Annotated in this window: 48 protein-coding genes and 1 pseudogene (2 of these 49 cut by a window edge); 11 read left to right on the forward strand and 38 right to left on the reverse strand. The window is 54.9% G+C overall.

Annotated elements, in window-relative coordinates; all coding sequences use genetic code 11:
- From C7459_RS09475 to C7459_RS23820, 3 genes and pseudogenes are all read right to left on the reverse strand, one after another.
- On the reverse strand, positions 1 to 1,823 hold the 5' portion of the coding sequence (locus C7459_RS09475; RefSeq protein WP_109688613.1) for an S-layer homology domain-containing protein. The gene continues 1,735 nt to the left of window position 1, outside the view; 1,823 of the gene's 3,558 nt are visible here — the first part of the coding sequence; it begins with the start codon at positions 1,821 to 1,823; its stop codon lies off the left edge, out of view.
- A gap of 143 nt (positions 1,824 to 1,966) precedes the next feature.
- Entirely contained in the window at positions 1,967 to 3,049 is a 1,083-nt protein-coding gene (locus C7459_RS24150) for an OmpL47-type beta-barrel domain-containing protein (RefSeq protein ID WP_425450722.1), read from the reverse strand.
- Positions 3,041 to 5,749, reverse strand: a pseudogene (locus C7459_RS23820) (OmpL47-type beta-barrel domain-containing protein); the annotation flags it as partial. The gene C7459_RS24150 and the pseudogene C7459_RS23820, both read right to left, overlap by 9 nt.
- Before the next feature lie 297 nt (positions 5,750 to 6,046).
- Here C7459_RS23820 and C7459_RS09485 point away from each other — a divergent pair.
- A complete protein-coding gene (locus tag C7459_RS09485; RefSeq protein WP_109688617.1) occupies positions 6,047 to 6,847 on the forward strand; it encodes a methyl-accepting chemotaxis protein in 801 nt (266 codons plus the stop codon).
- 50 nt (positions 6,848 to 6,897) lie between these two features.
- On the opposite strand, the gene C7459_RS09490 is transcribed toward C7459_RS09485, so the two are convergent.
- The 3 genes from C7459_RS09490 to C7459_RS09500 form a co-directional block, all read right to left on the reverse strand.
- The gene (locus tag C7459_RS09490; protein WP_109688619.1) at positions 6,898 to 7,278 is read right to left on the reverse strand and encodes a gamma-glutamylcyclotransferase family protein; all 381 of its coding nucleotides are present in this window, start codon (positions 7,276 to 7,278) and stop codon (positions 6,898 to 6,900) included.
- 182 nt (positions 7,279 to 7,460) lie between these two features.
- Positions 7,461 to 9,404 (reverse strand): oligoendopeptidase F, encoded by a 1,944-nt coding sequence (pepF, locus tag C7459_RS09495; RefSeq protein ID WP_109688621.1) that lies wholly within the window; start codon positions 9,402 to 9,404, stop codon positions 7,461 to 7,463.
- A 181-nt stretch (positions 9,405 to 9,585) separates the two neighbouring features.
- Positions 9,586 to 10,458 (reverse strand): NAD-dependent epimerase/dehydratase family protein, encoded by an 873-nt coding sequence (locus C7459_RS09500; RefSeq protein ID WP_109688623.1) that lies wholly within the window; start codon positions 10,456 to 10,458, stop codon positions 9,586 to 9,588.
- A gap of 111 nt (positions 10,459 to 10,569) precedes the next feature.
- Between C7459_RS09500 and C7459_RS09505 the strand changes: the two genes are divergently transcribed.
- Positions 10,570 to 11,289, forward strand: coding sequence for a YqjF family protein (locus C7459_RS09505; protein WP_109688625.1), 720 nt, complete (start codon positions 10,570 to 10,572; stop codon positions 11,287 to 11,289).
- Positions 11,290 to 11,355: 66 nt separating this feature from the next.
- On the opposite strand, the gene C7459_RS23285 is transcribed toward C7459_RS09505, so the two are convergent.
- The 6 genes from C7459_RS23285 to C7459_RS09530 all read right to left on the reverse strand — a co-directional run bounded on the left by C7459_RS23285 (position 11,356) and on the right by C7459_RS09530 (position 21,676).
- The gene (locus tag C7459_RS23285) at positions 11,356 to 11,523 is read right to left on the reverse strand and encodes a hypothetical protein (RefSeq protein ID WP_170119389.1); all 168 of its coding nucleotides are present in this window, start codon (positions 11,521 to 11,523) and stop codon (positions 11,356 to 11,358) included.
- A gap of 18 nt (positions 11,524 to 11,541) precedes the next feature.
- Entirely contained in the window at positions 11,542 to 12,369 is an 828-nt protein-coding gene (gene proC / locus C7459_RS09510) for a pyrroline-5-carboxylate reductase (RefSeq protein ID WP_109688627.1), read from the reverse strand.
- An 80-nt stretch (positions 12,370 to 12,449) separates the two neighbouring features.
- Positions 12,450 to 12,836: a hypothetical protein gene (locus C7459_RS09515; protein WP_146200987.1), complete on the reverse strand. Its 387-nt coding sequence runs from the start codon at positions 12,834 to 12,836 to the stop codon at positions 12,450 to 12,452.
- Positions 12,837 to 12,863: 27 nt separating this feature from the next.
- Positions 12,864 to 17,591, reverse strand: a complete 4,728-nt coding sequence (locus C7459_RS09520; RefSeq protein WP_109688631.1) for an RHS repeat domain-containing protein — start codon at positions 17,589 to 17,591, stop codon at positions 12,864 to 12,866.
- A gap of 18 nt (positions 17,592 to 17,609) precedes the next feature.
- Positions 17,610 to 20,693, reverse strand: a complete 3,084-nt coding sequence (locus C7459_RS09525) for a S8 family peptidase (RefSeq protein WP_109688633.1) — start codon at positions 20,691 to 20,693, stop codon at positions 17,610 to 17,612.
- 227 nt (positions 20,694 to 20,920) lie between these two features.
- The gene (locus tag C7459_RS09530; RefSeq protein ID WP_109688635.1) at positions 20,921 to 21,676 is read right to left on the reverse strand and encodes a hypothetical protein; all 756 of its coding nucleotides are present in this window, start codon (positions 21,674 to 21,676) and stop codon (positions 20,921 to 20,923) included.
- Positions 21,677 to 21,799: 123 nt separating this feature from the next.
- On the opposite strand from C7459_RS09530, the gene C7459_RS09535 reads away from it, so the two are divergent.
- A complete protein-coding gene (locus C7459_RS09535; protein WP_109688637.1) occupies positions 21,800 to 23,062 on the forward strand; it encodes an erythromycin esterase family protein in 1,263 nt (420 codons plus the stop codon).
- 168 nt (positions 23,063 to 23,230) lie between these two features.
- Positions 23,231 to 23,563 (forward strand): hypothetical protein, encoded by a 333-nt coding sequence (locus tag C7459_RS09540; RefSeq protein WP_109688639.1) that lies wholly within the window; start codon positions 23,231 to 23,233, stop codon positions 23,561 to 23,563.
- 93 nt (positions 23,564 to 23,656) lie between these two features.
- On the opposite strand, the gene C7459_RS09545 is transcribed toward C7459_RS09540, so the two are convergent.
- The 15 genes from C7459_RS09545 to C7459_RS09615 all read right to left on the reverse strand — a co-directional run bounded on the left by C7459_RS09545 (position 23,657) and on the right by C7459_RS09615 (position 38,801).
- Positions 23,657 to 24,619, reverse strand: a complete 963-nt coding sequence (locus C7459_RS09545) for an aromatic acid exporter family protein (protein WP_109688641.1) — start codon at positions 24,617 to 24,619, stop codon at positions 23,657 to 23,659.
- Positions 24,620 to 24,702: 83 nt separating this feature from the next.
- Positions 24,703 to 25,335, reverse strand: a complete 633-nt coding sequence (locus C7459_RS09550) for an HD domain-containing protein (protein WP_109688643.1) — start codon at positions 25,333 to 25,335, stop codon at positions 24,703 to 24,705.
- A 94-nt stretch (positions 25,336 to 25,429) separates the two neighbouring features.
- Positions 25,430 to 26,578: a Ger(x)C family spore germination protein gene (locus tag C7459_RS09555; RefSeq protein WP_109688645.1), complete on the reverse strand. Its 1,149-nt coding sequence runs from the start codon at positions 26,576 to 26,578 to the stop codon at positions 25,430 to 25,432.
- Positions 26,575 to 28,050, reverse strand: coding sequence for a spore germination protein (locus tag C7459_RS09560; protein ID WP_109688647.1), 1,476 nt, complete (start codon positions 28,048 to 28,050; stop codon positions 26,575 to 26,577). Before C7459_RS09560 ends, C7459_RS09555 begins: the two co-directional genes overlap by 4 nt.
- A complete protein-coding gene (locus C7459_RS09565; protein ID WP_109688649.1) occupies positions 28,019 to 29,137 on the reverse strand; it encodes a GerAB/ArcD/ProY family transporter in 1,119 nt (372 codons plus the stop codon). Before C7459_RS09565 ends, C7459_RS09560 begins: the two co-directional genes overlap by 32 nt.
- A 112-nt stretch (positions 29,138 to 29,249) precedes the next feature.
- Complete coding sequence (locus tag C7459_RS09570; protein ID WP_109688651.1) at positions 29,250 to 30,251, reverse strand: RluA family pseudouridine synthase; 1,002 nt, start codon at positions 30,249 to 30,251, stop codon at positions 29,250 to 29,252.
- Between the two features lie 20 nt (positions 30,252 to 30,271).
- Complete coding sequence (locus tag C7459_RS09575; RefSeq protein WP_109688653.1) at positions 30,272 to 30,625, reverse strand: nucleotide pyrophosphohydrolase; 354 nt, start codon at positions 30,623 to 30,625, stop codon at positions 30,272 to 30,274.
- Positions 30,622 to 32,541, reverse strand: a complete 1,920-nt coding sequence (locus tag C7459_RS09580; protein WP_109688654.1) for a RecQ family ATP-dependent DNA helicase — start codon at positions 32,539 to 32,541, stop codon at positions 30,622 to 30,624. Before C7459_RS09580 ends, C7459_RS09575 begins: the two co-directional genes overlap by 4 nt.
- The gene (locus C7459_RS09585; RefSeq protein WP_109688656.1) at positions 32,534 to 33,238 is read right to left on the reverse strand and encodes a hypothetical protein; all 705 of its coding nucleotides are present in this window, start codon (positions 33,236 to 33,238) and stop codon (positions 32,534 to 32,536) included. The genes C7459_RS09580 and C7459_RS09585 overlap by 8 nt, the downstream gene beginning before the upstream one ends.
- Positions 33,239 to 33,328: 90 nt before the next feature.
- A complete protein-coding gene (locus tag C7459_RS09590) occupies positions 33,329 to 34,222 on the reverse strand; it encodes a 5'-3' exonuclease (RefSeq protein WP_170119390.1) in 894 nt (297 codons plus the stop codon).
- 104 nt (positions 34,223 to 34,326) lie between these two features.
- Positions 34,327 to 35,160 carry an enoyl-CoA hydratase-related protein gene (locus tag C7459_RS09595; protein ID WP_109688660.1) on the reverse strand — a complete coding sequence of 278 codons (834 nt, stop codon included), beginning with the start codon at positions 35,158 to 35,160 and terminating at the stop codon, positions 34,327 to 34,329.
- Positions 35,157 to 36,074 carry a nitroreductase family protein gene (locus tag C7459_RS09600; protein WP_109688662.1) on the reverse strand — a complete coding sequence of 306 codons (918 nt, stop codon included), beginning with the start codon at positions 36,072 to 36,074 and terminating at the stop codon, positions 35,157 to 35,159. The genes C7459_RS09595 and C7459_RS09600 overlap by 4 nt, the downstream gene beginning before the upstream one ends.
- Positions 36,075 to 36,227: 153 nt before the next feature.
- The gene (locus C7459_RS09605; protein WP_109688664.1) at positions 36,228 to 37,295 is read right to left on the reverse strand and encodes an HD-GYP domain-containing protein; all 1,068 of its coding nucleotides are present in this window, start codon (positions 37,293 to 37,295) and stop codon (positions 36,228 to 36,230) included.
- Positions 37,296 to 37,423: 128 nt separating this feature from the next.
- Positions 37,424 to 38,197, reverse strand: a complete 774-nt coding sequence (locus C7459_RS09610) for an SDR family NAD(P)-dependent oxidoreductase (protein WP_109688666.1) — start codon at positions 38,195 to 38,197, stop codon at positions 37,424 to 37,426.
- Between the two features lie 46 nt (positions 38,198 to 38,243).
- Positions 38,244 to 38,801 carry a hypothetical protein gene (locus C7459_RS09615; RefSeq protein WP_109688668.1) on the reverse strand — a complete coding sequence of 186 codons (558 nt, stop codon included), beginning with the start codon at positions 38,799 to 38,801 and terminating at the stop codon, positions 38,244 to 38,246.
- A gap of 81 nt (positions 38,802 to 38,882) precedes the next feature.
- Between C7459_RS09615 and C7459_RS09620 the strand changes: the two genes are divergently transcribed.
- Positions 38,883 to 40,475, forward strand: coding sequence for a M2 family metallopeptidase (locus C7459_RS09620; RefSeq protein WP_170119391.1), 1,593 nt, complete (start codon positions 38,883 to 38,885; stop codon positions 40,473 to 40,475).
- A gap of 52 nt (positions 40,476 to 40,527) precedes the next feature.
- On the opposite strand, the gene C7459_RS09625 is transcribed toward C7459_RS09620, so the two are convergent.
- The 8 genes from C7459_RS09625 to C7459_RS09660 form a co-directional block, all read right to left on the reverse strand.
- Positions 40,528 to 41,889: a two-component system sensor histidine kinase NtrB gene (locus C7459_RS09625; protein WP_170119392.1), complete on the reverse strand. Its 1,362-nt coding sequence runs from the start codon at positions 41,887 to 41,889 to the stop codon at positions 40,528 to 40,530.
- Between the two features lie 109 nt (positions 41,890 to 41,998).
- Positions 41,999 to 42,766, reverse strand: a complete 768-nt coding sequence (locus C7459_RS09630) for a TrmB family transcriptional regulator (RefSeq protein WP_109688674.1) — start codon at positions 42,764 to 42,766, stop codon at positions 41,999 to 42,001.
- A 6-nt stretch (positions 42,767 to 42,772) separates the two neighbouring features.
- The gene (argS, locus tag C7459_RS09635; RefSeq protein WP_109688676.1) at positions 42,773 to 44,494 is read right to left on the reverse strand and encodes an arginine--tRNA ligase; all 1,722 of its coding nucleotides are present in this window, start codon (positions 44,492 to 44,494) and stop codon (positions 42,773 to 42,775) included.
- Between the two features lie 318 nt (positions 44,495 to 44,812).
- Positions 44,813 to 45,088: a YkvA family protein gene (locus C7459_RS09640; protein ID WP_109688678.1), complete on the reverse strand. Its 276-nt coding sequence runs from the start codon at positions 45,086 to 45,088 to the stop codon at positions 44,813 to 44,815.
- Positions 45,089 to 45,216: 128 nt separating this feature from the next.
- Positions 45,217 to 46,746 carry a fumarate hydratase gene (locus tag C7459_RS09645; protein WP_109688680.1) on the reverse strand — a complete coding sequence of 510 codons (1,530 nt, stop codon included), beginning with the start codon at positions 46,744 to 46,746 and terminating at the stop codon, positions 45,217 to 45,219.
- A 152-nt stretch (positions 46,747 to 46,898) separates the two neighbouring features.
- Positions 46,899 to 48,257 carry a UDP-N-acetylmuramate--L-alanine ligase gene (gene murC / locus C7459_RS09650; protein ID WP_109688682.1) on the reverse strand — a complete coding sequence of 453 codons (1,359 nt, stop codon included), beginning with the start codon at positions 48,255 to 48,257 and terminating at the stop codon, positions 46,899 to 46,901.
- A 226-nt stretch (positions 48,258 to 48,483) separates the two neighbouring features.
- Positions 48,484 to 49,467, reverse strand: a complete 984-nt coding sequence (locus C7459_RS09655) for a cation diffusion facilitator family transporter (protein WP_342766664.1) — start codon at positions 49,465 to 49,467, stop codon at positions 48,484 to 48,486.
- On the reverse strand, positions 49,464 to 49,724 hold the full coding sequence (locus C7459_RS09660) for a DUF6154 family protein (protein WP_109688684.1): 261 nt from the start codon (positions 49,722 to 49,724) through the stop codon (positions 49,464 to 49,466). Before C7459_RS09660 ends, C7459_RS09655 begins: the two co-directional genes overlap by 4 nt.
- Before the next feature lie 307 nt (positions 49,725 to 50,031).
- Between C7459_RS09660 and C7459_RS09665 the strand changes: the two genes are divergently transcribed.
- From C7459_RS09665 to C7459_RS09690, 6 genes are all read left to right on the forward strand, one after another.
- Entirely contained in the window at positions 50,032 to 50,757 is a 726-nt protein-coding gene (locus C7459_RS09665; protein WP_109688685.1) for an amino acid ABC transporter ATP-binding protein, read from the forward strand.
- A gap of 29 nt (positions 50,758 to 50,786) precedes the next feature.
- Positions 50,787 to 51,647: a glutamate ABC transporter substrate-binding protein gene (locus tag C7459_RS09670; RefSeq protein ID WP_109688859.1), complete on the forward strand. Its 861-nt coding sequence runs from the start codon at positions 50,787 to 50,789 to the stop codon at positions 51,645 to 51,647.
- Between the two features lie 161 nt (positions 51,648 to 51,808).
- Positions 51,809 to 52,462: an amino acid ABC transporter permease gene (locus C7459_RS09675; RefSeq protein WP_109688687.1), complete on the forward strand. Its 654-nt coding sequence runs from the start codon at positions 51,809 to 51,811 to the stop codon at positions 52,460 to 52,462.
- A gap of 18 nt (positions 52,463 to 52,480) precedes the next feature.
- Entirely contained in the window at positions 52,481 to 53,137 is a 657-nt protein-coding gene (locus tag C7459_RS09680) for an amino acid ABC transporter permease (protein ID WP_109688690.1), read from the forward strand.
- 73 nt (positions 53,138 to 53,210) lie between these two features.
- Positions 53,211 to 54,503 (forward strand): sensor histidine kinase, encoded by a 1,293-nt coding sequence (locus tag C7459_RS09685; RefSeq protein ID WP_109688692.1) that lies wholly within the window; start codon positions 53,211 to 53,213, stop codon positions 54,501 to 54,503.
- A complete protein-coding gene (locus C7459_RS09690) occupies positions 54,500 to 55,405 on the forward strand; it encodes a response regulator (RefSeq protein ID WP_109688694.1) in 906 nt (301 codons plus the stop codon). Before C7459_RS09685 ends, C7459_RS09690 begins: the two co-directional genes overlap by 4 nt.
- A 100-nt stretch (positions 55,406 to 55,505) precedes the next feature.
- On the opposite strand, the gene C7459_RS09695 is transcribed toward C7459_RS09690, so the two are convergent.
- The 3 genes from C7459_RS09695 to C7459_RS09705 all read right to left on the reverse strand — a co-directional run.
- A complete protein-coding gene (locus C7459_RS09695) occupies positions 55,506 to 56,135 on the reverse strand; it encodes a hypothetical protein (protein WP_109688696.1) in 630 nt (209 codons plus the stop codon).
- A gap of 97 nt (positions 56,136 to 56,232) precedes the next feature.
- Entirely contained in the window at positions 56,233 to 57,420 is a 1,188-nt protein-coding gene (locus C7459_RS09700; protein ID WP_109688698.1) for a S8 family serine peptidase, read from the reverse strand.
- Positions 57,421 to 57,550: 130 nt separating this feature from the next.
- Positions 57,551 to 57,671: the final stretch of a S8 family peptidase gene (locus C7459_RS09705; RefSeq protein ID WP_109688700.1), read on the reverse strand. The gene runs 1,064 nt beyond the window's last position; 121 of the gene's 1,185 nt are visible here — the last part of the coding sequence; the start codon falls outside the window, past its right edge — the gene reads right to left on this strand; the stop codon is at positions 57,551 to 57,553.

Below are 57,671 nucleotides of genomic sequence, written 5' to 3' on the forward strand. Positions count from 1 at the left end.
AATTTTGCCAGGTCTGCGGTCACAGAAATGCGGTCGCCCACCTGCACGTTCGGGTCAGTACCTTGGTAGACATACAGGCCGCCTGTCCCGTCTTGCATGTAGAAACCTCCGCCGCCGAGCATCCCCGGTTTCGAGGTGACAACGCCTTCTACAGTGACGGTCGAAGCCAGCGCTTGGTTGCGCGCGACCCCGATGTCGCTGTTCAGCGTCGGCACGGGAGCGTTCGGGTCCAGCGTGATATCAACGGTCGTGGTCGCCGTCGACCCGATGCGGAAACGCAATTTTGCAGCACCGCTATAGAGATTGGACATCTTGAGATATACGTCTTTGTACGCATGTCCATCTGCATTCGGCTGCAGGGTGAAGTTGGCGCTATAGCCAAATGTCGTCGGGAACGTCACGCCATCGAGACTCACCTGAGCCGCTTGTTTCCCGTTGTTGGCCCCACCGCTCATGTAGACGCCAACATTGGCCGTCGTGATCGTCGTCGCCGGGTCGGCCCCGTTGAGCTGTACGCGCACCGGAACGATCTTCTCAAGATTGGCTGTCGAACTGGACGGGATCGTCGCCGCGTAGTTCATCACATAACTTGGCGTGTATAGCGGAGGTGCCGGCGGGTTGACCGCCGAACCATACGATCCGTTGGAGAAGGTCGTGCGATCATACCACTTGTAACCAGCAATCGGTTGCGCCCACGGCTCCACTTGCGGTTCGACCGAGGTCTCCGGGGTCTCCATAGCCAACAGTTGCGTCGGTTGGTCCAGTTGCAAACCGGCATAGTCGCTCAACGAGGTTTTGTCCGCTTCCTTGGAAGACAACCAATTCACGATGTTCGTCAACAACACGCCGTCGTTGACTTCCTTGAAGCCGTCAAACGTTTGTTTCTTGGCGCCTCCGTCCTCACGAAGGTACTTCGGAGTTGCATCTTCTACCGGCGAGGAGTCCCCGACAAAAGCGGCCTTGCCCGCTCCCAGTTTCGATACGGCAACAAACGGGCCTTCCGCGACACCACCGCCGTTGTAGACGCCCTGGTCATAGGCATTTGCCCACTTCGGCGGGTTCTCTGGCACATAGACGATCCCTTTGGCTTTTTGCGGGTCCATGATCGCGAGCGTCGCACCTGCGTGCAGGGCAAACGCCGAGACACCCGTCGTGATCCCAAACGCTTGATCAGGCGCTACGATGTTCGTGCAGTTCATATCCCCCAGCGCGTTGCTGCGGAAGCGCACGCCAAACGTTTGGCCCAGCCAGTCGGAACTGGTGACGTCCTGCATCTGATCCGACGCGATTTCAGCCGCCGACATCCCCAACGTCGGGTTGCCAAATGCACCGCGACGGAATCCGTTGAACACCTCTGCACTATCCCAACGGTTCAGGTTGCGGTCAGCTTGGTAGTGGTCCCCGATAAAGAAGATCGCACCCCCTGCGTTGACGTAGTCAGCCATCGCCTGTTGCTCACTGGTCTTGTATGGAATGTTCGCTTCGGCGGTGATAAAAACATCATAGTCTTGCAGATCGGCCAACGTGATCGGAGTGGTTTTACGAAGTTCTTTTACAAAAAAACCTTGATTGGCAACGGCGTTGGCAAAATCTGAAAAGCCACCGTCGATGACCCAATCCGCTGCCCCTGCAGTCTGCGCATGCGTGTTGTCGAACAACACTTTCTTGCCAGCAAACGGTGCCCCCGCTTTGCCCGCGATGGTCGGTGCCGGATCGGTCGGTCCTTCAGCATGTGCAACTGGTGCCAACCAAACGGTCGTTACCGGTGTTGCCATCGTCAGGGCCAACAAAACTTTTAAAGCTTTACCTCTGAATAACTTCATCTGTGCTCGTTCCCCCATAGATGTACTTAAGAATATTGAAATAATTGAGTCGCCCAACCATTGTATCATCATTTCGTGTCGGGAAACATCGAAATTTGTTAAAAAAAGGCCAAGCCCCAGACGGGGCTTGGCCTTTTCGCATCCTACTTGATTACGTGGGTCAACAGGTATTCGAGGTTCGCGTTCAGAACGGTCGCCGCGTGTTGCGAGACGTTGCCGTTGTTCGCGTAGCTGGACAGCGTGGCTTTCAGGTCTTGAAGGTGCTTCGCCGCTTGATCCGGCTTGCCCTTTTCAACGAACTTCTGCGCGGTGTTCAGCTTCGCTTCGAGCGAAGTCAGGATGCCTTTGTTTTTCACTTCGCCAGTTGCCGCGAAGTTCTCCATCAGGTTTTGTACGGTCAGCAGGTTGGTGTCGATGAGGAACGTGTAGGAAACCTCGCTCACATTGCCTGCTTTGTCGACTGCGGTTGCTTTCACGGTGTGCACGCCGAGCGTCAGCGTGGATGCATCGATAGCCGCACCGGAAGTGATCGCTTGATCGTCGAGGGTCAGCGCTTGGGACGAAACGCCCGAGACAGCATCGGTAACGCTCAGGTTGAACAAGAGCTTGCCGTCAGCGAATACGTCATGAATTGCGCCGCCGTCTTGGGTCAATTTGATCGCCGGAGCGTTTTTGTCGAGCTGGACAGTGATCGACTTCGCAGACGCGATGTTGCCTGCAAGGTCGGTCGCACGGTACAGGATCTTGTGAATACCTTCCGCGGAGATCGTGACCGGCTCCGTGTAGAGCACCCAGTCTGCATCATCGATCTTCACTTCTGTGCTTGCCAAACCAGAGTTCGTGTCGGTTGCGCTGATCGCAAACGTTACGTTCTGGTGGTTCCAACTGGTTTCATTCGCGCCGTTCAGCAGGCTTGCTTCGGTAGACGGAGCGGTTTTGTCCAGACGGAGTTCGCTAGTTTGCACGACAGATACGTTGCCAGCCTTGTCGGTGGCGCGGTATTCCACGGTGTTCAGACCTTCTTGGGTGATGCTGATCGAACCGTTGTAGGTCGTCCAGTCACCTTCGTTGAGTTTCACTTCGATCTGGGCAACACCCGAGTTTTCATCGGTTGCAGCTACAGCGAAGTTGAAGTCTTGGTCATACCAGCCGTTTTTGTGCTCACCGACAGATGCGCCTGTAACCGACGGAGCGGTGCGGTCGAGTTGCACGGTGACCGACTTCACTTCGGAGACGTTTTCTGCCAAGTCGTATGCGCGCACTTCGACGGTGGTGGTTCCTTCGGTCTCAACGCTGACCGATTGGGAAGCGCCAGCAGCCGCTTGCCATTCGCCGCCGTTGAGTCGGTATTCCATTTTGAGAACTTGCGATTGACCGTCCGCTGCGTTCAGGTCGATCAGTACCGCATCGTTGTACCAGCCAAGATCATTGCTGGCACGGGACGCTTGCACATCTGCGGTCGGAGCGGTTTTGTCCACGTTGACGACGAGGTTTTGCGCTGCTTCGACGTTGCCGTTCACATCCACAGCGCGTACTTGGAAGAAATTCTTGCCTTCCGTGCTGAACGTGAGCGGGCCGGTGTACGTTTCCCACGAATCCGGGGTCAGCGCGTATTCGATGTGATCGATTCCGCTGTCATCGGTTGCGTTCAAGGTCACGACTACATCTTGGTTGTACCAGCCGCTTTGCATCGGCACGCCGCTTGTCGTCACTTGGGTCACCGGTGCGGTGGTGTCCACGAGCAAGAAGTCAGACAGGCCACGCGGTTTCAGTTGGTAGACGCCTTTGAAGATCGCGGAGACGCCGCTGATCGTGACGACTTGACCTTCTTTGTACGGGAATGCCGATTGTGTCAGCCCGGTACGACCATCCACGCGGACGTGGGTCGAGCCAGCAGCGTTCACCGCATCGAATTCGAAGGAGCCCGTCGGTGCGGCTTCCACGATGTTTTTGATCGTCACGCCATTGAGGGAGACCAGTTGACCTTGGTTCTGGTCGTTCAGAGCCGAGACCACGACCGGAGTCGGAACATCAGCCGTGCCGGTCTTCTCGATGCTGACCGGGTCCGCAAGTTCCAGTTCGGTGTTGTAGAGCGTCGTGGTCGCGGAGATGGCGACTTTGTCCCCTACTTGGAAGCCAGCCGTGTTTTGGAACACGTACACACCGCCGGTCGCATCTTGCAGGTAGAACCCTTGACCGCCGAATGTGCCCGGTGCAGTGGTGACAACGCCTTCAACAGTGACCAGCGTGTTCGCTGCCTTCGCGCGTGCATCCGAGACGGAGATCGTCGCCGGAACCGGCGGCTTGTCCTTCGGCAGCGGTTCTGCTGCAACGTTGCCGAGCGTGATCGCTTCGGTTTTCAAGTTGGTGCTGCTTTGACGGATGCGCAAGTTCGCAGCACCGGTCGAGCCCGGTTTTACTTTGACCGTCAGTTCCTTGGTCGCGTGGCCGAGGCTGTCAGCGGTCAGCGAGAACGACGCGCTGTAACCATAGACGGTCGGCCAAGTGCCGTCGGCATTTTGGAACAGGCCGACTTGGGTGCCACCGTTCAGGTAGATCCCAGCGTTGAAGCCGCCCACCGTCGAGTTCGGTGTGAGATTGTCTGCCACGACGCGGATTTGGAAGTTCTGCGCGTTCGGGAGCACCGATTGGTGTACGGTCGTGTAGGACGTCGAAGCCGGCGGAGGAGTAACCGGACCCGGACCTGGACCTGGATCTACCACGACGGTTCCTGCGCCGTAAGAGCCCGTGCTATACGTTTTCGGGTCCCACCACTTGAAGCCTGCACTCGGAGAAGCCCACGGTTCAGCTTGCGGTTCGGTGGAAGTTTCCGGAGTTTCAATCGCCAGAAGTTGCGTCGGTTGGTCGAGTTGCAGACCTGCCACTTGATCAAGCGAGGTGTAGCTTTCTTTTTTCGCCAACCAGTTCACGAGGTTCACGACGTAGGTATCGTCATCGACTTCTTTCCAACCGTCGTGCGTCGTCTTGGACTTGCCGTCTTCTTCCTTCTTGTACTTCGGCGTCACGTCTTCGATCGGAGAGGAGTCCCCGATGAAGGCTGCCTTGCCCGCGCCAACTTTGGCGATCGCAGAGAAAGCGCCTTCTGCAACGCCGCCTCCATTGTACACGCCTTGGTCAACCGCGCTCGCCCACTTCGCAGTGGTCTTCGGCAGGTAGACGATCCCTTTGGCTTTCTTCGGATCGAGGATGGCGACCGTGCTGCCTGCGTGCATCGCAACACCCGTCACGCCTTGTGTGATGCCAAACGCTTGGTCTGGCGGCACGATGTTGTTCGCGGTGATATCCCCCAACGCGTTGTAACGGAAGCGCACGCCGAAGTTTTGGCCGAGCCAGTCGGAGCTTTGTACGCCCTGCATCGCAGAGGATGCTGCTTCTTCGGCACTCATGCCTTTGGCCGGATTGCTCCACGCGCCGCGACGGAAGCCATTGTAGACTTCGGACCCATCCCAACGGTTTTTGTTGCGGTCGGCGTTGTAGTGGTCCGCGATAAAGAAGATCGATCCGCCACCTTTGACGTAATCGAGCATCGCCTGTTGTTCGGAAGGCTTGTACGGGAATTGCGCTTCAGCCGTAACGAACACATCATACTGTTGCAGGTCTGCCAGCGTGAGCAGCGTGGACTTGCGCAGTTCTTTGACATAGAAGCCAGCGTTCGCCAGCGCGTTCCCGAAGTCGGAGAACCCGCCGTCGATGACCCAGTCTGCTTGCCCAGCCGTGTGTCCGTGCGTGTTGTCAAACAGCACTTTCTTGCCAGCATTCTCATTGACTACCTTCGCGTTGATGAACGGAGCTGGATCGCTCGGTCCCTCCGCATACGCCGCTTGTCCCCCCAAGAACAAGGTCGGCAACGGAATGGCCAACGTCACTGCGAGCAGTGTGTGAAACGCTCGTTTCTTCATTGACATAACAGTGCACCCCCCAAAAGCATCTGGAATTATTTTCATTCTCTATGATTCTACCATAAATCTGCTTAAAAAAAGTAGTGACCAAGGTAATGGTCACTACTTTTTTTCTCTCTAGCTTACATTAATAAAATCGCTACAACTGAAGCAGCTAACACCCCCGCGATCACACCGCGCCACAGAGACCTGCTTGTGGGTTGTACAATTTGGATAATTTACAAAAAAGGTATTTTTGTTATTAATGTAGAATCACTTAAGAATCTACCACATCTGGGTTTATTACTAGGAGGATCTTTTCTCATGGATATCTTGCAAGCCTATCTCTCCCTCTCGAAAGTTTTGCCCGAGTTGCTTAACAAGCAAGACCTCGCGATCTGGGCGACCGATATGGAGAAGTTTCTGATCTTTGATACGTATGGTCGTTTCAATATCAAGCTCAAAGCAGGCGATCTGCTCACGCCAGGCGGCACTCCGGCGCTCGTCGTGCAGACTCGGCAAAAAATAACGCGCATGGTGCCGCGCGACGTCTACGGCGTCATCTGTCAGACCACGGCCATTCCGGTCGAGGGTGGGGCGATCGGCATCTCGCTGGGCGTGGAAAACGAATACACCCTGCAAGCCTCGCTGTCCGACCTCGACCAAGCGTTTGAACAGATCGGTGATTCCGGTCATCGGATCGCAGACAATGCAGGCGGCCTCTCCGATTTCATGAACACACTGCTCCAGACGGTCGAGGCGACCAATGGCGAGCTTCAGAAGATCGACAACGTGGGGTCGCTGATCAAGGGCATCGCCGATCGGTCCCGCTTGATCTCGCTGAACGCGCTGATCGAGTCGGCGCGCGCGGGTGAGCATGGTCGCAGCTTCTCCGTCGTCGCCAAAGAGATGCAGAAGCTCTCCGAAGAGACAGCGAAGTCGATTCTAAACGTTCGCACGACCTTGGAGAACATCCACACCCTGTTCGACCAAGTGCAATCGCTCATCCACGAAGCGGAAAGCAAAGTCCGCACTCAATCGGCTGCCACCCAAGAGATTGCCTCCGCGCTCCAAGAAGTTGCAGTCTCGGTGCGCGACATCGGCAAGCTCTCGAAGGTCTTGTAGACGCACTCCGTACAAAAAAGTCACGACCCGCTTACTAGGTCGTGACTTTTTTACTTGCGGCCGAGATGCTTGCGCCACGAACCGCTCGTGACTTCAGAACAGCCGCGGTCGTGTGTCCACACATAGACCCATCCATCTCGTCCATGTCCCACATCCTGCACACGGACCCTCTCGTAGTCGTTGTCAGGATGTCCTGGGCCATAAAATTCCTCAAGTTCATCGAACTTTTTGAGTCCGGCCCCTGTGATCATGCACCATTCGCCCACCACTTCATAGCCGTTCTCATCGAGGATGAGCGCCGGATAGCCCTTGCCCGTGTCGTACAAGCGGCCACGAACAACTCCCGGCTGGACAGCCAATAGAAACGGGGCGATGTGATGGTGGTTTCGCTCGCCCGCGAGCACCGACCCGTAGACGAATACGTCAATCATAGCTGGTATCATACTCCTTCCCGTCTACAGCTTAACCGCCTTCACCCCTCAATATAGCAAACTATGTCCGAAAAGGGAGCCTGTTGCCTCAAGATTTTCCCATTTTGCAAAAATCAAACACTTGTCCCGGCTGCCTCGACCGCGAGAGGGACACCCCCTTAGTCTGACTAAGGGGGTGTTTTTTACGACTTTGCGTGTACGAGTTTCTCCATCTCTTTCAGTTGCTCCTCAAACACTTTCATCGACTGCTCGATCGGCTTCGGTGTGGACATGTCTACACCAGCCGACTTGAGGATCTCCAACGGCGGTTTGGAACTGCCTGCCGCGAGGAAGTTTTCACGGATGCGCTTGACGGCAGGCTGCCCCTCCTCCAGCACAAGCTTTGCGAGCGCGGTGGAAGCGGCGAAACTCGTCGCGTACTGGTAGACATAGAACCCGTAGTAGAAGTGCGGCACTCGCGACCATTGCATCCCGATCTCCGGATCGGCGGCGAGCGAGTTGCCGAAGTATTTTTTGTGAATGTCTAGATAGAGCGTTTTCAAGTTCTCAGCGGTCAGCGCCTCGCCTTTTTGCTCACGTTCATGTGCAAGCTTCTCAAACTCCGCGAACTGCGCTTGGCGGAACAGCGTGCCGACGAACGTTTCGAGGTATTGGTTGAGCAGATAGAGCTTGTCATCGCGGGTCGTGGCGTTTTTGTACAGCGATTTGAACATCAGCGTCTCGTTCATCGTCGATGCGACTTCAGCGGTGAAGATCGGGTAGCCCGAGTAGAGGTACGGCTGCTTCTGTTGCGTGTAGTACGACTGCATCGCATGGCCGAGTTCGTGGGCGACGGTGGAGACATCGTCATAGTGTCCTTGGTAGTTCAAGAGCACGAACGGGTGTGAGTCATAACAACCCCACTGGTAACCCCCTCCGCGCTTGTCCTCTGTTGAGTAGACATCGATCCAGTTGGAATCGAACGCTTTGGCCAACGTGGCCACATAGTCGTCACCCATCGGTTTCAAGCCTTCGAGCACCATCCGTTTGGCCTCATCGAACGGGATGTAGCGCGCCTCATGCGAAGTGATCGGGACGTAGAGGTCGTACACGTGGAGCTGGTCGACTTTGAGCAGCTCCTTTTTCAAATTCATGTAGCGCTGGAGCAGGGGCAGGTTTTTGTGTACCGTGTTGAGGAGTTGGTCGTACACGTCAGGCGGAATCCCGTTGGGGAGGAGACTGGCTTCCAGCGCAGAGTCGTACTTGTGGACTTTGCCCGCGAAGTTGTTCGCCTGCACTTCGGCGGCAAACGTAGAGGCGTAGGTGTCTTGGTAATGCTCGATCACTTTGTTGTAGAGCTCGTAGGCGCGTTTGCGCAGGTCGCGGTCGTTGCCTTGCAGAATCGTGCTGTAAGTGCCACCGTTCAGATGGATGTCGTGCCCGTCCTTGTCGCGCAGGGAGGGAAACAGGATGTCTTTTTGCAGCATGTTGTAGATCTTCTCCGGCGCTTTGGCGAGCGGGTGCGTTTGGGCGAGCACCGACTCCATCTCCTGCGAAAGCGTGTGCGGCTTGGTTTTCAGCGCGTCTTCGAGGAACGGTTTGTAGCTGATCAGTTCCTTGGCGGAGAGCACCGTTTTCAGCTCAGCCTCTGGGATCGCGCAGAGTTCGGGCATCACCCATGAAGTTTGCTCGCCGACGAGGGTGGCGAGTTTTTCGGCGCGGTCGTTGAGCGCTTGGAGTTTGGAGTCGCCCGTGTTGGTGTCAAAACTCAGCTTGGCGTAGACATGCACTTTGTCAAATGTCCGACTGAGCACCGCGTAGTTGTCGAGCATCGCTTTGACTTGTGCGGGGTTGGCGAGATGGCCTCGGAAGCGGTTGAAGTCATGGACGAGGGCTTCGACTTTTTTGCAGTCCTTCTCCCAAGCGGACTGCGTTGGGTAGATGCTTTCGAGGTTCCATTTGTATTGGGCCGGCACTTGGGCGCGGGTGCGATACTCCGGGCGTGCGCTCGCCGGTTCGAGGGCGAGGTCTTGCGCCTCGACGGTCGGCTGTCGGGACGGTGCGGCTGCCGACGTGGTGGAGGCCGGAATGTACAGCGTGGTCAGGGCGATCAGCATCGCGGAAAGCGTCGTCAACGTTTTTCTCATCAGTCGCTCCTCCTCGGTTTGGTAGTACCTATTGTGATTCCCGGAAATAGGCAAAACCATGAGGAAAACGCAGGCAAAAAAAGCCCCCACCCCTAAAAATGGAGGAGGACTTTTTGGAAAAGGTACTGTCAGCGAACGCCACAGACCACGGGTATTCTGCTGCTCTGCCTTACTTTCAGCCTTACTTTCCGTCCGCGATGTCACGCACCAACTGTGGGAGCCAGTCATGGAGGTTTGTGAAACTATAGCCTGCCTCTTGGGCCTTCTGCGTCTTCATCGCCCACGTGGTCGGCACGCCGTAGGGAGATGCGTCGTCAGCTTCTGCGGAGACGATGGCTTTTTGTCCTAGCTTCTCTTCGATCAGGGCGAGCAGGTCGCGCATCGCGATCTGTCCGTTGGCACAGGCGTTGACGGGGCCTTTGATCGGTGCAGACCCTGCCCATGCGAGGAACTCTGCCGCCTCCTGTGCGTGGATGAAGTTCATCTGCGCGTCGAGGTTTGGCATCACAAACGGCACCTCATCGCGCACATGCTCGACGTGGAAGTGCAGCCGGCGCGTGTAGTCATCCAGACCGAGCACGATCGGGATGCGGACGGCGACCACAGGGAAGTCGGCTTTTTGGAAAAATACCGCCTCTGCCAGTCGTTTGCCTTCTTGGTAGGTAAAGTCGGTGTGCGGCCCGTACTTGATCGGGTAGGTCGTCGGTTTGAACTCCGCTTCCCCCAAGGCCTGCCCCGTTGCGTCGTACACCGATAGCGTGGAAGTGAACACGTAGCGCCCAACTTTGTTTACGAAGACATCCGCCGCATTCTGTGCGTCGGTCGGGCCGTAGCAGATCTGGTCATACACCACGTCGAAGTACTTGCCTTCGACTGCAGTTGCCATCGATTTGCGGTCGAAGCGGTCGATCTGCAGGCGTTGCACCCGGTCGCCAAAGTCGTCCTGTGTCTGACCACGGGTCGCTACGGTGACGTTGACACCGCGTTCGAGCAGCACTTGCACCAATCGTTTGCCAAAAAAGCGGGTTCCGCCGAGGACGAGAGCGTTTTTCATCGTGTATTCCTCTCCTTTTTTTGGGTCGTATTTCCATTGTACCATTGGATAGGAATATTGTGATAATATCAACTTGTAAGCACTTTACATTGAAAATGGAGCGAAGACTTGATGAGTCGAGAACTTGAACGAGACGAGCAAAAACCGTGGACGATGTTGCAAGAATGGTCGAAGCTCTGCTTTCTACACTATGCTTTCGATCCAGCGGACTTGCGCACCAAACTCCCAGCGGGAATTGAATTGGATACATATGAAGGCCGAGCCTACGTATCGGTCGTCCCGTTTTACATGGAGCGCATCCGCCTGCGTCTAGAGCCTGACTTCCTGTCGATGCACTTTGGCGAGTTGAATCTGCGCACCTATGTGGTCGTGGACGGTCGTCCGGGCGTGTACTTTTTCAGCATCGATGCCGATTCGTGGCTCGGCTCGGTGATGGCGAAACTGATGTACCACCTGCCCTACTTCGACGCGGACATCGCGCTGGTCGAGGAGGAGGGCACGTTCGAATTCAACAGCGTGCGTGCAGGCGATGGTCCAGCCGCGGAGTTGTTGATGACCTACCGCCCGACGTCCGAGGTGTTCCATGCAGCGCCGGGTTCGTTGGAGGCCTGGCTGACGGAACGCTTCAGCCTGTTCTCCACCGATGACGAGGGTCACATCTATCGCGGTGACATCGAGCACGGCACCTGGCCCTTGCAAACGGCAGAGGTGGAGATCACCACCAACTCCCTGTTCGATGCCGCTGGACTCCCAGCACCCGTGGAAGGCCCCCATGCTTTCTACGTCGCGGATCTCGTGACACACTGCTGGCCCTTGGAACGCGTGAAGTAAGTGGATGAAAAAAAGACCCGTGCGCGATGCACCGGGTCTTTTTTGCTAGTTTTGCCTCCACGGAACTTACTTCCCGTCGAACAGGCCGCCTTTTTTGTGTTGCTTGGTGACTTTCATGCGCTTGGCTTGGATGTCTTTGTCTGCGCGTCCGAGGCCGCGTTGGCCGGAACTCTTGGCTTTTTTCGCCTCGATGACTTTCTTCATCAGCTCTAGGGTGTTGTTGGTTTCACTCATCTGTAGGAACCTCCTCGATTATTCATTTGCCATATAGCGGGCGCGAGCGTTGGTGGCGCGCACGGCGTCTTGCATCATGTCGGAGAAGCCGCGCTCCTCCATCACCCGCAAACCGGCAGCCGTCGCCCCGCCCGGTGTGGTCACACCGTCGCGCAATTCTGCCGGGTCGCTGCCTGCGCGCAACATCGCCGCCGATCCGTAGATCATCTGCGCAACCAACTTGCGCGCCGTCGCTGGCGTCACCCCGTAGCTCTGTGCCGCCGCTTCCAACTCTTCGGCGAATGCGTACAAGAACGCCGGCGCACTGCCCGTGATCGCGGTCAGATCGTGTACTTGTTGCTCCGTGCATTCTGCCGCTTCCCCAATGCCTGCGAGGATCATCTGCAACACATCGCGCTGTTCGGGACCGACATGCTGCCCACAGGTATACAGCGAGATCGATTCCCCGATGCCGGCCGCCGTGTTCGGCATCACCCACGCAACGGGTGTGCGGGCTGGCAACAGGTCTTCAAGCAAACCGATCCCGATGCCAGCCGCTACCGTCACAACCAATTGACCCTGCAGATGGGGTGCCAGTTCGCGCAACACATCCCGATGGTTCTGCGGTGGCATCGCCAGCAAGACCGTGTCTGCCGAGCGGACGTGCTCCCGCCAATCGGTCGTCACCGTCACGCCGTATTGCTCCTGCAGCTCGTGAAGCCGCGACTTGTCGGAGCGATTCGCGACGACGATTTCCTCTATGTATTCCCTCTGCGTCCGCAGCAATCCGGCAAAAATCGCTTCCGCCATTCGGCCCGCGCCCAAAACCAAAATTCGTTGCTTGCTCACGAGACGTCCTCCCCTCATGTCGGCATCATTATACTTTGCAAATGACTCACTCGGCAATCGTAAAAAAAGTCCCGGCTGCTACGAGTCGGGACTTTTTGTTACTTCGTAGGCTGCTTTTCCAACACGCGGAATACATCTTGGTCCGCAGGGTCGAATTCGCTCAGGTCTTTGTGAATCATATGTGTGTTGGTTTTTGTGTCGATGAGGATGTAGCCTTCCGACCCCAGCACGTAGCCTTTTTCTTGCGTTTCTTTGTAGGCGGTGACATTTTTGTCGATCACGAGACCACCAACTTGACTATGTTGGAACAGTACCCTACTGGTTGCCGTTCTGCCAATGTCATAAAAACCGTCGCCAAATTGAACGACTGTATCCTTGCCATAGGGATATTTCTTGCCTTCTGTTGTGAAGCCGCAGCCCATCAAGGATACGATGCACAACAGACACAAGACGCTGCTTCCCCATCGTTTCAATTTCAGTTTCACATTCTCAGCCCCGCTCTGACTTGGAGATTACCACGCCTGTTCTGTTATCTGTACGGTCACATTATAGGCACGGAAGATACCCAATTGTTGATACCCATACATGGCGTTTGCACCTGCCCAACCAAGTTTATTATTGGATTTCAACATGGCATCGATATTCAACTCAAAATTATAGAGGTCGGTGATCGTGGTGTTGATTGTCCAAGAACCGTCCCCATCCAAGTAGCCATTCATCTGCACGTTCACATTATGCAAGGCGTTGTACACATCTTTGTTACTCTCAAACGCTAGAGACGTGCTAATGTCAAAAGAGGCAGACCCACTTTTCTTGGCGTTGTTCAAAGAATTACTAAATAAGCCTTGGTATTCCTTGGTGCTTTTTATGCTTTTTACTGCAGTACTCGATGGGTCGGAGTACGTAACATTGCCCGCATCCGATAATCCACGAGCCATCAGTTCGGCAGTAAACGGTCCAAATATCCCTTTGGCAGCTGGGATACCTACATTTATTAAAGTTGCACGCGTCGGTGCTGTGACCATGTAATGGTACCAGTTTGGCACATACGTAGAAGAGCTGTCGTGGCAATCGCCTTCGTGTGAATACACACCGTCCGCTGATGTGCACCAGTGACCGGTCGGGTCGCTGTAGCGAAGCGGGTTATTGACGACATACGAGTAGAGATTTTGCGACTGCGGGCTTAGGAGATCACCCGGCACCGTGTCTTTGTTTAGGAAGCGTCCCGTACTAGGATCATACCAACGAGCATGGAGGAACTCCAATTTTGTGGTCTTGTCGTAAAATTCACCTGAATGCAAGAAAGAGTTCGGTGTTTTCTCCAGCGTGGTCGTTAGGTTCCCCCAGATGTCATAGGAATAGCTGTTTTCCAAGATTCCGTTCTGGTCTCGGATATCCACTACGTCATCGTGGCTGTTGGCCATGTAGTAGGAACGCTTTCCTTGGCTGTCTTCACGCATGAGGATCTCTCCGCCCGCACCGCGGATATAACGGGCGATCAATTGCGGAGTACCCGAGGTAACGTCCGCTTCGGCGATGATATTGCTACCGTCGACATAGTATCTCGTCGTCTTTCCCCCTTCGGTACGTTCGTACAGTTCCCCTTCCCCGTTATATCGATAGCTGACAATTTTGTTGTCTGCCGTTGTGACCTTGACGAGGCGGTTCCATACGTCGTACTCGTAGGAATTGTTCCCCTCCGCAACCGGAGATTCGGTGTTATAGTTCTTGCGGTTCCCGCGACTGTCATAATCGTAGGTTTCGTTATTCTGACTAGAAGAAGAGATCCGGTTTAGCACATCGTATCCATAGAAGGTGTAGGCATCTGAGTTGGCCTGTTTGGATGTGATGTTGCCATTTTTGTCATAGTTATATTTGAAACGATTCAGCGATTGGCCAGCCGTGTTCTTTTGCTGTACATCGGTGATTTGGTTGTTCGAATTGTACGTGTAGTTCGTCGAGGTGTTGTTGGCATATGACAAGGACTGCACGCGCCCGTTTTGGGTATACGCATAAGAAGCTACTGTGCCACTGTCCAACGATACCGATTGGATTCGTTTTCGCCCGTCGTTGACATAGTTGATGACGCGGTTGAACGGGTCAGTCATGCTTGTGCGTTGACCCAGATTGTCATATCCATATGAAACTTTCTTGCCATCTGGCATCGTAACGCTCGCAACATCTCCAATTTCCGTAAACGAATACTGAGTTGTACCTGTGCTATCCATCATCTTCGAACGGTTCCCAAGCGCGTCATATTCGTAGGAGATTGAATCTGCTTGTCCAATCTGCGGAGTCGCCGTTTTCTTGGTGACTTGGTTCAACGCATCATACTCTAGCGTTACTTTGGTTTGATTCGGACTGAGTTGCGACAGTAGATTGTGGTTCGCATCGTAATAGAACTTGCTCACCAACCCATTTTCATCTGTACTTTGCGTCACACCCCCGAGTTCATCGTACGTCTTAATGAGGGTCCTACCATCGGGATATGTCGTTTGAGTTTGGTTGCCACGCATATCGTACTTGTACGTTGTCGATGACACCGTGTTAGGATCAGCCGTTTTCACGGAGATGATTTCTGACAATGCATCATATGCGTATTCCGTTTTAATATCCTTAGGGTCCTTGACAGTCAGTACGTTCCCGACTAAGTCAAATGTCTTGTTGATCGCATTCGATCCGTTTGACGTGACCACTTCTTGCTTGAGGATATTGCCTAGCAGGTCATACAACTCGCGAATGACGTTTCCACTTCCATCGGTCGTTGTTTTCGTCAGGTTGAGATCGTCGTAGGCATATATGATTTGGGAGTTGTCTGGGTTCGTAACGCCTACCAGACGGTCAAACAGATCGTACGTGTTGGTTTGTAAATGACCTTGCACATCGGTTACATATTTAACTCGCCCGTATTGGTCATAATCTTGCAAGACGTTTTGTACATATTGGCCGTTGGTATACATACCGCTTTCCATTTTCCAACCGAGCGGATTCCACTTGGAGACCACACGCTTAGTCAACGTAGATGCGCCCGATTCATCAGCCGTCTTCATCTCTACGCTGTTGTTAAGATCGTCATAGAGGAAGGTCACACTCGTTTTATCTGGCAGCATCGCTTTTTGGACACGGTTAAGACTGTCGTATTGATAGGTGGTGCTATTTTTTTTTCCATCCGTGATTTGTTTTAGTTGACCCGTCACTTTGTCAAAAAGCATCTGGCGGTTGACAGTTTGTTTGGTGCTGTCGACTGCTGTCACCTCAGTGGCCACGTTGATCGGGAAGTTTGAATCTGTATCAAGCGTGATGTTTGTCACAATCGATTTGGTGCCATCTACGATCGTCTTGGATTTCATACTGCCGTAGGTATCGTAGACATAGGATTCGTTGCCAAGCGTGGTACCCGCTTGGTCCTTAATGAGCATCTTGGTCACAGCACCGGTAACCAAGTTGTGCGTGTAGGTGGTCTGCTTATACTGCGAACCGGTTTTTCCTGGTCCACCTTGTAGATATTCAGTTACTTGGTTTAACCAGTGGTAGGTCGGATCAAATGTGTATTGCTTGACACCACCGAGCGGGTCTTGCTCGCTGGTCAGATTGCCCCACCCATCGTATTGACGATTGATCGTGCGTGATTGGATAACACCTGTTTGACTCAGGCTGGTCGTATCCTTTTGAATCGTCGTCGGATCTGAGGTCGCAGGATCTGCGTAGGTATAAGATTGCGTGTTTACTTCATCACCACGCACATCCTTTTTCGAGAGCAACTTGTAGAAAGGTACGTTCGTGAGCGAGCTTTTTTTGTACTGGTAGGTCGTAACACGAGCAAGATCATCGGTAACTTGCGTGTTGAAGCTCCCATCGCTGAGCGGTCGGCAGATATCACCATTGTACTGCACGGTTAGATGGTTGTAGATGTCTGTACCACCGTCTTCGCGGGTTACATGGTCCGCGATATCTGTGAGGCGGTACGTATCATTGGCCGTGGTACCGCTCATGAAGGTAACTGCATTATTATACTGATAGTTTGACTTGACACCCGTTGGGTAGGTAATCTTCATCAACAGGGCATACGGATTTAGAGCTGAATTGTTCGCTGTTGCTGTTGACCCAAAAGACCAAGCGTTTCTCACTTCATAGCTATACGTGGTCTTGTGATTCGGCATGTCTTCTACTTCTGCAAGAGTCGGTACTTGCAGTGTAAACGGAGTTGCAGATACATTGAAGATTGCTTTATCGTACCGATATGTGATTGTTTTTTGACCATTGGACACAGTCATCTGTTGACTCGCTGTGTTTGTAGCTGGCAAATACTTGACGTTGATCGTGTTGCCAATGGAGTTCGTGATGCTGGTCAGCGGGTAACCCGTATTACCACCCGATGTGGAGCTGGTTGTAAAGTCTAGGTAGTTTATCGGTGTCGCCGAGTAATTGAACCGAACAAAATTATTGTAGAGATCTTTCATCAAAAGCAACTTGCCAGCACTATCAAAATAATACTTCAAGTTGTCCTTGGTCGAACTCATGTAGTACCCATTGTAGTTCGAGTCCACTGTAGTATCGCGACGGAATGTCAGGTCACTGTACGCATACCCAGTCAATTTGTTGTAGTTGAAGTCCGCCACATAACTTCCGCCGGCAGCTAGATGAACAACAGTCTGACCAGACGTGGAGTTGTATTCCACCGTCGGAATGTTCCAATGCCAACCCGGTCCCATAAAGGAGCGACTGATGTCGTATTTGATACGCGTGCTCATTGGGTTCTTGGTGTAATCGGTGATGTCATACAACTGTGCCGCTTGGCTGTCATAGGAACGCTTCAGCTCAAAGTCTAAACCATTGCGCCCAATCAAGGTCATGTCAGAATCCTTGATCAGGACACTCCCAGTCAGCGTGGAGAAACTGTCTTGCGCCGCCGGAATGGTAAAGGGCGACTGGTCGAAGGTTTTGTTCAGATCGATCGGAGATGGATCTACTGGTGCATCTGCAGCTGTGATCTGCTGATACGCTGCTTGGTAGGTGGATATGGCCTTGGCTGTCTGTTCCTGAGTTGGAGCTGGGTCGGATTTCACATTGCTTTTGGCAGCTTGGGAAGTATTCACGTACTTGACATGTTTCGGTGCTGATTCTTTGTCGGTCTTGTCACTCTGGGCTGCACTTACCAGCACAGGGCTCGCGTTGAATAGGAGCGCCGTCACCATGAGTGTTGAGAGCAGTCTGGAATTCTTCATGATCGTTCGTTTCAACTTCCTTCCTCAATAAAACTACAGATTTGTCCGAATCTTTTTTAACAAATTCCCGTTCGGATCGTAGGTATAATCAATACGGTAATTGTTGAGACCACGGTGCACAGTGTACGTCAACAGTCGGTTGGCACCGTCATACGTGTAGAGACCAGAAGATTCCGTTACTTCAAAGGCATAGGGAACCGCCGTGGTGTATCCATTGACATCTTTGATTTGGAAACCGTAGACGACACCTGCCACACAATTCATCTCAAATTCGTGCTGGTACCCTTTAAGAGCCTGGGTGGTGCTCGCCACGTTCACACCCGCCGAGGAAGCCACAATGACTGAGAACGTGTTGGCTTGCGGAGTACGAATTGAGAGGTGGTATTTGCCGGTTTTCGTTGCTGTGAAGCTGTAGATGTCACTGTCAGTTGCACTACTCAGTTGTGACTGATAGAAGGTTGACGGCTGGATGACAACAGCGCGACTGATATCATCGTTCGGTTCAAACGTATCGGCATAATCGTTCACTTGCAAAGTGTAAGGAAGCACGCTGTTCTTGTCGTTGTTCGAAGACACGCGCACGTAATAGGTGGTGTTGGCGAGTAGACTCTTGCCAATAATATGGACTTCGTTGCTAGCGCCGGAGGACAATTTGGTGATCGAGGTCCTGTTGCTCGACAACAATTCTACACCATAGTCCTGACCATCCGGCACATTTAGAACGATCACCTTATCACCCGGCGTTGTAAACGTGAAGCTGTACGTGTCGACATCTTTCGGAGTAGAGACAAAGGACTGTACAAACGTGTTCACGGTAATGTTGCGAGCCGAATCAAAGGTATCGTTAAGTTCAAACGTATCCGGATTTACCTTACCTAGGGTCAGAGAGTAGTTCATGACAGGACCCTTGACCAAGATGAAATAATTGGTGTTTGCACTCACCGGGAGATAGACGTTATTACCAACAGAGTTTGGGTTCACACTTGCATTGTTGGTCAACTCTGTCTGACCATCAGAACCGAAGACTTGCAGAGTGGTCCCTGCGGTCACGTTCACATTGACCTGACCAGTGGTGTTTGAGGTAAACGAGTAGTAATCCGAATCCGTGCTACTAGACACATCCGCCTGTTGCAACGAATCCAAAGCAATCTGGGTTGCATAGTAGATCGAATCATTGTATTGTTGCGGGTCCGAAGGACTTATTTGGAATTCGTACTCGCTGTCAGTCGAATCACAAATCAAACATCCTTCAAAATCCGGTTCGACATCTAGGTAATACACCGTGTTGGCCTTCAGTGGAATGTCTTGCCCAATCTCAGAAAAATTCTGGGTGTATATTCCTTTCTTAACCCCATTTTCGATGCTGTAAATCCGTACAAAATTACTACGGCCCCCCCAGTTACTAAAATAGAAGAAGGCGTTCATATCATATGGGACAGTAAATTTATACATGTCCGCGTATTCCAATGGGTTCCGGGTCAGCGCTGTCATGTAAAAGGCACCCAAATCGATCGTTTGTGCTTGACTAGGCGTATCATTGGGCTCCGATGTAGGATCGACAAATGCCACGTTCACACGTTCGAACTGTTGCGTACTTTTGTCACCCGTTTTCTCGACGGTGACAGAGAACAAATCATCCGCGACATTTTTCTCATTCAGATAGTGCATACGGATGAGGTAAGTTCCCTCTTTCGTATCCGCGGATGTTCTCCATGTGTAGGGCACCACATCACCTGCTTTTTGCGCTGTCAATTCGACTGTATCCAAAACTTTTTTCGAATTATTAATGGAGGCAACCGTGATCTCCACGCCCTGTACCGGTTTCGTTAGTTTCAGGGCGACTGACGCACTCTCGCTAGGCATTATCGTTTGTCTACGGTTCACATGAGCAGAGGAGATGTGCTTCTCATTGGCTTTCTTGCCACCCTTGTAGTCTGCGTTGTCACCGTCCTCAGTTCCTGTGGTCGGCTCTTTTATCAGTCCATCGCTCGTTGGAGCGGTGCCACTTGTGGCTGCTTCCGCGTTGACGAGACCTTTCCCGAATTGGAGCGAGTCACCAAGCGCGGTAGCCGTCATGTCTAAACGATCACGAACTTGCTGAGCCGTGTAGGTAGGGTTCTGCTGTTTGACCAGCGCTGCGACCCCAGCAACATGAGGCACAGCCATTGAGGTACCACTTTTCGAAACGTACCCGTCGGCCAACGACAGGCTTTCGATCCCAACACCTGGTGCGACGAGTTCCAGCTTAACCCCCGTGTTCGAAAATACAGCGTGCTGATTGTTTGCGTCTACCGCACCAACGGCGATGACAGAGGCGTACTTCGCTGGGTAACTAATGTCGCTCTCACCGTCATTACCAGCAGCTGATACCAACAGCACGCCACTTTTAGCCGCAATGTCAACAGCTTCTTTAAGTGCAAGCGAGTCTTCACGACCTGCTAGACTCATCGAGACGATGTCCATGTGGTTGTCTGCCGCCCATTCCAACCCACTAATCAATTGACTATATGTACCTGCACCTTGACCGTTCATGACCTTGACGGCATAGAGTTCGACATTTGGAGCAACTCCCACCAGTCCTTGATCGTCGTGTTGAGCGGCCAATATCCCAGCAACATGAGTGCCATGCCCATTCAGATCATCTGTTGTCACTTCTCCCGCTACAAAGCTCGCCCCACCCGCGATCTTGAGTTCTGCGGATTCGGTGTCAATCCCCGTATCCAAAATGGCGACTTTTACACCCGTTCCAGTCCAACCTGCTGCTGATGCTTTCGGTGCCTGTACCTGTTCCAAGTTCAGCGGCACCTGTTCCTCTGTGCTCTGAATTTTGAAATCTGGTTCCACAAACGCCACGTTGTCGTCCGCCTGTAGTGCTTCCAAATCCTCAATTGATAGATCTTGAACCGCGACAAAGGAATTGTGGGTAAAAGCCTTGGCGATTTTCTTGTTGCGTTTGGCCAGTCCTACCTTACCGTTCTCTACATCCTTAAACTGAACCAGATAATTGCCCATGCTAACAGACTTTTGCTTGACTTCCGATGCTGAAGTGATTGATTGCGGTGCAAGCAAACTTAGTGTGAGAGCCCCAAGTAAGACTCGGCTCACAACTTTCTTCACAGCACTTCCCCCTTGTTAGTTTTAATTGAATGTTCGGAAAAGTTTCCCTTATAATAAACCACTTCACCTACCTTTCTTTTACTATGTTGTAAATAAAACTTTGGATTTCATTACTGCAGAACAGTATACAACTGTATCGCATTCTATGTAAAGAAATTTCGTGAGAATCGTTCAATATTATTGAATTTTTCCAGTCTTTTTATTTCTGAATAAAAAAAGATCCCTCGCTATCCCAGGGATCTTACTTGATTTATCAAGTTTTCTCGCACCTCGGCAAACTGCTTTTTCCGATGCCCATTGGCCCCTGATGGATGCGGGAAACCCAACAAACAGCGCGCACGATCGATGGCCCCCTGCTCAACCAGCGGCGCGAGCGTGTCCGCGACGCTTTTTCCAAGCGGGATCAGGATCGGATCCTGCAACTGCTTCCACTCGCTCGGGAATCCCTCATAGGCATAGGTGCACAAAAGCGGTGAGGCTGTGATCTTGGGTGTGTGTCCGGTGTAATTGCTCCCTTTCCAAAAAACAGGATTGCGGATCAGCGAGGTCGTGTGAATCAGATCCCGACGCTCGCTAAAAAGCTTCCGCGTGGTGCTGATCCCCAGCCACTCCTGTACCCCTAACTCGTCCAACATTTCACACAGATGCACCCGCATCGACCCGGCCAATCCAGCCGTGGCCTTGGCACGCCGCTCCATTTCCTGCACCGTGTAGGCTCCTGCGCGCAAATCGTCGCGCACCTGTCGAAACGCCAGCTCCATCTGACTCCACCCAGGCGTGATGCCCAGTACGCAGATCTTCGCCACAGTGTTGATGTATTCATTATGCGGTGCGTAATAGATCTCCAGATCGCCCTTCTGCTCCAGTAAAAAGTCGGACGTCAATAAGTCCCCCCTTCGCAACGAACCTACTGGAGGTAGCATGGCGATCTTGGGAAGGAAGTGCTCCAATCGATCCATATCAATATCAATATCAATATCCATATCCATATCCCCCTCTCCATTCATTCTATCCTTAAAAATGCGTATGATGAGTTTGGACGTCGCGAAACGGACATACTTTCTCTGATGCTTTTCACCATTCTACAGGACAGGGATGAAACAGCCATGAACAAACACGAACTGATCCACGAAATTCGCAAAGCTTCGATTCGACTGGACAGCCACGACGACCTCGACGCACTGGTCGACGCGGTCGGTGACGCACAGATCGTGTTGCTTGGGGAGGCATCGCACGGGACTTCGGAATTTTACTCCTTGCGCATGGAACTCAGCAAGCGGCTGATCGAGCGCAAAGGCTTTTCCTTTCTCGCGGTCGAAGGCGACTGGCCTTCCTGCTACAGCCTCAACCGCTATGTCAAAAACGCCCCCGATGCCCCTGCCACCGTGCGCGATGCCCAACAGAGCTTCAACCGCTGGCCGACTTGGATGTGGGCGAACCGCGAGACGGCCGAACTCGCCGAATGGTTGCGCGACTTCAATACGAACCGCTCGGAGCAGGAGCGCGTCGGCTTCTACGGATTGGACATGTACAGCCTGTGGGAATCGATGGAGGCGGTGATCAAGTATTTGGAGGAGACCAACGCGCCGGAGCTGATCAAAGCCAAGCGGGCGTTCGCGTGCTTCGAACCGTACTCCCAAGAAGGCCAGACCTATGGCATGGCAGCGACCTACCTCTCCGAGACTTGTGAGGAGGAAGTCGTCAAATTGCTCACCACGCTCCAAGAGCGTCGATTCCGCGATGTCCCCGACCAAGAGGCGGAACTCAGCGCCGAATTGAACGCCCTCGTCGCGGTAAACGCCGAACGCTATTACCGCTCGATGGTGCGCGGTGGCAACGATTCGTGGAACATCCGCGACACGCATATGGTGGATGCCTTGAATCAACTGATGAAATTCCACGGGCAAGGGGCGAAAGCGATCATCTGGGAACACAACACGCACATCGGGGATGCCCGTGCGACCGACATGGCGCGTGAAGGCATGGTGAACGTCGGGCAACTCGTCCGCGAGCAATATGGCCGCGAGAACTGCTACGCGATCGGTTTCGGCACACACCGTGGCACCGTGATCGCCGCCCGTGAGTGGGGGGCTCCGCTTGAAGTGTTGCCAGTTCCCGAAGCGTTACACAACTCTTGGGAAGACATGATGCACCGTGCAGGTGCGCACAACCAGATCCTCTTCCTCGGCCCGGAGAATCCTTACTTCCAAACCACAGTCGGTCACCGCGCAATCGGCGTCGTCTACTACCCAGAGTACGAACGTGGCAATTATGTTCCCTCGAACATGGCCCAACGCTACGATGCGTTCGTCTATGTGGACGAGACCCATGCGCTGGAACCGATGGTGGTCGAAGAAGTGATCGTCTAATTTCACGCAAAAAAAAGCACGGGCTCAACGCTCGTGCTTTTTGTCTGTCCTTGTAATTCGTTATTATATACATTATCATATTAATATACAAAACCTATCTCGTTAAGCTTGCTTTACTCCCAAAAGTACTGGAGAGACGGCGTGTACAGATCGAAAGGGTGTGCGCACATGACAGCAGTACTTGAATACAAGTGGATGATCCTCGCAGTCCTCGAAGTGGTCGCTTGGGGGATGACGTTCCTCATGTTCTACGCCCGATACGGGATGCGTTCCCAACTGTGGTTCCGCGTCTACGCTGCGCTTTTTGCGCTCACGGGCTTGATCCCGCAGGTGCTGATCGGCATCCTGAACTTTGCGGTGAATCGGGAGCTCGATGTCTTCACACTGGCCATCGTGCTGCTCCTGCTCTACGGTGCAACGCTTGGAAAATCGCAAGTCAAAAAACTCGACGCTTGGGCCGAGCGGAAATTTGCCAAAAAAGAAACGCAGGCCAAAGCCTGAGCCCGCGACACAGCCTCCTCGGGTTTTCTCTCGATCAAAAAAAGACCGAACTTCGCGCGAAGTTCGGTCTTTTTTCTCATCCATTCGAAACGGCTACCGCTTGCGCAACAGCCAGTTTTTCTTGATCTTCAAGTAACGCTCCATGTCGTTGATGAAATGCAGCAGCGCGGCCCGACTCTCAAATTCCTGACGGTCTTGTGGTAACTCAGCCGCTCGAAACTCGGCTTGTAAACGGAACAGTTGGTCAAGCCGCGCTTGGGTTTGATCGGTGCTCCCTGGCGTGATCTGCCCCGCCATCTCGTCGAGGAAGTTGGCAATGTCGCGCCCTTGGCAGTAGGCGCCGTCCAGTGTCGAGAGCGTCAACATGATCCGCTCGATGATCTCAAACTGCCGGCTGCGCATGAGGAAGTACGCGTAGTACCCGGTCTCTTCGCGCAGGACGTGATTTTCGATGTCCAGCAAGGCCATCCGCAACGCATCGCGCAACACCGCCGTCGTCTCTGTGATCTCGCGCCCATCCCAATCGGTCGCCCCATCGCGCAGGAAGCGCGCCACCTCGCGGAAGATTCGCTCGAAGTTGCCTTCGATCTGCTTCTGGAAGCGCACCAACTCTTTCTCACGACTCGGCATATAGGAGTTCAACAGCAACGCCGCCCCGATGCCGACCCCGACCAACACGAGTTCGTTTTTCGCCATCGCCCAGTCGACGTGCTCCATCATATACATGTGGAGGATGATCACACAGGCGGTCGTGACACTGCCTTGCACCTTGAGGGCAACCAACGTCGGGATCAAAAACAGCAGGATCAACCCGATGCTCCACGGGTGATAGCCGACCAACCGAAACATCAGCATCGCGAACCCGATGCCGACCACACAGGCAATCAAACGCTCCCAGGCATCCAAGTAGGAGCGCTTCACCGTCTCGCGCAGGCAGAGGATGGTCAAGATGCCCGCAAATGAATAAAACTCTAAGCCCAAGTACTTGGCGATCGCGATCGACAGCGCGCTTCCGACGGCTGTCTTGATCGTTCGAAACCCGATTCGCATCTGCATCCCCGCACCCTTCCTCTCTGCCCCCAGAAAAGGCAGTGAGGTGCGTGGCGCCTACTGCCTTTTTTTCAGAACCGTCGCGATCCTTATCTCCCCAAAATGTTCTTGGTCAATTTGTAGATCTGCGAGTATGGGATGACGCCCTCTTCCAGCATTTCCTGTAGAATGTTTTCGACGAAATACTGGACGCAAGGCATTTCCTGAAACTTGAGAATCGTAGACAGCGCTTCTTGGTAGATTTCCAAGAACAACGGCTCCGGGTTGCCGCGCTGAATCTCACCGAACGATTCATACAGCAAGTCGATTTTGTCAGCGACTGCGAGAATTCGACCTTCGATGCTCTCGTCTTTGCCCTCTGCGAACCGTTCATGGTAGATGCTCTGGAATTCGGCTGGGAACTCTTTTTCGATGAAATTCTTGATCATCATGTCCTCGACTTGCGAAAACAGTTCCTTCAACTCAGGCATCGCATACTTGACGGGTGTTTTGATGTCGCCGGTGAACAATTCCGCGTAGTCATGGTTGATCGCCTTCTCATAGAGCCTTTTCCAATCGATGACCGTGCCGTCCGCCTCTTCGACAGTGGCTAAGAACTGCGCGATCTTGGTCACTTTAAATGAGTGACTCGCCACGGAATGCTCTTGGTATTTGAACTTCCCCGGACAACGATTGATGCCTTCTAGATCAGACAAGCTCTTGAAGTAGTTATGAATCCCCATGTTGACATCTCCTTTCCCATGCTTTTCCTCGGTAGGTATTTCGAATGAATATACCACTAGAAGAGGTAGAGTTCAACCGGAAGTATCTGGTACTCTATTCCTCAAGTTTTAGTTTACCGGACGACTTCAACTGCACCTGCACTTGAACATGGCGCAGCGACGCTTTCGTCAACGGCAGTTTCGCGTCGTGTTGCAAGCGATGCCAAGCGGTTGGATTTTTTCGATACAAAACCAGACCCAAGTTCAAAATGTCGCCCCCTTGGCGCAATCCAGCCTCGTAGGTCTGGCGAATTTCCTTCTCGATCTGCTTCTCGGTCGCTTCACGCAGGTACGACTCCGGTTTGGGTTGCATGACTTCCAGCATGCTGCCTTGGGCTTTGATCTGCAGGTCAAAAAACACCTGGTCCCCTTCGACACTCGGAAGAATCTTGCAGTCTGGAGCGAGGAAGATCGTCGAGGACAACGGCTTGCCCCTATCATAGGTAAACAGTGCCATGCGTCTGTGACCTGACTCGACCCAGCGCAGACCGTCTAGAAGTTGCTCACCCACAAACCCTTGGTACTTATAGTTCAAGATGAGGGCCACCCCGTTCAACCGGAGCACCTCGTGTACCTCATTTGCCATCTTCCACCGCGTCTTGGAGATCGTGAGGTAGGGCAGGACCGTGGTCTGGGCCGGTTCTTTCAAACTGGAAATCATCGTATTCAAATAGATCGGTTTGATTTGCGAACTTTGTCGATAGGCGTCCTCCGGGTTATTCAAGCGTGAATAAACAGTCGAGATGTTCAAGGTCGGTGTGGTGGCAAATAGCTTGTCCAGCGATGCATGCGTACCAAACGTCCAGATCGTATGCCTCATCTCGTGATACCGTCGCATCAGATCGATCGCATGCTCAGGAATCCCCGCCTTGATGGCATTGTCGGAAAACACCATGGCGGAGATGTGCGCCCACGAGATTTTTTGTTGCGTCGTATTGTAGAGATCGAATGCAGCCTGATCAAACGTTTCACCCGTCCCTTTGCCGATCGCAGGCTTATCCTCATGCCGTCCGCCACCGCTTTCCATCTTGCTGAGATTCGAAAAGTCAATCACCTGCGCATACAGGGTGTACTGGCCCTTCACATAGTCGACCCCAAGGGCATTTAGATAGATCACGTGCTCCACTTCACGAAAATCCCAACATCCAGCCAGCAGAAACGAGGTCAGCAAGACCACCAACAGCGTCCGTGTCCAGCTCTTCATGTCGAATCTCCAGCCTTGTCCCTTTTGTCGGAGTCGATCGTGGTGAGCACTTCCGAGCGTTTGACTTTGCGACTCCAAGGGATTGGAACCAAAAAGCGCCGCAGATCAGGCAACACAATCGGCGACGCTGGTGCCAGATACGGAACCCCCAGGGAGCGGAGATTGGTCAGATACACCAACAAGCCAAAAACTGAAACAAAAAAGCCAAACAGTCCAAACACCGAAGAAATCAGCACCATGATCATGTTCAGCAACCGTATGGTTCCCGACAGGTCTTGGTTGCCAAGGATAAAACTGGCCACCACAGACGATGCGATGACCACCAACATACTCGGCGATGTCAGTCCGGCGCTGATCGCCGCTTGCCCGATGATCAAGCCTCCGACGACGGAGAGCGTTTGTCCGACTGACGCTGGCAACCGCAACCCCGCCTCACGAAACAATTCAAACAGCATGATCATCAGAAAGGCCTCGAGCGGAGCCGACATCGGGACGCCCTGCCGCGAGATGACGATCGTTGCCAGCATCGTATACGGAATCTGATCTTGGTGGTAAGAATTCAAACAAATCCAAAAGGCCGGCAACAACAACGCGATCGACAACCCTATGATGCGAAGCATCCGTTGAAAGGAAACGATGATTGGCATCGTATTCGGGTCTGATGGCCCTTCCAACAGAAAAAACAGACTCACGGGCGCGATGATCGCCGACGAGGAACCATCAAGCATCAAAACGAAGCGTCCGTTCACCAAAGACATCGCGACAAAGTCCGGCCGCCCCGTGTAGGAAAACAACGGGAAGAGCGGGATCTTCGCATCTGTCAGATACCCCTCAAGTTCGGACGTATTGTAAATCGCATCGACCTTGATCTGCGACAGTTTGATTCGTACCTCTTCGAGGATCGACGGCGATGCGACATCTTCCAGATACAACAAGGCCAGTTTGGTATTCGTTCGCGTTCCCAGCACATGTTGCTCGTAAGACAGCGTGTGTGTCGGAATTCGTTTGCGAATCAGGGCGATGTTGACCGATAGTTCCTCGACGAATCCATCGCGAGCCCCACGGTTTGAGATCTCTGTGCTGGGCTCTTCAATGGCTCGTTGTGGGTGTTTGGCGATCTTGACGGTATACATCGCTTGCAAGTCTTGAAAATACAGCAGGAGGTTGCCTGCAAACACTTGGCTCGTCAAGTCTCTTTGGATGTTTGAGGAGGTGAGTCGGTTCATCATCAGCGGTTTCGAGGCTTCTAGTTGTTCTTGGTTTTCTGGTAAGAAGGTACGAAAGGCTTGCTGCAGACTGGGCAACACAACTTGGTTGATCTGCTTGTCATCTGACATCCCCTGACAATAGATCAACAACAACGATTGTTGGTCCGGGTAGGTGCCCAGTTTCAAGTTGACCAACTCGACATCTTGGTTGTTGCGAAACCAGTCACGCAACTCAGTTTCGCTTGGGAGTTGCGGTACGTCCATTCCGTCCACCACCTTTTTGCTTTCTACGCATCAGGACCAACAATCCCACAATTAACGAAACCGTCACAAGCAACATCGTCGAGGCAGGGATGCCCACCTGTATCAACAAGGCCAGAAACTTCATATCACTCACCGGCCACATCACAACCCCACACACCACCACATACGCCCCGATCAGCACGATGGATCGCGCACGACTTTTTGGGATCGAGAGCACTTCCGGGATCAGATACATGGCGAGCGAGACGCGCAGGAACGCCCCTGTCAGCCATTGATAGATAGACAGAAAGTCGAGATGTTCGATATAGCGTCCAATGTACAGCAACCTCCACTCTTCATAGGCCGGGTATCGCTGAGCCGCTGCTTCATAGGGACCAAATTCCGCAATCGCCCCCACCAAGGGCCCAAGCGTCAGCCCCGTGTACATCACCAGCATGATCGCAAGCGTCCGAAAGCGAATCGGATTGCGCAAATGCTGTTGCAGGAAGACGAGATAGATGATCTCCGCGAACCCTACCCCGCCATACAACACACCTTTGGCGACGTTACCCCAGCCGTGTTCCAACAGCGGCTGCAATTGGCGATAATCTTTGAGATGCATATTGCCCGTCATCACAAAAAAACCGAAGAGGATTACGAACGGAACCAGAATTCCGCCCATCGTAGCAATGGACTGAATTCCATAGTGCGAGTTGGCGTAACAGAGGAGAACAAATAGGATGAGTAAAGCAATCGTGGGGGTCTGGGTTAGATAAGCGGTCTTCGCCCATGTCAACGTATCCTTGAGCGTCACGACACTGACCACGAGCAGGTAGAGCACCACGACATAACGCAGAGTCCCGGAGAGTGTGCGACCGTATTTTTGACGGAGCCAATCAAATAGATGATGTTGCGCAGTCCGTTTGACGATGAGATAGAGGATCGGTAGCCAAAGCAAGGCGAGTATGGTAGCGATCAAGACAGAGACCCAAGAGTCCCGACCCACCACCTGTAAAAGTATCGGGATCAAGATCACGTGATTCAGTAGCCCTGTTGAGCCAAGCAAGACCAGCAACACTTGCAACGTGGAGACGGACGATTTCTGCATACACCCTCCTGCTGTTCCAATACTTGTTACCTAATTGCCTTTAGGGTGACCGATTTCCAGTTTTTTATTTCAAAGAAAAACCGCCTGGCAGTCACGCAGCCAGGCGGTTTTTTTATTTGGGTGAAGAGTCCTTAAACGCATTGAGGAACATCTTGGGGATTGCCGTTTCAAAACGCATCAAGGCCCCTGTGGTCGGATGGTCAAAAGCCAAGACACGCGCATGCAGCCCGAGTCGAGAGATGCTCTTGGTTTTCGCTCCGTACTTTCGGTCATTGACGACCGGGTGTCCGATGTCTTGCATGTGGACGCGGATCTGGTTTTTCCGCCCCGTCTCTAAATTGACCTCCAGCAGCGAGAAGTTCGGGTTGGACTTGAGGACTTTATAGTGCGTGACCGCATGCTGGCCGCCGTTCGGGTACGGGTTCGAGTACATCAGCAACGTCTTGCTCTCCTTCAGCCATGAGGAGATCGTGCCCTCCGGCTTTTTGACTTTGCCTTCGACCAACGCGATATATGTACGTTCCTTGACGGTCTCATTCCAGGAGTTTTGCAACGTTTGCTGCACGTCCTGACTCTTGGCAAACATCATCACCCCGGAAGTATCGCGATCCAGTCGATGCACGACAAAGATCCGGTTTTGCGGATTGTCTCGTCTGACGTGCTCCATCAACTGGCGATAGGCGGTCATCTCCGTCTCTGTTTCCGAAGCGATCGACAGCAGACCAGACTCTTTTTGGATCACGATGATGTCGTCATCCTCGTACATGATCGTGACCCCGTTCATGCGCGGCGCTTCGGAGACGGCCGCTTTTTTCTCCCCGACCGAGACTGACTGTCCCGGTTTTAAGGGGAAGTTGTAGGCCGTCACGACCTGATCGTTCACCCAGATCTGCCCACGGCTCAACAGGGACTTCACGGAGTTGCGGCTCAGGTTGGTGATCGATTTCAATAAGAAAGCGAGCAATTCCTCTGGTTCTTTTACGGTAAACTGCTTGCTTTTGCCATGCGACTGATGTGGCAAATTCGCAAGGCCCGCAGGACGCGGTGCCGTGCTTTTGGTAAAGGGTTTGTTCCCTTGTTTGTTAGCCCTACTAGAAGTCTGACCTTTAGCCATGCTGTACTCCCTCTTCCCTGTCACTTGCGGTAGCTCTCAACAGGGAACCGTTTTTCGTTGATATCATACTTATCATGAACGGCCTGCGCCAGATCAATACCCACCTGATTGCAGAAGCTCAAGAGGTAGATCGCGATGTCCGCCACTTCCAGCCGGATCGCCTCGCGCTGCTCCGGCGTCAGTCTGTCCACCTGATAGTCATCGTTGTCCAACCACTGGAAATGCTCCATCAACTCCGCCGCTTCGATCGTGATGCTCATCGCGAGGTTCTTCGGGCGATGGCCTCCTCCCCAATTGCGCGCGTCGGTGAACTCCTTCACGCGCTCCTTTAAGGCTGCCACTGTAACTGTGCGATCGTTGCGCACCTCGCTCATTGCACTCGCTCTCCCATCTGCTCCAGCATGAGTTTCGCTTGCCGGATGTTGTATTCCTTGTCCTCGCGCCGCAACAAGTTCCACACCGGTTGCACCCAGCGGCGGTCCTCAAGTTTCGCCAACGCCTTCAACGCATACTGCCGCACCTGCGGGTTGCTGTCCTCCAACATCCGCACGAGGTAGGGCACCGACTCCACCAGCCCGATCTTGCCAATCGCCGAACACGCCATCCGACGCGTCGTCACCGATGGCGAGTTCAGCATCTCATACAGGCGCGGCAACTCGTCGGCATTGCCTTGCTGGCCTACGCGGTACGCTTCCTCCCCAGCGGTCATCGCCAACCGCAAGGGTTCGCCGACACGCGGGTCGAGCTTGTCCTCTGGAAACAGATCCCCGAGCACGCGCTGCCAATTCAACATCCCGAGCGCGACATCGACCAATGTCGGATTTTTCGCCAACTCCGGGTTGCAGATGTCACAGCACACAGCAGGGCGCTCCGTCAGCGCTTGTCCGAAGTACGCCAACACGCCTTCCCGCCGGCACAGCGGCGAGTGCAACAGATCGACGACGCGGTTCAACTTGCCAAACCGCCGCAGTTTCAAGCGCTCGATCGCCTGCAACACATCACTGCGCCGCGTGCGCATCCGTTCCACATCCAAGCGCAGCACCACCTGATCCCCCGTGAAGTCCAAGACTTCCATCACCCCGAGGTTTTCCCACTGGTGAATCAGCAGCGACAGCCGGTCATCGTCCAGCCCCGGCCACCGTGTCATCTCGCGCCACGACCCCCGGTAGACCCCGCCCTCGCTCATCTGCAACCGCATCAGTTCAAACGCGGTGTCATACTCCCGCTCCGTCGGAAACTCCCGCTTCAAAAAGTAATGGTGAATCGCCCGGTCCTGCTCGTTGTAGATCGTGATGCAAACGGACGGTTGTCCATCCCGCCCCGCACGCCCCGCCTCTTGGTAGTAACCTTCAACGCTGGCAGGGACATGCAGGTGCACGACGAACCGGATGTCCGGCTTGTCGATGCCCATGCCAAATGCGTTGGTCGCCACCACGATCCGCACCCGGTCGGACATGAAGGCATCCTGCACCTCCCGCCGCTCCTCCGGGCGCAACCCGGCATGGTAAAAGGCAACCGGTTCGTTGGGCAAGGCGATGCGCAGATACCGTGCCACTTCCTCACACTCGTTGCGCGAAGGGGCGTAGATGATCCCCGACCCCTCCTGCCGCTGCAAAAAGGAAAACGCCGCCCGGTACTTCTGCTCCTTGGTCTCCTCCCGGCGGAACACCAACGCCAAGTTCGGGCGGTCGAACCCCGTGACGAACTTCCGACAGTTGAGAATCCGCAGTTGGATCAGGATGTCCTCCTGCACCTCAGGAGTCGCCGTCGCCGTCAGGGCGAGGACAGGGACCTCCCCGATCTTCTCCCGCACAGCGCCGATCTGGAGATAGTCGGTGCGGAAGTCGTGCCCCCACTCCGAGATACAGTGCGCCTCGTCCACGACGAGCATCGAGACGGGAACCTCTTGTAACAGTTGCAAAAACTCCTGACTCCGCAAGCGTTCAGGCGCGATGTAGACCAATTTAAAAGCGCCGTGGCGGATGCCCGCGAGGCGGTTTTTTAACTCCTGCGAGGAGAGCAACGAGTTCAGATAGGTCGCCTCGTCGATACCGCGACGATGCAATTGTTCGACTTGGTCGTGCATCAAGGCGACCAATGGCGAGATGATCAAGGTGATGCCGGGCAGGAGGAGTCCCGGAAGCTGGTAACACAGCGACTTGCCCGCCCCGGTGGTCATGATCCCCAGCACATGCTCGCCGTCGAGCAGTGTGCGGATGACCTGCTCCTGCCCGCCGCGAAACTGTTCAAATCCAAAATACCGCCGCAGCGGCTCCTGCAAATCAAGCATCCTCTGTCTCCTCCTCGCGCTCGATCAACTCCAGCTTCATCCGCTCCTGTACCAGCGCAACGGCGACCCTGTCTTCCTCCCGATACTCAGACTCCATGCCCCACTTGTGAAACCACTGCCGAATCCGCAACTCGACGGCCGGTTTGACATAGCGTCGCAGATCGAAGTCCGGGTTGGTGCTGGCCTCGACGAGCAAACGTTCCAACGTCTCAGGAACGGGCGCCGCCTCAGGTTCCGCCTGCTGCTCCAGTGCCTGTGCATGCAAAAACGCCAACAAGGGCGTCCGCTCACTGAGCACGGCGCGAATCTGCAGATATCCCGCCTGCTCCCACGCCAGTACCTGCGCGTCCGCCACGCCAAGACTTGCGGCCAGTCGCGCTGGGGCATACCCAAGCGACTGGGCGGCGGGCAGTCCACACAGCACCGCCATCGCACAGGGCGGTTCGATCTGACCGAGCACCACGCCTAACTCCTCGCGCACACCGCGCGCATAACGGAGAACTTCCTCGCGCCGAACGTGCGCGTTGGACCAGATCTCGTGTCCAGCGAACTGCTCCAGCCAGTTCCCGACGAGGTCAAAGCGCGGGCCCTGTAGCTGACTGTGAAATCTCCGCTCCTCCAGCGTCCGCCACTCCCGCTCGATCGCTTCGCTCAAAAACTGCACCACGCCTTGTACCGCATACGCAAATCGATCCATCCGTTCATCACCTCATGACAAAAAGATACCTCAATTGAGCAAAAAAAGCGACCCGTCCTTGCACACGCAAGACGGGTCGCTTTTTTCTCCTCAGGCGGTGGGGGTCATGACTTTGGTCAATTGGGTCCAAACGCGGTTCAAATCCAGTTCCGCCAGCTTGTCCCGTGCAGACTCCATCCGAATCGAGAGCCGGCAATCGTCGACAGCCTGCGGAATCGGGACGTCGAGGACGATCGTCGCCAGCACTTTGCTCAGGCGGGCGAGTTCTTGGTGCTCCTCGATCTTGTCCTTCATCTTGCCTTTTAGCTCATGGCGGTTGGCGATCAGGTTTTCCACGGTGCCGTATTCGCCGAGGAGCTTTTTCGCGGTCTTCTCCCCGATGCCAGGCACGCCGGGAATGTTGTCGCTGGTGTCGCCCATCAACCCCTTCAAGTCGATGATCTGCGACGCGGTCAGGCCCCACTCTTCGAACAGCGAAGCCGGGGTGTAGTAGTTCATCTCCGTGATGCCCTTTTTCATGATCGCGACGGTGACTTTGTCCCGCACAAGCTGCAAGGCATCGCGGTCGCCGGTCAGCACGAGCACATCGTGACCTTCGTCTGCCGCCTTGATCGCGAGCGTGCCGATGATGTCGTCCGCCTCATAGCGCTCGTCGAGATGCTGCGGTACGCCGAGCGAATCGAGAACGTCCTTCATCGTGTCAAACTGCGGGTGTAGCATGTCCGGCAATTCGCCACGCGTGCCTTTGTACTGCGGGTACAATTCGCGGCGGAAGGTATCGCGGGAAACGTCCCACGCGACAAAGAGATGCGTCGGTTGCATCTGCTCCACCGCTTTGAGCAACATGCTCATGAAACCAAAGACTCCGTTCGTATAGACACCGCTCTTCGACTGCATCACACGTCCGCCATACGCGCTGGCAAAGTAGGCGCGCACGAGCAGGGAACTGCCGTCGACGATCAGGAAATTGCTATTTTTCAACAAGGTTGTGTCCTCCGTCTCTGTACTCTCTAGACTCATTATAACACAGGCGCATCCCCACGACGTGCCGTGGAAAAAACCCCCTTCCGCGAGAAGGGGGTTGCTCGTCACTTGCCGTGGTACACGCCAGGGCGTTTTTCCAACAGCGCTCGCACCGCTTCGAGATGGTCCTCCGTCTCGGTGACGATCGCCATGTGCGAGGACACGAGGTCGAGGGCTGTTCTCAGGTCGGTGCGTTGACTTTGGTAGGCGGCGCGCTTGATCATCCGGACCGCGACCGGCGGTTGGGAGGCGATCTTGCGCGCCAACGCATAGGTCTCTTCCATCAAGCGATCCGCCTGCACGACGCGGTTGACGAGGCCGATCCGCTGTGCTTCCTGTGCGTCGATCATGTCGCCGGTCAACAGCAGTTCCAACGCCTTCGCCATCCCGACCAGCTTCGGCAGGTAGTACGCGCCCCCGTCGCCCGGCACGATGCCCAACTTCACATAGCCTTCGGAAAAGCGGGCCGTGTCGCTGGCGACCCGCAGATCACACATCAGCGACATATCACAACCTGCGCCGATCGCATCGCCATTGACCGCCGCGATCACGGGCTTGTCCACCTGTTCCAACGTCAGCGGAACGCGCTGGATCAGCTTCCACAACGAGTTTTTGCGGGCGAGGCCTGTCGAGTGGGTGTCGATCTCCTCATCACCTTGGGCGAGAAAGCCTTTGCCTTCACGCATCGCCCGCACATCTCCACCGGAGCAGAACGCACGCCCGGCTCCGGTCAGGACGACGACGCGGATGTCCTCGCGGTCGCGACAGGCTTCTAGAGCTGCCACCCACGCCTCGATCATCGGCACGCTAAATGCATTCAGCGCATCAGGACGGTTCAGCGTGATCGTGGCGATGTGGTCTTGCACCTCAAACAGCAGATGGTTGTCGGTGTGACTCATTTCACTACCCCCAGTCCATTCAAAGCGTCGAGGTCATCCTGCAACGCTTGCGGGATGTAAAACGACGCGATCGGGTTGCCGAATTCCGGTTCCGGCATCCAGCGTCCCTCCATGCCAAGCGCACGGGTTGCCACGCGGAAGTGTACCATCGCGATGCCGCAACAGAGGCGGGAGGAATTGGGCGCGCCGGGGAACAGCGGTGCTTTTTCCTTGTACTCCTCCGTGGCGGACAGCGAGATGCGCCCGTCCTTGTGGTGCATGATGTGCCACGGTTGTTTGTTGAACGACGACGGCGCAACCTGCACCGCTTCCAGCGCACGGAAAAACCAGCGCGGTGGCGCGATGTCTTCGAGGTAGTGAATGTCCTCAAGACCCTTGCGCTTGCCACGGTTGGTGCTGCCGAATTTGAACAGCCCTTCATAGAGCGAGGTCATGCTGCCTTGCTTGGCGGTGCCGAGCGCGGCGACGGCGAGGACGCGCTCGTTTTTGCCCAAACCAATGAGCCGGGCGGCCTCCTCCGGTCGGAAAAAGCCGCCGACCCAGCAGGATTCCAGACCGATGGCGGTGGCGTACAACACGCACTGTTCCCCCATGTAGCCTGTGGCTTCGTAGAAACAGGGCTCCTCCAAATCGGCGATGAACGCGATGAGGGCAGGGGCATTCGTGACTTTGCCATAGGAGCCGAGGAAGCCTTTGAAGATGGAATTGGTCTGGTCGGTGCCTTCGATCAGCACGGCACGGGTATGCGTACCGGGATAGGGCTCCCATCCGTTGGTCAGAAAGTCTAGCAGTTTGGTGCGAATCTCAGGGGCGAGCGCGTCGCCTGTATAGGAACGGGTGCTGTGGCGGAGTTCGACCGCCTCAAACAGCGGAATCGCTTGTTCACGGGTCATCGTCAGGTTCGGGTCAGGCATGAGATGTGACTCCTCTCATTATCGGTACTCCCATTATCGGTACTCTCACCTAGTTTACCGCAACGCAGTAAGCCTGTACACAGCACCGCCCAACATGATGATCGCCGCGATGCGCAAAAAACACCCCGACCAGAAACGGTGGGGTGTTCGGTGTTACTCGTTCATCACTTTCTGGATGAACAGGGTCGTTTCCTTCGCGAGGTCTAACTCTTGGATCTCGTGCGATTCCCACTCGCCATCTTCCTTGGTGAAGACGCGGACGATCGGGCGAGACGGGAGTCCTTTGTGCTGACCGACGATGATGCCGACCATGCCATTGTCCAGCTTGATCGAGATCCCGGTCGGGTACACCGCCACCGAACGCAGGAACTGGACAACCACCTCGTGGTCAAACTTTTTCCCGGCGAGGCTCATCAGCAACTCGGTCGCTTCATGCGGCAACATCGGCTTGGTGTCCTCGTCGCCTGCAATCAGATTGTCGAACGCATTCGCCACCGCCACGATCTTGGCATACGGGTGAATTTCATCGCCCGACAAGCCGCGTGGAAATCCACTGCCGTCGATGTGCTCATGGTGCTGCAGACAGCAGTGCGCCGCGACGATCGAGATCTCATTTTTCTTGCGCAGGCGCTTGTAGCCACGCCACGTGTGCTTTTCATCTGAGGACAGTCCCGTGGGGAGGTCTCCCTCCTCCTCGCGTTTCATGTTCTCTGGCAGTTCGATTTTGCCGATGTCATGGAACATCGCACCCAGTGCGAGGTCACTCATCTGCGCCCGGTTCAATCCCATGTTCGACCCGATCACGATCGACAGAATCGTCACGTTGATCGCGTGGATGAACGCACGGTTGTCCTTCGTCCGGATGTCGGACAGCGAGACGAGCACTTTTTTGTTCTTCATGATCTCGTCAATGATCGAACCGGTCGCCTGAGAGATCGCTTTGGAGTTGAAGTCCTTGCCGCCTTGCATGTGTTGCACGGCCGTCGAGAAATTGCTCAACGCTTCTCGGCGCGTCGTCTCGGAGACGACTTCCTCGACCACGATGTCTTGGAAGCGCGCGTCTTCGATGTACAGCATTGTCACGCCGAGGCGTCGAAGCGTGCTCAACATCCCAACCGTCAATTGGACACCTGAATTGAGCAAAGGTCGTCCATCATTTGTATAAATTGTTCGTGCCAGCACGTTTCCAGGCTGCACCGTGTCCACCGTTATATGACGCATGGGCGAATCCCCTTTTTCCTACATTTCACGACAATTTTCTTCTATCTCTAATTTACCATATTACTGGCACATAAGAAAATGCTCAACTTTGGGCAGGGGACACGGTTGTTTTGTAAAGTAACGGCAGGTTAACGACGTGCGACTTTGCCCGCACCCGCTTGGTCCAGTGGTTTGACGATAATGGCGTCGATGTTGACGTGCTTGGGACGGGTCGCCGCGTAGACGACACAGTCCGCAATGTCCTCAGCCGACAGCGGGGTCATGTTGGTATACACAGCGTCCGCCTTGTCTTTGTCCCCGAGTCGAACGACGGAGAACTCCGTCTCGACCATGCCCGGATCGACGGTGGTGATGCGAACCGGCTTGCCGAGCAGTTCCTGGCGCAGAGCATCCGTGATCGCACGCACGGCAAATTTCGAAGCGCAGTAGACCGCTCCGCCCGCATACGCTTCCCGTCCCGCGATCGAACCCAAGTTGATGACGTGTCCGTTGCCACCTTCGATCATGTGCGGCACCGCTTCCCGCGTCATCAGCAACAGACCGCGGACATTGGTGTCGAGCATCGCATCCCAGTTCGCTACATTCGACTCTTCAATGACCGGCATCACACCTTTGGCGAGACCGGCGTTGTTCAGGAGCACGTCGATGCGCCCAAAGTGATTTTTAACAGCGGTGACGAACGCGCTGACTTGTTGTTCCTCACGCACGTCGAGGCTCATGACGAACACCTCGCGTCCGGTCATGCCTTTGATTTCTGCCGCCAGCGTTTCCAATTTTTCGACTTGACGAGCGCCAAGTGCGACATTGAAGCCTGCCTCTGCCAGTTGCAACGCACTCGCCCGACCGATGCCAGACGATGCGCCCGTGATGATGGCGACTTGGCCTTGTACTTTAAATGCCATATCGATCTCCCCTTGTTTGCTTGTTCACTCTGTCTATGTATGTAGTTTACTCCGCCTCATCCAAAAACTCCATCGTCGCCACCAAGTGCTGCAAAAGCGGTTCGACGTCGGTGATGTTGTCCTCGTCGATCTTGGAGCGAAAGCGCAGAGAGATTCGGTAGTGTCCGGGAATCGTCGGTTCCGCGACGTGGAGGCCGTTTTTCCCAGCACTCGCCGGGTCTGCCATCAACACCGTCGAGAGCTCATGACGAGAGGAGGCGACTTCCCCCCAGACTTCTTGGAGGTGCCGTTCGTTCTCGACGGCTCGGGCGGCTTTTTCCGCCGGGAGTTGGAAGTGAATCTCCAGCTCACAGCCGGGCAGTTCATCTGCTGTTCGAACGCTGCGGAGTTCACCTGCGAAGTCGATCAGGCCGCTTTTGAGGATGAGGGTCGCGTAGACTTCACTGTCCGGCTTGCGGACTTGCATGCGGAATTGACGGGCCATCGCCGCGAGATCCACGAGGTCTTCTCGCCCGCTGACCAACAGGCGGCGGTCGTGGTCGAGGTCGTACAGCGCCCCTTCGAACACGACTTTGAGATTGTCAAAAATAGTCGGGTCAAACAACTGCGGTTCCTCCTTCCTATCCGTGCGTGATACAATTAAGCATACACGTTTTTCCAATCACATGCGATGGAGGTACAGTACTTGAATACTCGTCTACAACAATTTCTCGACAATATGGTGCCACGCATCGCGGACTTGCATAAGCGTTCCAACGATGCCTATTGGAAAGCGACGACCACAGGGAACCCCGCTGATGAGGAGAGATACGCCGATCTCCGCTCCCAACTGCTGAAGTTGTATGCAGACCGGGAGGCGTTTGCCGACTTGAAGGAGATGCGCGAGTCGGGTCAGGTCACGGAACCCTTGCTCGCTCGTCAGCTCGACGTGCTCTACACGCAATTTGCCGAACAGCAGATCGACGAGGCGGACATCGAGGAACTGGTGCGCCGCGAGACGGAGATCGAGGGTCGGTTCACGATGTACCGAGCGACGATCGACGGGGAAAAAGTCTCGGACAATGAAATCCACGACATCCTCGCCAACGTCACAGACAGCGAAAAACGCCGTGCGGCGTGGGAAGCAAGCAAGCAGATCGGCCCGGAAGTCGCAGGCAAAGTGGTGGAACTGGTGAAGTTCCGCAACCAGATTGCGAGCAAACTCGGGTACGCGAACTACTATGAGATGAGCTTGGAGTTCCAAGAGATCGACAAGCAGGAGCTCTTTGACGTGCTCGGTCAATTGGAAGCGGCGACCCGTGCGCCTTTTGCCGCCATGAAAGCAGAGTTGGATGCAGAATTGGCCGCTCGGTGTGGGATCGCGCCTGATGAGATGCGTCCGTGGCATTATGCCGACCCGTTCTTCCAAGAGGCCCCGGCTTCCGAGGCGGTCGATCTCAACCAGTTCTTCGCAGCGCAAGACGTCGTCGCGCTCTCGAAGGTCTACTTTGACGGCGTAGGGCTGGACATTCAGGACATCCTCGACCGCTCCGACCTGTACGAGCGCGAGGGCAAAAACCAGCACGCCTACTGCACCGACATCGACCGGGAGGGCGATGTGCGCATCCTGTGCAATGTACGTCCCAACGAATACTGGATGGCGACGATGCTCCATGAACTCGGGCATGGCGTGTACGACAAAAACTACGATGAGCAGTTGCCGTGGCTGTTGCGCGGGATTGCGCACATCCTGACCACCGAAGCGATTGCGATGCTGTTCGGCCGTCTGACCAAGGACGCAGACTGGTTGACCAAGATCGCGGGTGTACCTGCTGAGCAGGCGCAAGCGGTATCCTCCGAAGTGGCGAAACAGTTGACGCGGGCGATGCTGATCTTTGTCCGTTGGGGCTTGGTGATGACGCACTTCGAGCGCGACATGTACCAGAACCCCGATCAAGACTTGAACACGCTGTGGTGGGACTATGTCGAGCGCTTCCAGATGGTGAAGCGTGTCGAAGGCCGCAACGCCCCAGATTGGGCGGCCAAGATCCACCTCGGGACCGCGCCGGTCTACTACCAGAACTACATCCTCGGCGAACTCTGCGCGTCGCAATTCCTCGCCGCGATGGAGCGCGACCTGCAGTTGACCTCCGTCACCCAAGACCCGCGCATCGGGCAATGGCTGACCGACAAGGTCTTCAAGCCTGGCGCACGCTACCAATGGAACGAGATGATCACGCAAGCGACAGGTCTGCCCCTGACCCCGAAGTTCTTCGTCGAGCAGTTCGTTACCGCCTGACTATAACCGCTCAGAAAAAAGACCCAGCCACGCGTGGCCGGGTCTTTTTTGCCTACTTCGGTAGTTTCACAGTGATCGTGGTTCCCTGTCCCTTGGTGCTCTGCACGTCGAGGATGCCGCCGTGCTCGCGGATGATCTTGGAGGAGACGGTGAGACCGAGGCCGGTGCCTTCGGTCTTGGTGGAGTAAAACGGGCTGCCGAGGTTGGCGACTTCCTCCTCTGTCATCCCGATCCCCGTATCCTGAATCGAGGCGATCACGTACTTGCCTTCGACGCGGGTGTGGATCGTCAGCGTTCCGGTGATGTTCATCGCTTCGAAGGCGTTCTGCATCAAGTTCAAGAGCACTTGCTGAATCGCTTCCTTGTGCATCAGCACGGTGGGCAATTCAGCGAGATCGGTCACGACGTTGATGTTGCGCAACGTCGCTTGGTTCTGCACGAGCACCAAGAGACGCTCGATCACCCCATTCAAGTCCGCGCGCTCGCGGGTGACATCAGACGGCTTGGTCATCAGCAGGAAGTCGCGAATGATCTTCTCCATCCGGTCGACTTCCTCGACCATGATCCGCGTGTACTCGCGAATCTCCGCGTTGCCCTGCTCGACTTTGAAACGGTGTTCGAACAACTGCAGAAAGCCCTTGATCGAGGTCAGCGGGTTGCGGATTTCATGCGCCGTCGCCGCGGCCAGTTGGCCGACGACCGCGAGTTTCTCCGACTGGATGATCTCGCGCTGAAACTTTTTGTTCTCCGTGACATCAGCAAAACACAACATGTGTCCGACCGGTTGCTCGTTCTCGTCGAGCAACTCCGTCCATTCAAAGTCGCCCAAGATGCGGTCGTCGCGCTTCAACTCCACGAACTGCCGCGTCGTGATCTGCTCGAACAAGTCCTGTCCTTGCTCGGGCTCTAAACGCTCCAGCACGTCCAGCACCGAGTCGCCGATCAATTGCTTCTCTGAATCCTGCATAAACTCACAACCGCGCGGGTTGATCTCCTGCAAGTAGCCATCGGTGCTGAACACGAGGATCGCACGCGGGTCGGCCTGAATCATGTAACGATATCGCGAATGCAAACTGACAGTGGCGACTTCCCTGTCGAGCGTGTCGATCCGGAAGCGCAAGTTGAACAGCGCCACGGCTCCGACGCTGAGGAACAACAGATGAATCACAATCGGTACGACCGGTATCTTCGAAAGATGGGCAAAGCCATCCGGAATCAAACCCATCAAGGCGGAGCGGTGCAACGCCAACAAGAGATAGCCTAGCGTCAATGCCAACGCTACACCCGAGAATGCTCCCTCGATCGCCCGGATGCTATTCGATGTAGAGTGTCTGCGCTTTTGCATAAACAACCACATGACACCCCACCAGACCACCGTGTTTACCCAATAGAAGCCAAAGGCGAGGATCGTCATACAAACCCTCCTAAGCGGGATGTTACTACATAGGATTCGCGGTCTGGCCATCTATTTCCTGCGATTTCTAAATCAGATCGTCAAAAATTGAAAAATCTGACCTAAAGTATTAATAGCGCAACTTGATCAAGAGGTTGCGAATTTGCTCATCATGCACGAGCACATCGTCGTAATACTTGTTCGTGATCACCGTCAACGCCACATCGTGGTAGAAGAAGTCGAGGAAAAACTGCACGAACTGCGGCGAGGCTGTCATCACGCCCTTCATCTCCCCACCGTGGAAGATCGCGAGCAGAATCCGGGCCTCGTCCACGATCATCAGCCGCCAGCGCTCCAGCGAGTGACGCTCTCGCTCCGGCACCGGGAACGTCGTCAAGGCTTGCAGCGAGGTGCGAACGGAACCCAACGACAGCACCTCCACGTGTACCCCCTCCGCTTCCTTTTGTTCCAAAAAAGGGCGGAGCGCTTCAAATTCGTCCGCCCAGAGCGAGAGCCGGATGGAGGAGGACGCTTTTTTCACCCATTCCTCCATCGTCAACAGCATCGAACGGTCTTCCTTGAGCATCCAGACGCGGTCGTCCACTTCGGGACGGTCCTCGCGGTAGGTGTCGCGCAGCTGGGCGACATTTTGGTAGAAGTTCTGGGTCAGCGCGTTGATGACGATCTCGATGTCCACCGCTTGGTACTCGCTTTTGTTGCCGCTCATCGATTCGAGGAGGATGCCTTTGTCGACGAGGCGGTGCAGAACTTCGTAGATCTTGCCGCGCGGGACGCCGGAGTCTTTGGCGAGCGCGTAGCCAGTCATCGGTTTGCCTGCGTGGTGCAGCGTCTCGTAGACTTTGTTCTCGTAGTCGGTGAAGCCAAAGCGTGTGAGCATCGGGTCTTACATCTCCTGCGGCGCTTGCAAACCGAGCAAGTGCAACGAGGTGCGCAGCACTTGTACAGTTGCCGCGACGAGGTGCAGACGGGAGAGCGTGATCGCTTCGTCTTCGTCCAGCACGCGGACATGTGCGTAGAATTTGTTGAACGCTTGGGCGAGGTCGATCACGTACTTGCCGAGCACCGACGGGTCGAAGTCAGCGCCTGCACGTTGGATGATGTTCGGGAAGTTCAGGAGCATCGTGACGACCGCCCAGGACTCCGCACCTTCGAGTGCGCCCGCGGCGAGTTCGACGGTGCCGCTGTTTTTCGCGCTGTAGTCCGCTTTGCGCAGGATCGAGCAGGCACGAGCGTGGGTGTATTGCACATACGGGCCCGTTTCACCTTCGAAGGTCAGCATGTCTTCCAACGAGAAGTTGATGTCATTCAGGCGGAAGTTTTTCAGATCGTGGAAGATGACCGCCCCGACGCCGACCGCTTTTGCCACTTCGTCTGCGTTGGCGAGGTTCGGGTTTTTCTCCTTGATCACGTTGCGGACATCGTCGATCGCCTGTTGGAGCACTTCATCCAGCAGTACGACTTTGCCTTTGCGGGTGGACATTTTTTTCCCGTCTTTGAGCATCATGCCAAACGGGATGTGGTGCATCTCCTGCGCCCACTCGAAGCCCATTTTTTCCAAGACTTTAAAGACTTGCTTGAAGTGCAGGCGCTGTTCGCCGCCGACGACGTAGAGGGCTTTGGCGAAGTTGTAGTTTTCATGGCGGTAGAGGGCCGCTGCGAGGTCACGGGTGGCGTACAGGGTCGCACCGTCCGACTTTTTGATCAGGCTCGGCGGCATGTCGAATTCTTCGAGCTTGACGACGAGGGCGCCCTCATCCTCGACGAGCAGACCTTTCGCTTCCAGCATGTCGACGACGCGATCCATTTTGTCGTTGTAGAACGCTTCGCCGTGGAGCGAGTCGAATTTGATGCCCATGAGCTCGTAGGTTTTGTTGAATTCCTTGAGCGATTCGTCGCGGAACCACTGCCAGAGCGCTTGTGCTTCGGAGTCGCCGTCTTCGAGTTTTTTGAACCATTCACGGCCTTGTTCTTCGAGGGTCGAGTCGTTCGCCGCTTCTTCGTGGAATTTCACGTACAGGCGGAGCAGCGCGGGGATCGGCGCTTGGCGCACTTCTTCCTCGGTGCCCCACTTTTTGTAGGCGACGATCAGTTTGCCGAACTGGGTGCCCCAGTCGCCGAGGTGGTTGATGCGCACCGACTTGTAGCCGAGTTTGTCGAGGATGTTCGCCAGTGCGTTCCCGATGACGGTGGAGCGCAGGTGGCCCATCGAGAAGGGTTTGGCGATGTTCGGCGAGGACAGGTCGATCGTGACATGCGCGCCTTGTCCGAGGTCAGACGCACCAAATTGTTCACCGGTGCTGAGGATCGTCGCGATCACATCGCGCATCACCGCTGCTTGGTCGAGGAAGAAATTGATATAGGCGCCGACGACTTCGATCTTGGCGACCGGGGCGTTGGCCGCTTGGAGGGCTGGTTCGAGTTGCTCCTTGAGTTCCGCTGCGATCACCGGCGGGGCTTTGCGCAGAGTCTTCGCCAGTTGGAAGCACGGGAACGCGATGTCTCCCATCTTGGAGTCTTTCGGGGTTTCCATGAGGCGGACGATTTCGGATGCTTCCAGATTGACAATCGGAGCGAGGACGCTCGCGATTTGATTTTTGTACGACATGTGTACACACACCTTTTCTAATAAAATAAAAAAAGCTCTCGTCTCGTAAGAGACGAGAGCTGTCACTCCCGCGGTACCACTCTTGTTGCTCCTGCTTGAAGATCTTGACTGTTCAAGCAAAAAGCCGCTTTGCTGCTGTAACGGGCAAACCCGGCCCACTCTAAGGGGAGAGGGCATCTCCGAGGTGCGTTTCTCCATGCAAGCTGCCGACCGGGCTCCCACTGTCCCCGGCTCGCTGTGTGTCACGCAGGATGGATAGTATCCTCTTCATCGATGTTCTTGACTTATTATATCCAGACGCATGACGGGATGCAACTTTTACCGCTTGTGCAAATTGGGCTTGTACTCCTGTTCGTCAACGATTCGCGTGCGCTTGACATAGTTGTTGTACGTGCGGCGAAACAGCGAGAACGTTCCGACTGCGACGGCGAGATCGTCCGTATAGCCGAGCAGGAGGATAAAGTCCGGGATCAAGTCGATCGGCGAGAGGATGTAGAGCACTCCACCTGCGATCAGCAGTTTGTCACGCAGCGGAGTGACAGGGTCTTGAAACATTCCGAGCGCGTTTTGAAAAAAGTTAGGCTTGTTGGACATGGTAGGTTCCCCCGTTTTCTCGTGTCTTTACCTAGTATGTACGTACAAGCCGCGCAAAAGTTGCCCTCCGTGCCCAGATAATCTCGTCAAAAAAGCCCCCGTCCGCGTGGACGAGGGCTTGTTGCTGCTTAGAATACTTTCGCTGCGAAGTCGGAGAGTTTGTTCAGCGACTCTGCTTCCACATCCGCGTGGAGCGAGTTGCCGTGCGAGTCCATCGTGACGATCGCTGCGAAACCTTCGACGTCGAGGTGCCACATCGCTTCTGGCACGCCGAATTCCATCAGATCGACGCCTTTGACTTTTTTCACGCATCGCGCGTAGTATTGCGCCGCACCGCCGATCGCATTCAGGTAGACAGCCCCGTGCTCCTGCAGACCTTTCAGCGTCTTCGGACCCATGCCGCCCTTGCCGATCACCGCGCGCAGGCCGAACTTTTTGATGATGTCCGCTTGGTACGGCTCCTCGCGCGACGAAGTGGTCGGGCCTGCTGCCTTCACATGCCACTCCCCGCTGTCGTCTTGCAGCATAACCGGCCCACAGTGGTAGATCACGCCGCCGTTCAGGTCGACCGGGGTGTTGTGCTCCGGCTCGATCATGTATTTATGGAACGCGTCACGGCCTGTGTGCATCTCGCCGTTCAGGATGACCACGTCGCCAACTTTCAGGTCACGGATCTGCGCTTCGGAGATCGGAGCTTGCAGCACGACCGTGCGTGCCCCCTCGCCTTTTGATTCGCGCTTGGTGGTGTCGATCGCGTCGACCGTCTCCTTGTACTGCCATTCCTTAATCGCGCCCGTCTGCGCATCAAGCACCACGCCGAGACGACGATACGCCCAACAATTGTAGGCAACCGAGACATAGAACGAAGCCGGGAGACGGTTCATCACGCCGACTTTGCAACCGAGCAGCGACACTTTGCCGCCGAAGCCCATCGTGCCGACGCCGAGGTGGTTGGCGGTCTCCATGATGTAGTCTTCCAGCTTCGCGAGATCAGGAATCGGGTTCACATCGTCCACGCGGCGGAACAGTTGCTCCTTCGCCAGCGTATAGCCCGACGTGCGGTCGCCGCCGATGCCTACACCGATGAAACCAGCGGAGCAGCCTTGGCCTTGTGCTTGGTAAACCGCGTGCAGGATGCACTTGCGGATGCCGTCGAGGTCACGGCCGGCCTTGCCGAGCCCTTCCAGTTCGGTCGGGAGGGCGTACTGGATGTTTTTGTTCTCGCAGCCGCCGCCTTTGAGGATCAGCTTGACTTCGACATCGTCGCGCTCCCATTGGTCAAAGTGGATGACCGGGGTTCCTGGGCCTAAGTTGTTGCCGGAATTCTCACCGGTCAGCGAGTCGACAGAGTTTGGACGCAACTTGCCGACCTTGGTCGCTTCTGTGATCGCTTCGAGAATCTGTTTTTTCATCACGATCTGGTTCGCACCGACCGGGACATGGATGTGGAACGTCGGCATCCCGGTGTCTTGGCAGATCGGCGACTCTTCCTCCTGTGCCATCACGATGTTCTCCGCGATCGTGTCCAGAGCCAGCGAGGAGCGGTTGCCGATCTCCTCCGCCAGACGCGCCTTGGTTACGGCGACGCGAACGTCAGACGGGAGGTTGGTCGAGGTCTCGATGATCAGTTTGAGCATGGATTCTTTGAATTGTTGCATGGTCTTCTATCCCCTTTATGAAGCGGGTGCAAGCCCGCAGGTTCCGTAGAAACATCGTCTCCTATTATAAAACTGTTTCTACGAGATTTCACCCCTTTGTAAGCGATCGAACAAAAAAGAGACCGGTCAGTTCCTCCGGTCTCTCCTCTCCCTTATGCTTTTACAGATAAAAGTTGCTCCGCGATGCCCCGGACATCTCCGGCCCCCATCGTCAAGATCAACCCACGGCGCGAGGATTTCTCCCGGCGAATCCAATCCGCGCCTTCTTCTAAATTGTTGACGACGATGACTTTCTTGCCACGCGAGCGGATCTGTTCTGCCAATTCAGAAGTTAACGCTTGCGCATCGTCCCCCTGCTCCCGAGCAGACTGGAAGATCTTCACGAGCATCACTTCATCCGACAGCGTCAACGCCTGCGCGAAGTCCTCCAAAAACTTCTTGGTTCGCGAAATCGTGTGCGGCTGGAACACCGTCAGCAGCGTATCCTCCGGGAACGAGAGTTTCGTCGCACGCAGCGTCGTCTCGATCTCGTTCGGGTGGTGCGCATAGTCGTCGTACAGTTCCAAGCCATCAAACTGCCCGAGGTAATCGAAGCGGCGATAGACCCCGCTGAACTCGCCAAACGCCGCCTGCACATCGGTAAACGGCACCTGCAACAAGCGGGACACACACACCGAAGCCAGCACGTTGAGCACATTGTGATGACCCAATGCCCGCACTTCGATCACGCCCAGTTCTGCACCGCGTTCCCAGACGCGGAACTTCAAGCGTCCACGCGATTCCTCGACATCGGTCGCATAGATGTCGTTGTCAGTTTCCATTCCGAAGAACATCGTGCGTCCGACCGTCTGCAACTTGCGGCAGAGCTCTTGATCGCCCCAAGCTACCAACGCGCCAGTCGCGGGAACTTTGTCCACGAACGTCTGGAACGCGGAGAACACATCCTCAAGGTCATGGAAGTAGTCCGGGTGGTCAAAGTCGATGTTGTTGACGATGGCAATCGTCGGGTTGTAATTATGGAAGCTGCGGCGGTACTCACAAGCCTCCGCCACCAGATAGCCGTCACCGAAGCGAGAATTGCTGCCGATGTCGTAGTTCTTGCTCCCGATGACGACCATCGGGTCGAGCCCCGTCTTCAACAACAGGTTGGAAATCATGGACGTCGTCGTGGTTTTGCCGTGCGTCCCCGAGACCAGGATCGTTTGCTTGTCGTTCATCAATTGACCCAGTTGCTCCGGGTACGTGCGCACCGGAATGCCCTTCTCCTTCGCAACCTTGATCTCAATATGGTCATCTCCATACGCAGGAGAGTGGCAAACCATGTCAACGTCCGTCACGTTGTCAGCGGACGGAGTCACGATGTGGGTGATCCCAGCGCCTTGCAACAAAGCGTCGGTGAAAAACACATCCGAGCTGTCCGAACCGGTCACGTTCATCCCCATGCGCGCGTAGATCTGCGCCAAGGCACTGGTACCGGAGCCCTTGATGCCCACAAAGTGGATTTTCTGCATGCAGAGACCTCCTCATTAGAAGTCTAGTAGTTTAGGATAACATTCATAGTATGGGCAAAAGCTCAGGAAATTGCAAATAACGAATTATTACAACCCATCAAGCGATAGGTACAGTCCCGGATGCGCTCGCACATACGGGACTGGAAGCCTTCCACGACTGTCAGCATGATCCTCATGCTCCTTGATCGTAAGTACATCCATTATATACGAATTCGACTAATAGGGCTCATTTTTGACTTTCCGAACTTCCGATCGTTGGCGTAAAGGGCTCTACGTGAATCATCACCTGTTCGATTTCCTCGCGAGCGATCAGCACTTGCTCGATCTGATCGCTGATCCGATGGCTCTCCTCCACGCTCAATTGTCCATCGACGGCGATCACAGCATCGACATGCACATCGCTGCCGTGGCGACGGGCTTTGAGATCACGAATCTGCAGCACGCCTTCCGACCCTTGGATCACCTGCTTGATCTCGCGCAGTTCCTTTTCATCATAGCCGTCTGTCAACGCATGTGCCGCCTCGTAGAAAATCTCGTAAGCCGTCTTGGCGATGATCAAGCCGACGACCAGCGCCATCACCGGATCGAGCCAGTGCCAGCCGAAAACGAGCGACCCGACGATGCCGACGAAAGCGCCTAGCGAGACCAGCACATCCGCACGGTTGTCTGCGGCGGTGGCGAGCAACGCCTGCGAGTTGATCGCCTTGCCAAGCTTTGAATTGTAGCTGTAGACCCCGATCATCACCCCGGCTGAGAACAGCGCCACCCACATCGAGATCGGATCAGGTGTGACCGCAACGGGGCGCATCAAACTCCGCACCCCGTCCCACAGCACATCGACCGCCACGGAAGCCATGATAAATGCGGCTGCAAATGTCGCGATCGTCTCGGCCCGACGATGCCCGTAGCGATGATCCGCATCGGCCGGTTTGCGCGCGATGCGCAGACCGATCAGCACCGCTACAGAAGCTACGATATCGGTGGCATTGTTCAGACCGTCAGCGAACAGCGCCTTTGAACTTGCATAGTGCCCGACGAACAGCTTCAGCGTGGAGAGGAAGAGATAGGCGGCGATCGATACCCAGGCGCCTTTTTCCCCTTGCTTCATCCGTTCGTCCTTGTCCGCTGGACTGATCGTGGATGCTGGCATCCTCGTGTCCGCGTCATTGCGTCTGATAAAACGGCCTCGTTCCTTCGTGCGCCCGCTCAATGGATCACCCCATTGTCATGTGGCATGTTTCCATCATGATTGCCAAGACCTTCCTCCGACATCTTGGCTTTCAACTTGTCGATGAGGAAATTCCCGAGCATCTCATAGAGCTCGATGTGCGACATCTCCTGAATCCACTCCAACAGGTGCTCGCGTTCCAATTCCTCCAGCACTCCGCTCACGATGATGATCGCATCTTCCTCATCACCGACCAACTGGTCTTTGTATAGCTCGTACAGATCATCTACCAGTTTCATCCGGCAACCTCCTTCCACCCACAGGGGATTTTGCCGTAGTTTTCCCGCTCGGGGCAAAAAAAACCCTGTCACCTCAACGTGAGGGACAGGGATGCAAAGGGGGAAGTGCGGGACCATAATGGGAGATCAAAAGTCCCGCATCCGATGTATTCAAGTAGATAGACGCAGAGGTCAAAAAAAAGTTACACCTATCCCGATACACAGTAAATAGTTTTCTGTAGGTTTGCGTATGTTGCCGTAGTATTGCCATTATTCTAAATGCAGTCATTTTTCTCGATAGGAAATGCAAGGGGGTGTCTATCACGCCATGATCCATTTTTCGCAGATCAACAAACATTACGGGCAATTCCACGTGCTGCGTGACATCGACTTGCACATCAAGTCTGGTGAAGTCGTGGTTGTCATCGGGCCATCCGGCTCTGGCAAATCAACGCTGTTGCGTTGCATCAACCGGCTGGAGACCGTGACAGACGGTGAACTGGTGGTCAACGACACCAAAGTCAACGACAAGTCCACCGACATCAACAAACTGCGCCGCAACATCGGCATGGTCTTCCAACACTTCAATCTCTACCCGCACATGACCGTGCTCGACAACATCACCTTGGCTCCGATGAAGGTGAACGGGATGAGCAACTCCGAAGCGACCGAGATCGCGATGCACTACTTGACCAAAGTCGGCATCCCGGACAAAGCCAAGTCGTTCCCGTCGCAGCTCTCGGGCGGTCAGCAACAGCGCGTTGCGATCGCGCGCGGCCTCGCGATGAAGCCGCAGATCATGCTGTTTGACGAGCCGACTTCAGCGCTCGACCCGGAAATGGTCGGCGAAGTGCTCGACGTCATGAAGTCGCTGGCCAAGGAAGGGATGACGATGGTCTGTGTCACCCACGAGATGGGCTTTGCCCGCGAAGTGGCCGACCGCATCGTATTCATGGACCAAGGCCAGATCCTTGAGGAAGGCATTCCTTCGGAGTTCTTCAACAACCCGCAGGAAGAACGCGCCCGCCAATTCCTCAGCCGTCTCAACCACTAGAAGCAACGAAAGGGGATTTCTCACTCATGATGATGAAAAAATCGTGGAAAAAAGCACTGACCCTTCTGGTCGTCTCCTCGCTGACCGCACTCGCGCTCGTCGGCTGTGGCAGCTCCTCCAGCACTGACAACAAAACCACCAGCGACACCGGCACCAAAAAAACAGACACCGTCTCCTCCGCAACGCTTGACGCGATCAAAAAGCGCGACAAGCTGATCGCAGGCGTGAAGTTCGACACCAACCTGTTTGGTTTGAAAGACCCGGCAACCGGCAAAGTCAACGGGTTTGACATCGACATCGCGAAGGCGCTGGCGAAGGACATCCTCGGCGACGAGAACAAAATCGAGTTCAAGGAAGTCACCTCCAAAACTCGGATTCCGATGCTCGACAAAGGCGATATCGACGTGATCATCGCGACGATGACGATCAACGAAGAACGCAAAAAGCAAGTCAACTTCTCCGACGTCTACTTCAAAGCAGGTCAATCCCTGCTCGTCAAGCAAGGCTCTCCGATCAAGACGGTCGACGACCTCAAGGGCAAAAAAGTCCTCGCTGTCAAAGGGGCAACCTCTGTCAAAAACGTAAAAGAAAAATCTCCGGGCGTTGAAGTTCTGGAGTTCGATAACTACGCAGAAGCGTTCACCGCGCTGAAATCCGGCAAAGGCGACGCACTGACCACCGACAACGCGATCCTGATGGGCATGTCCCAACAAGATTCCAGCTACGTGCTGACCGGCGGCCTGTTCACCGACGAACCCTACGGCATCGCTTCCAAACACGGCGAAGACGAGTTCACCAAGTACCTCAACACCTTCCTCAAGAAAATCAACGACAACGGCGACTACGCGAAGATCTACAAGCAATGGTTCAAAGAAGACCCGAAAAAGTAAGCTTTGTTGCTGACCTAGTCCTCCATCGATCAGCTTTGCAAAGGGTACATCACTTGCGCTGATCGTGGAACCCAGCACCAAACGAACTACCTTGCGATGAACTGGAAGGAGCGACATGTAGCTCCTTCCCTTTTTCTAAGCTCCTTGAAAGGGGTGATCCCATGATCGATTTCACCATTTTAACGACATACCAAGACGAGTATCTCAAAGGCTTTATGACCACCATTGAAGCGTCCTTGCTCGGCTTGGTCGGCTCCTTCATCATCGGTGTCATCATCGCCGTGTTCCGCATCTCGTCGGTGCGTCCCTTGCGTTGGTTTGGGACGGCCTACGTTGAATTTCTGCGCAACATCCCGTTGCTGATCACCGTCTTCGTGTTCTACCACGGGCTGCCCGTTCTGCACATCAACCTCAGTGGGTTCGCCTCCGGGACGTTGGGACTTGCCGTCTACACCTCAGCCTTCATCGCCGAAGCGATCCGTGCGGGGATCAACGCAGTGCCCAAGGGACAGATGGAAGCTGGCCGTTCCTCCGGTCTCACCTACATTCAAACCATGCGGTACGTCATCTTGCCCCAAGCGATCAAAGTCGTCATCCCGCCGCTGGGCAACCAGTTCATCAACCTCGTCAAAAACTCGTCCATTCTCGGCGTGGTCGCCGGACTCGACCTGATGTACTTTGGCGACACCATCAACTCCGAAACGTTTGACGTCTTCTCGACCTATATCTTTGTCGGACTTTTCTATCTCGTCCTCACCATCCCGCTCAGCCTGTTCGTCGGCTACCTCGAACGCCGACTGGCACGGGCGTATTAGAAAGGGGGCGCTGACACTATGGACTTCGCCGGTGCTTTTACCGCCGCCAATCTCAAGTACATGATGCAAGGTCTCGGCGTGACGCTGGAGATCGCCATCTGGTCCATCGCACTCTCCTTCCTGTTCGGCACTCTGATCGCCATCCTGCGCTATGCCCGCATCCCGGTACTCTCACAGGTGCTGATGGCGTTCGTCGAGATGATCCGCAACCTGCCGCTCCTGCTCATCATCTTCTTCACCTTTTTCGCCATCCCAGAAGTGATGAACCTCAACCTGACGCCGATCCAAGCGGCGATCGCTGCGCTGTCGATCTTCGAGGCGGCCATGATCTCCGAAATCGTCCGTGCCGGTCTGAACTCGATCCCCAAAGGTCAAGTGGAAGCTGCACGCTCATCTGGTCTCGGGTATGTGCAGACCCTGCGCCACATCGTCCTGCCACAAGCCCTGCGCAAGATGGTGCCGCCCTTGGTCTCCCAGTTCATCTCGCTGATCAAGGACACGACTCTGACGACCGTCATCGCGATTGAGGAATTGTTGCGCTCCGCACAGATCGTCTACAGCCAGAAACAGGATTACGTGTTCCCGATGCTGATCCTCGCCGCGCTCACTTTCTTCGTCATCAACTATGCACTCTCGTTGGTCGCGGGCCGTCTGGAACGTCGTTTCCAAGTCTAAAAGTTCTGAACAAGCATCTTCTCTCATGGTACAATTGAGAGAAGATGCTTTTTTACGTTGCGGAGGCCCTCACGTGCGCAATCGATATCTGATTCTGTTGCTGCTCATGGTAGCAACCGCCTTTTTTGGCGAGTTAAAAATGAACCCGTTTGGCGAACCGTTTCGGTTCTCGCTCGGGACGACCTGCTTTTTTTTCGGCTTGATCTGGTTTCGACAGTTGCGCCCTTTGGAGACAGGGATCGGCGTCGGCGTGTCCCTGCTGTTGTTCCGCGGTTTCCTCGACATCAACCAAGGCCAAAGCCTTGCCCATGCCTTCCAGCACCATCTGCCCTCCACCGTCTACTACCTGATCTTCGCCGTGATTCTGACCTGTACCAACCTGCGTCGCCGCTTAGAGAAACCGTTGGCCGTCGGCGTGATCGGGGCTGGTAGCGACCTGATCGCCAACATCGGCGAACTGTTGCTTCGCAACCAATTTGGCGGGACTTACACGCTCGACTTGCACACGCTGTTGATCCTCGCCCTGTTCGGCTCGCTGCGCTCGTTTTTTGTCGTCGGTTTGTACAACATGCTGATGATCCGGCAACTGCGACTGCTCGGCGAACAGCAAAAAGAACAGATCGAACACCTGTTGCTGCTCAACGCCTCGCTCTATGAGGAGGGGTTTTACCTGAACAAGTCGATGGGTCACATCGAGGACATCACCCGAAATTCCTACGACCTCTACAAACAATTGAAGGGTCAGGAAAAAGCGGGCGTTTGGCCGACACACTTCTCCCGCCAAGCGCTGTCGATCGCCGAGGAAGTCCACGAGTTAAAAAAAGACTCCCAGCGCATCCTCGCCGGTCTCGACAAACTGCTCAAGCAAGAAGCGGTCGAGGAGCGGATCTCGCTGCGCGCCTTGACCGAACTCGTGATGCAGGCGAACCGCAAGTATGCGCTCATGCTTGGCAAGGACATCGAGTTCCATATTCAGGCGAACGTAAACCTTAACACCAACCGCACCTACGCACTGGTTTCGATCCTCAACAACCTCGTCGCCAACAGCGTGGAGGCGATTCCGCGCGTCGGACGCATCGGATTGGACGTGCGCTTGGTCGAAGCGCATGTGGAGTGGATGGTCTGGGACGATGGCCCTGGCATCCCAGACGAGGAAGCCGAGTATGTCTTCCAGCCCGGCTACACCACCAAGTACGATTCGCGTGGCAACCCGTCGACGGGCATCGGCCTGTCACACTGCACAGACCTCACCCACATGCTCGGCGGTACGCTCGAGATGCGTCGTCGTGCGGGCACCACGCAGTTTTCCATGCGCATGCCCACCGCAGAATTGTTGCAAAAGCACAAGGAGGAGTGGAATTCATGAACTTCTTTCTCATCGAAGACGATCCTGCCACCCGCCGGATGCTGGAGCGGATCTTGGAGGACGGCGGTCTAGGTGAAGTGATTGGAGCCGCTGCGTCCGGTCTGGAGGTCGCAATCGAGGATGTGCGCCCCGCCGACATCGTGCTGATCGACCTGCTGATGCCGGGCAAGGATGGCATCGAGACGATCCGCGACTTGCGCAGCCAAGGCTATCAAGGGCGATTCGTGATGATCTCACAAGTCGAAAACAAAGAGATGGTCGGCGAGGCGTACCAAGCAGGTGTCGACATGTTCATCCACAAGCCGGTCAACCGCCTCGAAGTGTTGGCCGTCGTCAAGCGCGTCGCCGAGCACTGCAAGCTCGAACAATCGCTGACCACGATCCGCCGTTCGCTGTCTCTGCTCGACGGTCATGCGGGTGGGCGCAGTCCTGCGACTGTCACCTACAAGACGTTCGAAGACCACGCCCACGACAGCCTCAACACGCTGGGCATCGCAGGTGAATCAGGTTCCAGCGACCTCTTGCAGATCCTGTACTATTTACACCGCACCGAAGGCCGCTGGCGTGAACTCCCGATGCTCAAAGACCTCTACCAAGCGGTGCTGATCGGGGATGACCCGTCGATCTCCTACGAACAGATGGTGCGCGAGATCAAAGCGATGGAGCAACGCTTGCGCCGCACCGTGTTGCAAGCGCTGGGGCACATCGCCTCGATTGGCTTGACCGACTACGCCAACCCGACTTTTGAACAGTACGCCCCGCGCCTGTTCGACTTCCAAGACGTGCGCACCCGCATGAAGGAGATCCAAGACGGGGAGAAAACCACGCGCTGTCGTCTGAACATCAAAAAATTCCTCACCGCCCTCTACACCGAAGTCAAGGCCCGCAGTGAAGAATCCTAATCGTATGGCACGCAAAAAGGCGGCAGTCTCTCCATCCTCTTGGATTGGATTGAGTCTGCCGCCTTAGGTTTGGGTGTCCATCGTCGTCTCGTTCATCGGTTTAGTGGAGTACCTCCGGAATGTGTTGGTCGAAAGCTTCGCAGAGCATCAGTTCACGGCGCAATTCTTCGAGGCGAACTTTGACGAGGCGCACTGCTTCTGGGTCACCCGCTTGCATAGCGTCGGCGAGCGATACCAGTTCATAGTCCATTTCAAGTTTCAAAACCGGAATGCGTTGCTCAATGTCCCGGCTCTTGAACGCACGGATCACATCTTCACTCGACACACGGATCGGCTTCTCGTACACGACTTTCTTACGCGGCCCATGAAGTTCCATAATATGCAAGGCCTCCCCGTTTGCGAATTTGGAGATCAGGATCGGTCCCTCGGAGAATTGCTTGACGACAGCCTCCCCCTTGGTGCGGATCAACGTGTACTGGAGGGCATTGACCAGTCTCTTGTCTTGCAAGATGACCGACCCCGTCAACACGAAGCCATCTTCCGAAGGCTGGAAGTGAAACTCCTTCTTCTCAATGCCCGTGGTGGCCACGAGGACGACATCTTCATGGCGATCCTTCCAATAGAGCGAAACCCCGCCGGAAGCCAATTGACCGATAAAATGTTCTAAGTCCGTTTTACCAAGTACCAGGTTCATGTCGCAGTACTCAGCTTGGTGAAAATGGTTCTGCATCTTCATCCCCTCCCTTGCTTTTAGTATACTCAATATTCTGACTTTTTGCCAGTAAAAAAGACCCACCTTTTGATGGGTCTTTTGTCTTTTTTTTGTATTAGAAGCCGTTGACCGCTTTGTAAGCATTGACACGACCGTTGATCCAGTAGGTGCCCGTGCCCGTGATCTTGTCAGCGGTGGTGTTGATGCGGTTGATGACAGCGGTGTTGGTATAGGTCAGGTTTTTCGACCAGGTCAGCGAAGCCAGACCTGCGACGATCGGAGTTGCCATCGAGGTGCCCGACATCGTGGTGGTGCCGCCGCCCAGTTTCAGGGACAGGATGCTGGAACCCGGTGCTGCCACGTCCACCCAAGACCCGTAGTTCGAGAACGAAGATTTCGCGTCAGTCGAAGTCGTGGAAGCAACCGAGAGCACGTTGTTGTACGCAGCCGGGTAGGACATCGCGGAGGTGGACTCGTTGCCCGCTGCTGCGACGATGATCAGACCTTTGTTGTACGCGTAGTTGATCGCGTCTTGGGTTGCTTGGGAGAATACAGCGCCGCCGAGCGACATCGAGATGACGTTCGCGCCGTGGTCTGCCGCCCAGTAGACAGCCGTATCGATATCAGAATCGAAGCCCGAACCGGTGGAATCCAGAACTTTGATCGGCATGATCTTCGCGTTCCAGTCCACGCCCGCTACGTTGGTCGCGTTGTTGGTGATCGCCGCAGCCAGACCTGCGCAGTGCGTACCATGACCATGATCGTCCTGTGCGACCGAGTCGCCGTTGACGATGTCGGTGCCGGCAACGATTTTGCCTTTCAGGTCTGCGTGGTTGAGGTCAACCCCGGTGTCGATGATCGCGATCGTGCGCGAGGTGGAGCCTTTGGTGATGTCCCAAGCGGTGTTCGCTTGGATCTTGGTCAGATGATATTGGGAACCGTAGGACGGATCGTTCGGGGTCGCGCTGATCGTGCGAACATGATCCAGTTCTACAGCTTCTACGTCAGCGTCATTTTGCAGTTTGGCAACGAACGCTTCCGCTTGACCTGCCGGAACGTTCAGCACTTTCCAGTTGCTGTTGCCAAGCGTTTTCTTTTCCGTCAGGCCGTGACGTGCTGCCACGTCGGAAGCGACCAAACCGGTTTTGGTTTTGACGAGGATGCGGTCACTTGCTGCCTTGGCTTTCTCAGCCTTGACAACTGGTTGATGGATCGTCACTGCAGATGCCATGCTCGGAATCCCCGATGCCAGTACTGCGAATGCCGCCAGCGTACCTACTAATTTCTTGTTGAAGTTTACCATTTTGTTACCTCCCGTTTCTTTCTATTAGAAATTGTGAGTAAATCAAGTTTCACGAATAGTATACTAAATTCTGAAATAAAAGGCTAGGTCTGCAACGAGGCAGACCTAGCCTTTTCGTACAACCGGTCTCTTAGAAGCCGTTGACAGCGCGGTATGCGTTGACGCGGCCGTAGGTCCAGTAGGTGCCGGTGCCAGAGATCGCATCGGACGTGCTCTCGACGCGGTTGATCACGGTGGTGTTGGAGTAGCCG

The sequence above is a fragment of the Tumebacillus permanentifrigoris genome (assembly GCF_003148565.1).
Lineage (GTDB): Bacteria > Bacillota > Bacilli > Tumebacillales > Tumebacillaceae > Tumebacillus > Tumebacillus permanentifrigoris.

Coding starts and splice junctions, on each gene's coding strand:
- C7459_RS09555 (WP_109688645.1), bottom strand. CDS start 26,578: ATGAAGAGCTGGACACGGACGCTGTTGGTGGTCTTGCTGACCTCGTTT.
- C7459_RS09695 (WP_109688696.1), bottom strand. CDS start 56,135: ATGCAGAACCATTTTCACCAAGCTGAGTACTGCGACATGAACCTGGTA.
- C7459_RS09640 (WP_109688678.1), bottom strand. CDS start 45,088: ATGTCCAACAAGCCTAACTTTTTTCAAAACGCGCTCGGAATGTTTCAA.
- C7459_RS09540 (WP_109688639.1), top strand. CDS start 23,231: ATGACAGCAGTACTTGAATACAAGTGGATGATCCTCGCAGTCCTCGAA.
- C7459_RS09535 (WP_109688637.1), top strand. CDS start 21,800: ATGAACAAACACGAACTGATCCACGAAATTCGCAAAGCTTCGATTCGA.
- C7459_RS09680 (WP_109688690.1), top strand. CDS start 52,481: ATGGACTTCGCCGGTGCTTTTACCGCCGCCAATCTCAAGTACATGATG.
- C7459_RS09690 (WP_109688694.1), top strand. CDS start 54,500: ATGAACTTCTTTCTCATCGAAGACGATCCTGCCACCCGCCGGATGCTG.
- C7459_RS09610 (WP_109688666.1), bottom strand. CDS start 38,197: ATGGCATTTAAAGTACAAGGCCAAGTCGCCATCATCACGGGCGCATCG.
- pepF (WP_109688621.1), bottom strand. CDS start 9,404: ATGAGAAAAACGTTGACGACGCTTTCCGCGATGCTGATCGCCCTGACC.
- C7459_RS09585 (WP_109688656.1), bottom strand. CDS start 33,238: ATGGATCGATTTGCGTATGCGGTACAAGGCGTGGTGCAGTTTTTGAGC.
- C7459_RS09700 (WP_109688698.1), bottom strand. CDS start 57,420: ATGGTAAACTTCAACAAGAAATTAGTAGGTACGCTGGCGGCATTCGCA.
- C7459_RS09500 (WP_109688623.1), bottom strand. CDS start 10,458: ATGAAAAACGCTCTCGTCCTCGGCGGAACCCGCTTTTTTGGCAAACGA.
- C7459_RS09565 (WP_109688649.1), bottom strand. CDS start 29,137: ATGCAGAAATCGTCCGTCTCCACGTTGCAAGTGTTGCTGGTCTTGCTT.
- C7459_RS09660 (WP_109688684.1), bottom strand. CDS start 49,724: ATGAAACTGGTAGATGATCTGTACGAGCTATACAAAGACCAGTTGGTC.
- C7459_RS09570 (WP_109688651.1), bottom strand. CDS start 30,251: ATGGCTAAAGGTCAGACTTCTAGTAGGGCTAACAAACAAGGGAACAAA.
- C7459_RS09595 (WP_109688660.1), bottom strand. CDS start 35,160: ATGAGTCACACCGACAACCATCTGCTGTTTGAGGTGCAAGACCACATC.
- C7459_RS09575 (WP_109688653.1), bottom strand. CDS start 30,625: ATGAGCGAGGTGCGCAACGATCGCACAGTTACAGTGGCAGCCTTAAAG.
- C7459_RS09665 (WP_109688685.1), top strand. CDS start 50,032: ATGATCCATTTTTCGCAGATCAACAAACATTACGGGCAATTCCACGTG.
- argS (WP_109688676.1), bottom strand. CDS start 44,494: ATGTCGTACAAAAATCAAATCGCGAGCGTCCTCGCTCCGATTGTCAAT.
- C7459_RS09485 (WP_109688617.1), top strand. CDS start 6,047: ATGGATATCTTGCAAGCCTATCTCTCCCTCTCGAAAGTTTTGCCCGAG.
- C7459_RS09675 (WP_109688687.1), top strand. CDS start 51,809: ATGATCGATTTCACCATTTTAACGACATACCAAGACGAGTATCTCAAA.
- C7459_RS09530 (WP_109688635.1), bottom strand. CDS start 21,676: ATGGATATTGATATTGATATTGATATGGATCGATTGGAGCACTTCCTT.
- C7459_RS09550 (WP_109688643.1), bottom strand. CDS start 25,335: ATGGGGATTCATAACTACTTCAAGAGCTTGTCTGATCTAGAAGGCATC.
- C7459_RS09560 (WP_109688647.1), bottom strand. CDS start 28,050: ATGGACGTACCGCAACTCCCAAGCGAAACTGAGTTGCGTGACTGGTTT.
- C7459_RS09605 (WP_109688664.1), bottom strand. CDS start 37,295: ATGCGTCATATAACGGTGGACACGGTGCAGCCTGGAAACGTGCTGGCA.
- proC (WP_109688627.1), bottom strand. CDS start 12,369: ATGAGGGGAGGACGTCTCGTGAGCAAGCAACGAATTTTGGTTTTGGGC.
- C7459_RS09630 (WP_109688674.1), bottom strand. CDS start 42,766: ATGCTCACACGCTTTGGCTTCACCGACTACGAGAACAAAGTCTACGAG.
- C7459_RS09580 (WP_109688654.1), bottom strand. CDS start 32,541: ATGCTTGATTTGCAGGAGCCGCTGCGGCGGTATTTTGGATTTGAACAG.
- C7459_RS23285 (WP_170119389.1), bottom strand. CDS start 11,523: ATGAGTGAAACCAACAACACCCTAGAGCTGATGAAGAAAGTCATCGAG.
- murC (WP_109688682.1), bottom strand. CDS start 48,257: ATGCAGAAAATCCACTTTGTGGGCATCAAGGGCTCCGGTACCAGTGCC.
- C7459_RS09645 (WP_109688680.1), bottom strand. CDS start 46,746: ATGCAACAATTCAAAGAATCCATGCTCAAACTGATCATCGAGACCTCG.
- C7459_RS09505 (WP_109688625.1), top strand. CDS start 10,570: ATGAGTCGAGAACTTGAACGAGACGAGCAAAAACCGTGGACGATGTTG.
- C7459_RS09625 (WP_170119392.1), bottom strand. CDS start 41,889: ATGACGATCCTCGCCTTTGGCTTCTATTGGGTAAACACGGTGGTCTGG.
- C7459_RS09670 (WP_109688859.1), top strand. CDS start 50,787: ATGATGAAAAAATCGTGGAAAAAAGCACTGACCCTTCTGGTCGTCTCC.
- C7459_RS09545 (WP_109688641.1), bottom strand. CDS start 24,619: ATGCAGATGCGAATCGGGTTTCGAACGATCAAGACAGCCGTCGGAAGC.
- C7459_RS09600 (WP_109688662.1), bottom strand. CDS start 36,074: ATGCCTGACCCGAACCTGACGATGACCCGTGAACAAGCGATTCCGCTG.
- C7459_RS09490 (WP_109688619.1), bottom strand. CDS start 7,278: ATGATTGACGTATTCGTCTACGGGTCGGTGCTCGCGGGCGAGCGAAAC.